Origin of the sequence: Chitinolyticbacter albus (assembly GCF_024437655.1) — a bacterium.
Classification (GTDB): Bacteria; Pseudomonadota; Gammaproteobacteria; order Burkholderiales; family Chitinibacteraceae; genus Chitinolyticbacter; species Chitinolyticbacter albus.
This window is the reverse complement of the sequence record NZ_JANBVF010000013.1, coordinates 1-54,759: the sequence shown is the minus strand read 5'-3', so window position 1 is coordinate 54,759 and position 54,759 is coordinate 1. Positions and strand designations below refer to the sequence as shown.

Here is a 54,759-nt window from a genome sequence, read left to right as displayed (position 1 = left end):
CATGGTATTGGCATCGGCAATATAGCCGCGCCCCACCTGTTCGATACGCGCGTCGGCCACCTTGGTCGACGAGATGACGTTGCCCGCCTGGACATCAAAGGGATTGACCACCCCGGTAAAGCGCAGCGTATTGTTCTGCCCGTTGATCGAGATCTGCCGCTCCCCGCCCACCACCAGATTGCCGTTGGGCAATACGTCGACCACCGTCACCGCGATGGTGCCGCGGAAGGTATTGCTGTTGGTGGTATCGCCCTTGCCCTCGAAGTTGTTGCCACTGGTGACACTGACACCGGCCGGGCGGGAAATGAATTTCTCGAGCGAGCCTGGGAACAGCGGCAGATTGCCCTCGGTCTCGAAGTTGAGGCCGCCGCTGCGATCGCTGCTGCTGTCAGAGCTGTTCGAAGCGGTCAGGTTTTCCTCGACCCGGATGGTCAACAGATCACCGACCATGCGCGCGACACGCTCCTCGAACAGGTTGCGCGCGTTGCCCACCTGGAAAATCGCCCCCTGGTTCTGACTGGGCAGCAAGGGCTGCATCGGCCGCGCCGAGGTCGGCTGGGAAACGATGGTCTGTGGCTGCAGGGCGCATGCGGCCAGCAGCAGGGCCGCACAGGCGACGACGAAGCGTTGCATCATGACTGGAACTCCGGAACGGCGATTATAGCTGCGTCAAGCGCTGCAACATTTCGTCGGAAGTACGGATGGCCCGCGAGTTGATCTCGAACGCGCGCTGCGCCTGGATCATGTTGATCAGCTCCTCGGTCACGTTGACATTGGACGTTTCGACATAACCCTGATTGATCGCGCCCAGGCCATTGGTGCCCGGCTGGCCGACCACCGGCGCGCCGGACGCGGCCGTTTCCAGAAACAGGTTCTCACCGATCGCCTGCAGCCCCGGCGGGTTGATGAAGGTGGCGAGCTGGACGGTGCCCAGCTGCACCGGTGCCGCGGCGTCGTTGTTGACCACGGCGGTAACCGTGCCGTCCTTGCCGATCGACAGCTTGGTGGTTCCGGCCGGCACCTGCAGCGCAGGCTGGATCTGGTAGCCACTGGAGGTCACCACATTGCCCTGACTGTCGACCTGGAAGCCGCCGTCGCGGGTATACGCGGTGGTGCCATCGGGCAAGGCAATCTGGAAAAAGCCCTCACCGTTGATCGCCATGTCCAGCGTGCCATCGGTGAGCTGCAGATTGCCCTGGATGAAGATGCGCGCTGTGGCAACGGGCTTTACGCCGGTACCGAGCTGCAGGCCCGTGGGCAGCTGGGTCTGCTGGCTGGTCGAGGCGCCGGGCTGGCGCATGTTCTGGTACAGCAGATCCTCGAAGATCAGCCGTTCGCGCTTGAAGCCGTTGGTGTTGACGTTGGCCAGGTTGTGCGAGATGACGTCGACGTTCATCTGCATCGCATCCATGCCGGTCTTGGCGATCCACAGCGAGCGCATCATGGCAGTTATTCCTCGTGTTCTTCAGGCGCGTTAAATCGCGCTCATCGTCAGTAGTTGCGATACGGCGCGCGCATTGGCATCCGCAGCCTGCAACAGCCGGACCTGGGTATCGTAATGGCGTTGCGCGGAGATCATGTCGACCAGCGCCTCGACCGAATTCACATTGCTCGATTCGAGCGCGCCGGCGTTCAGCTGCACGTTGACATCCGGCAGCGCGAGCTCGCCACTGCGCTGACGGAAGAGACCGTCGTAGCCGCGATCGAGCGTCGCCAGATCCGGACTCACCAGCTTGAGACGCCCGATCTCGTTGCTTTGCGTCGGGTCGTTCACATCGGTGCCGGTGACGGTGCCGTCCTTGGCAATGGTCACCTTGTTGTTCTCGGGCACGGTGATCGGGCCGTTCTCACCCAGCACGGTCAGGCCATTGCGGGTTTTCAAGAGGCCCGTCGCATCGATCTCGAAGCTGCCGTTGCGGGTATAGGCCTCGCCGGTGTCGGTTTGCACCGCCAGCCAACCGTCGCCCTCCACCGCCACATCGAGATCGCGCCCGGTCTGCTGCAGGATGCCCGGCGTGAAGTCTGAGCCGGCGCTCTGCTCGACCACGAAGGCACGCGTCGGCAGCGTGCCACCGCCACCGACCACGGGCACCGCGCGAAACGCTTCCAGCTGGGCGCGGAACCCGGGCGTGCCGACGTTGGCGAGGTTGTGCGCAATGGCTTCTTGGCGGTAGGCGCTGTGCTTGGCGCCATTCATTGCGGTATAGATCAGGCGATCCATGGCTTACCCGGTTCGGCTTACAGGTTGACGATGGTCTGCAGGATGGTGTCCTGCGCCTCGATGGTCTGTGCATTGGCCTGATAGGTGCGCTGCGCCACGATCAGGTTCACGAGCTCAGCCGTCAGATCGACGTTGGCATCCTCCACCGCCGACGGCTGCAACAGGCCCAGATCGCTGGTCCCCGGATCACCGACACGCGGCTGGCCCGACTCGAACGACTCCGCCCAGCGGTTATCGCCCAGCGGCTGCAGGCCCTGCGGGTTGGTGAAGTTGGCCAGCACGATCTGCCCGATCGCCTTGGTCTGGCTGTTCGAGTACTGGGCGACGATGGTGCCTTCCTTGGAAATCGACATGCCGGTCAGCACGCCGTCGGCATAACCGTCCTGGCGCAGCACGTTCACGCCAAACTCATTGCCGAACTGCGTGGTGCCGGCGAAATTCACGTTGAAGCTGAACGGGCTGGTTGCACCGCTCGGTGCCACGAGGTTGGTGCTGTAGACGAAGTTGGCCACGCTGTCCGGACGGGGCACATTCGGGGTCGCCGGGTTGGCATCGTCGTCGTAAGTGGTGCTGAGCTGGCCGTTGCCATCGAAATAGAGGTAACCCTGCCCCAGCGGACCGGCGCCATCGGGATCAGCCGGCACGGGGGCGGCGCCATCGAACGAGGTCTGCACCTCCCATTGGTTCACGCCCACCTTGGAGAAGAAGAACTGCAGCGTGTGGCGCACGCCCTGCGCGTCGTAGACATCAGCCGAGGTCGAGTGGGTATAGGTGGTGGCATCCGTGATATTGAGCGGACCGACACCGGTGGGCGGCGCGGTGCGATCGAGGATGGGCGCGGCAGCATCGAGGTTGGCACCCAGCTGCACGCCGGAGTTGGACAGGCCGGAGGCACCGGTGGCGCGCGCGCCGACATTGCTCACTGTCACCTGCAGGGGCTGCGGCTGGCCACCCTTGATCAGCGTGCCCGTCACCGGATCGGCCAGCCAGCCGGTCAGCGTCTGGCTGCCGTTGACGATGAAGCCCTGCTGATCGAGCTGGAACTGACCGTTGCGCGAATAGGTGATCGCACCCGACGTATCCTGCATCCGGAAGAAACCGTTGCCGGTGATCGCGATGTCGAGCGGGTTGTTGGTGGAGGTGATGTTGCCCTGGCCGAACTGCTGCGCAATGTCCTTCACCCGCACGCCAATGCCGGCGACGTTGCCGGACGAGGCGAAGGTGGCCGCGAACACGTCGGCGAACTCCGCGCGCGAATTCTTGAAGCCCACGGTATTGGCGTTGGCAATGTTGTTGCCGATCACATCGAGATTCTTCGACGCGGCACTCAGGCCGCTCAGTCCCTGCTGGAAACCCATTTCTCTTCTCCTGGCGTTGTCCGCGATGCACGCGGCGCCGATTACATGACCTGAACGATGTCCTCGAACTTCACCTTGCTGCCGCCTGCGAGGTTGACGTTCACGCCTTCCTTGCCAAACTCGACGCTCTTCACTGTCTGCCAGCCGTTCACCGTCAGCGCGACTTCCTTGCCGTCGGCATTCAGACCCTTGGCGACGATGTAGTAGTCGCCCGCCGGGGCGATGCTGCCGTCGGCGAGCTTGCCATTCCATTCGATCGGCAATTGCTCGCCGCCCTTGGCGGTGCCCGCCATCTGGTCGACCACCTTGCCGTTCTTGTCGATGATGGCGATGGCGACCTGCGCCACGTTGTCCGGCACGGTGACGCTGGCCTCGACGTCCTTCGTGCCATCGAAGGCGAACCGCTCCAGCGGCGCCATCGCTTGTTTGCCGACGAGTGCCGCCGCCTGCATGCTTTGCGAGGCGCCATACGACGACAACATGGTCGCCATGGTGGAATTGAGCTTCTCGATGCCGGTCACCGTGTTGATCTGCGCGATCTGACTGGTCATCTCGGCGTTTTCCATCGGGTTCATCGGATCCTGGCTCTGCAGCTGCTTGACCAGCAGCTTCAGGAACCGGTCCTGCGCTTCCTGCATGGTGCTGGTCGAGCTCGTCCCCGCCTGATTGATCTTGCTGTAGTCGAAGTTCTTGTCGGTGGCTGCGGTGGTATACATGGGGCTTTACTCCGGTCAGGACTGGCCAAGCTGCAGCGTGCGCATCAGCAGCGTCTTGGCGGTATTCATCACGTCGGCATTGGTCTGGTAGGCGCGCGAGGCCGACAGCATGTTGGTCATTTCCTCGACCACGTTCACATTGGGCATCGCGATATAGCCATTGGCGTCGGCCAGCGGATTGCCCGGGTCGTACACCAGCTTCGGCGGAGCCTGATCCTCGATTACGGCAGCAACCTTGACACCCGGCATGCTGGAGGCGGCGCTCGTCATCGCGGTCTGGAACACCACCTGGCGGGCGCGGTAGGGCTGGCCGTTGGAGCTGGTGGCGGACTCGGCGTTGGCGAGATTGCTCGCCACCGCGTTGAGCCGGGCCGACTGCGCACGCAGTGCGGATGAGGCGATATCGAAGGTACCGAACAGTGACATGATCTAGTCCTTACTGGCTCTGCATGGCGTTGCGCAGGCCTTCGACGCGACGCTGCATAAAGGTGATTGCCGCCTGGTAGCGGATTGCGTTGTCGGCAAACTCGCGCATTTCGGTATCCATCTCGACCGTATTGCCGTCGATCGAGGCCTGATACGGGTTGCGGTACAGCATCTGCGGTGACAGCGGGTCGATCTGGGACTGCGGCTGCAGGTGGCGCGCATCGGTCGCCTTCAGCGTCCCGGTCGGCTTGCCGGAAACCGCCGCCTCGTAGGCGCTGCGAAAATCGAAGTCAAGCGCCTTGTACTGCGGCGTATCGGCGTTGGCGATATTCGACGCCAGCACTTCCTGACGACGGGCTCGCAGCGAGAGCGCGGATTCCTGGGCGGCGAAGTAGTTGTCGATTTTGCTGAGCATGGCGGCAAGTGGACGGCGCACAATTCAAGACAACGCTTATTAAGCAGGAAGCGTGCCACGCAGGCTCTCCAGCAAAATGGCGGCCTTGCCCGACATTGCCAGCGGCAACGCGCCCGGCAGCGGCAAGCTTTGCCGCCCCAGAAACGACAACGGCCGCACTCGGCGGCCGTTGTCGTTTCTGGCATGAAGTAATCAGTGATGCTTTTGCTTCGGACACTGCTCGCACGGTTTGCTACATACCTTGTCCAGCGACTGCGCCAACGAACAGACAGAGCGCCGGCAGGCGACAAAGCGGATCTTTTCCTCGTTGGCCAGATCACGGTAGTGCCGCATCACATTGTGGCCGAGAAAATCGGTGAACAGGATGATGAGATCCACGCCCTTGAGACTCGCCGGCTTGCGCTGGTGTGCGGCGTGGCGGCCGGACACATGCTTGTGGATGGCAATGCCGTACTGCGACAACAGATCGGGGATGTTGCCGAGCACGTCGGCGCCAACCAGGTATGCGTTCATCGATTTGCTCCGGCTCGGTGTGCGATCGCCGCGCGTTTCGCACTGTTCAAAATTGAGAGTGATTCTCATTTAAATAAAAATGCTTTGCAAGCAATATCCCGATGAAAGGTAGGCGACACCGTGACATCAGCTGGTGTACGTTGAAACGATCGTTTTGTTCGATGTGATTGCACTGCGCAATCGATCGGCTTCCTGACATTCCCTTAGCAAACAGCCCTTGTCCAAGGTCAAGTGGCGGACTAGCCGCTGCAGCTAGGGTTGGACGGGCATGTCATCGCGGCAACGTAATGCCGCTTGCAGCCCATGCCTACGACAAGGGTCGAGCACGACCCGGCGGGCAGAGCAAACGCGGCACAGCCGCGCAGGGGTACCGCTGATGGTGCCCCAGTCCAACAGGGAGGTAGACCGATGTTGATCGTTGTCGCCGCAGAAACCCACGCGGGTGAACACCGCGTCGCGGCCACGCCGGAAACGGTGCGGAAATGGGTAAACCAGGGGCATCGGGTGCGGGTTGCCGCAAGCGCCGGGCTGGCAGCCGCCATCCCGGACGAGGCGTATGCCGCGGTTGGGGCCGAGCTTGCCGGCGCCGATGCGCTCTACGCCGGCGCCGAATTGGTGCTGAAGGTACGCGCGCCGCAGGAAGCCGAGCTCGCCCAGCTTCCCGAAGGCAGCGCCTTGGTCGCGCTGTTCGACGCCCACCGCTACGCACCGCGCCAGTGGCTGGCCGACAAGCGCCTCACCGCGTTCGCGCTGGAGCGCATCCCGCGCACCACGCGTGCGCAGGCCATGGACGTGCTCTCGTCGCAGGCCAACGTGGCCGGCTACCGCGCCGTGCTCAAGGCCGCGCAATACTATCCGCGCTTCATGCCCATGCTGATGACCGCCGCCGGCACCGTGAAGCCGGCACGCGTGCTGATTCTTGGCGTCGGCGTAGCCGGGTTGCAGGCGATTGCCACCGCCAAGCGCCTCGGCGCGATGGTCGAAGCCTTCGACGTGCGCCCCGCCACGCGCGAGCAGGTGGAATCGCTGGGCGCCCGTTTCATCGAAGTACCGACCGACCCGAGCCAGACCGCCGAAACCGCTGGTGGCTATGCCCGCGAGATGTCGACCGACTACCAGGCACGGCAGGCCGCGCTGATCGCCGAGCGCGCACGCGAGGCCGACATCATCATCACCACCGCGCTGATCCCGGGCAAGGCGGCGCCGCTGCTGCTGCCGCCCGAGGTGGTCGCCGGCATGAAGCGTGGCAGCGTCGTGATCGACCTGGCGGTGGACAGCGGCGGCAATTGCCCACTGTCGCGGCCCGATGAAGCGATCGTTACCGACAACGGTGTAACCGTGGTCGGCGCCGGCCAGCTGGCGGCGGAACTTGCCGCCGATGCGTCCGCGCTGTTCGCCCGCAACGTGGCGGCGTTCTGTGCGCTGCTGACCGACCCGGAGGGCCGCTTCGCCCCCGACTTCGCCGACGACATCGTCGCCGCCACTTGCATCGCCCATGCCGGCGAGCTCAAGCCCCTGTGATCGCGGAGCCCCTCATGAATGCCACTCAAGTTGCCTCGGCCGTTGCCGAGCTCAATCCCGTTGCCGAGCTGCCCCACCAGGCAGCCACCATGGTCGCCCACGCCGGCGTCGACCCGGTGATCATCAGCTTCACCGTGTTCGTGCTCGCCATCTTCGTCGGCTACCACGTGGTGTGGAACGTCACCCCCGCGCTGCACACGCCGCTGATGGCGGTGACCAATGCCATCAGTGGCATCATCATCGTCGGCGCGTTGCTGCAGGTGGTCGACATCGGCGGTTCCAGCATCACGCTGACCAGCGTGCTCGGCGCCATCGCGGTGTTCCTCGCCAGCATCAATATCTTCGGCGGCTTCCTCGTCACCCAGCGCATGCTGCAGATGTTCAAGAAGAAGGAGCGTTGAGATGCAGAACGTCTACGCCCTGTTCTATCTTGCTGCCGCCGTGCTGTTCATCCTGGCGCTGCGCGGGCTCTCCTCTCCGGTCTCGGCGCGACGCGGCAACGTCTACGGCATGGTCGGCATGGGCCTCGCCGCGCTGACCACGCTGGCACTGGCCGCGAACCCCGTGTGGTGGCTGATCGCGGGCGCCGTCGCCGCTGGCGCTGCGGTCGGCGCCTGGCGCGCCCGCACCGTCGCGATGACGGCAATGCCCGAGCTCGTCGCCGCCATGCACTCGCTGGTCGGTCTTGCTGCCGTGCTGATTGCCATCGCCGCGATCTATCACGACGGGGTTCACCACATGCCAGTGCAGCAGGTGGAGCTCTTCATCGGCGCCTTTATCGGTGCGATCACCTTCACCGCCTCGGTCGTCGCTTGGGGCAAGCTGTCCGGCCGCTTTGCCGCGAAGCCGGTGCGCTTTGCCGGGCAGCACCTGATCAATCTGGCGATCGCGCTGGCCATGCTCGGCTTCGGCATTGCCTATTTTGTCAGCGAAAGTCATGCCGCCTTTTTGATGATGGTGGCGCTGGCACTGATCCTGGGCGTGCTGCTGATCGTGCCCATCGGCGGCGCCGACATGCCGGTGGTGGTCTCGATGCTCAATTCGTATTCGGGCTGGGCTGCGGCCGGCATCGGCTTCACGCTGGACAACCCGGTGCTGATCATCGCCGGTGCCTGTGTCGGCGCGTCCGGCGCCATCCTCAGCACCATCATGTGCCGGGCGATGAACCGCTCGCTGGTCTCGGTGCTGCTGGGCGGTTTCGGCGCGCAGGAAAGCACAGCCAGCAGCGGCGATGGCGGCGAGAAGGGCTACAAGTCAGGCAGCCCGGAAGATGCGGCCTTTTTGATGGGCAATGCCGAGAGCGTGGTGATCGTACCGGGCTATGGCCTGGCGGTATCGCGCGCGCAGCATGCGCTCAACGAGCTGGCCGAAGCGCTGGAAACGCGCGGCGTGAAGGTGCGCTATGCCATCCACCCGGTGGCCGGGCGCATGCCGGGGCATATGAACGTGCTGCTGGCCGAGGCCGAGGTGCCGTACGACAAGGTGCTGGAAATGGAGGAGATCAACAACGAGTTCGCCACCACCGACGTGGTGCTGGTGATCGGCGCCAACGACGTGGTGAACCCGGCCGCCAAGAACGATCCGGCCAGCCCCATTTACGGCATGCCCATCCTCGAAGCGCACAAGGCGCGCACGGTGCTGGTGGTGAAGCGGTCGATGAACGCCGGCTACGCCGGGCTCGACAACGACCTCTTCTACCTCGACAAGACGATGATGGTGTTCGGCGACGCGAAGAAGGTGGTCGAGGAAATGCTGCACAACGTGAACTGAAGTGAGCCGGGGCCGCGCTCACCGCGGCCCCAGCCCTTGTCCCCTGCATGCCTGTCTCTATTGCGGCATACCGCAAGGTGGATCTTTGACCCGGCCTTGACTTCGGGCGTTTGGCCAGCCAAACCGACTACACCCCAGCTGCCCGAATCCCCATGAAAAAGCCTCTCGTCCTGTTGCTGTTTGTCCTCACGTTCTGCCTGGCCACCGTGCAGGCGGAAGAAGTCACGCCCGTGCCTGGCACCAACGCGCCCGCGCAGATCATGGTGCTGAATCGGGAGGTCGCCACCTTGCGCGCCTCGCTGTTCGGCTACACCCCGCTCCAGCGCGCCCGGGCGGCCGAGCAGCGGATCGAAGGGCTGTTGCGCGACGCCTCACCAGCGCAGCTGCGCTACCGCGTCGATACCCAGGGCGCGGTAGTCATGTACGACAACGCCATGCTGTTCACCATCTTGCCGCAGGACGTGAACACGCTAGCCGGAGATACCCTGGAAGCGGCGGCCAGGCGCGCCCAAACGGCCTTGTTGTCCGCCATCGCCGATGCACAGGCCTTCCGCGAACCGACTGACTATGCCTGGGCCGCGGCGCGCGCCGTGCTCGCCACGCTGGTAGCCGGTTTTGCCTTTCTGCTGCTGGCCCGTGGCTGGCGCTGGTGGCGGCAGCGTGCCTTGATTCTGCTCTTGGGCGCATCGCGCAAGTTCGCTGCCGGTCCGTTCAAGGTGACGCCGGGCGTGGTGCGGCAGACGCTGCACTGGCTGGGCATCGTGCTGATGTGGCCGGTGATGCTGCTGCTGAGCTACACCTGGGTTTCATTCGTGCTGGGGCAGTTCCCGTACACGCGGATCTGGTCGGAGCAGCTGGACCGGCGCGTGCTGGACTTCCTCGGCGGAGTGCTGCAGGCGGCGCTCAGCGCCCTACCGGGCCTTGCCATCGCGGTATTCATCGTGCTGCTCACGCGCTGGATCACCCGCAGCATCAACTTCACCTTCCGCCGCATCGAAACCGGCCAATTGCAGATCGATTGGTTCGACGCCGACACCGCCTCGACCACCCGCCGCCTCTTGGTCTGCCTCTCCTGGCTGATCGCGCTGGCGATGATCTACCCCTACCTGCCAGGAGCCAACACCGAGGCGTTCAAGGGCTTGTCGGTCATGGTCGGGCTGATGGTGTCGCTGGGCGCGTCCAGCGTGGTCGGCCAGTTCGCCAGTGGGCTGATCCTGATCTACAGCCGCTCGCTCAAGGTGGGCGAGTACGTCAAAATCGCCGACCACGAAGGCACGGTCGCCGAAATCGGGCTGTTCGCCACCAAGGTCCATACCAATCTGCGCGAGGAAATCAGCATTCCCAATTCGGTACTGGTCAGCCAGAACGTAAAGAACTACAGCCGGCTCGCTACCGGCGGCGGCGTCATCGTCTCGGTGGTGATGACCATCGGCTACGACACGCCGTGGCGCCAGGTCGAGGCGCTGATGCTGGAAGGCGCCAAGCGCACCACCGGCATCCTGCCCACGCCCGTCCCGGTCGTGTTCCAGACCGCGCTGTCCGACTTCTACGTGGAATACAACCTGCGCGTGGCACTGGCCGAACCACGCCGCCGCATCGAGATCCTCGACGAGCTGCACGGCCATCTGCAGGATGCGTTCAACGAATACGGCGTACAGATCATGAGCCCGAACTACGAAGCCGACCCTGACCACCCCAAGCTGGTGAAACCCGGCGACTTCTACCTCGCCCCAGCCCAGCGCCCCAATACCCAGGACCGGACATGAGCGAGCGCACGCACTCGGGGTTCCGCTATCCGGCCGGCATCCTGCTGTTCGCCACGACACTCGTTCTGCTGCTGGGCCACGGGTTGCCGGGCTGGCTGCTCACGCTCCTTATCGTGGTCATCACATGTAGTGCGGCGCTTGCGTTGAGTGCTGCAGTCCGGCAACGCCGCCCGGCACGCAGTCGTGCGGTGACCGAGGCCGAAGCGCTGGGGCTTGACGCGGCAGAGGCCGTGGTCGACGACGATTAGGCTTTCAGCCGCGCAACACCAACTTGCCCTTGTTATTGCCTGCCGCGAGCCAGGCATGCGCGCTGGCTGCATCGGCCAGCGCGAAATCCCGATCCAGCGTCAGCCGGATCTGGTCCGTCGCCAGGCGCGGCAGCAGCCACGGCCATAGCGCGGCAGAGAGCGCGGCCTTGCGCTCCACCGACAAGGCGCGCAGCGTCGAGCCGATCAGCCGCTGGCGCTTCACCAACAGCAGCCCGAGATTGGCCTGTGCCTCGGTCCCACGCAACAGGCCGATCAGCACGATGGCACCATCGCGATTCAGGCACGCCTGGTTACGCGGCAGATAGTCGCCGCCGACGGTATCAAGAATCAGGTCAGCGCCACCCCAGGCTTTGACCTCGGTGGAGAAATCGCCACTGTGGTAATCGATTGCCAACTCGGCGCCGAGCGATCGGCACCATTCGCATTTTTCCGCCCCGCCCGCCGTCACCGCCACGGACGCCCCAAGCGCGCGGGCAAGCTGGATCGCCGCGGCGCCGACGCCGCTGGCACCGGCGTGGATCAGCACGCGCTGCCCGGGCCGCAGGCCACCGATTTCGACCAGATTGAGCCAGACGGTCAGCCATGCCTCGGGCAGGCTGGCGGCCTCGGCATAAGCCAGCTGTGGCGGCTTGGCGACGGCGAGCCGGGCGTCGAGCAGGCAGTACTCGGCGTAGCCGCCACCGGCGACGAGGCCGAACACCGCATCGCCGAGCGCAAAGTCGCTGACGCCCTCGCCCACCGCAGCCACATCACCCGCGATCTCCAAACCGAGGATGTCCGATTCACCTGGCGGCTGCGGATAGCGGCCCGCCGCCTGCATCAAATCGGCGCGATTCACCCCCGCCGCACGCACGCGCACCAGCAACTGACCTGGCCCAGGCAGCGGCTGCTCGATCTCGGACAACCGTAGGCGGCCTTCGGCGTGGGTGATCGCGCGCATGTGGCTCACGGATCAGGTCTCCGAAATCCCGGCGAGGCTTTGTTCAACCGACTGGTGCGGCAGCGCCAGGTATTCGTGGCTCTGCATTTCGGTGAGCCGGCTGGCGGTACGAAAGAATTCACCCGCCTGCGGGCCTTCGACGTACAGCACATCAACCGGCACGGCGGCGGAGAGGATCAGCTTGACGCGATGATCGTAGAACACATCTACCAGCCAGGTGAAACGCCGCGCCAGGTTGGACTGGGCGGCCTTCAGCTGCGAAATATTGGATACGATCACCGTGTGGTATTCGCGGGCCAGTTGCAAATAATCGGCCTGACCCCGGCCATCGCCGCACAGCGTGGCGAAATCGAACCAGACCACACCGGGCGCATGGCGTTGTGCCTTGATCTTGCGCCCCTCCACCTGCAGCGTCCTATCCAGCGCACGGCCGGTCGCGATGGCGTCGAACAAGGCCGAGAGCTCGCGCTCGGCGGCCGTATCGTGCGGCATCAGGTAGGTGCGCGCGGCAGTCAGAGTACGCATGCGGTAGTCGATGCCGCCATCGACATTGAGTATGGCCAGCCTCTCCTTGATGAGCTCGATCGCTGGCAGGAAATTGGCACGCTGCAGACCGTTCGGATAAAGGTGGTCCGGCGCGTAGTTGCTGGTCGCGACCATCACCACGCCGCGGGCGAACAACTGCTCCAGCAGACGCCGCAGCATCATGGCATCGGCGATATCCGACACATGGAATTCGTCGAAGCACAGCACGCGCACCTGGCGCGACCAGCGCTCCGCCAGCTTCACCAAGGGATCGCTCGCGCCTTGCAGCAGGCGCAGCTCCGCGTGCACCTCGTGCATGAACTGGTGGAAATGCAGCCGTTTCTTGCGCCGGTACGGCAGCCCCGCGTAGAAGGCATCCATCAAAAAGCTCTTGCCGCGTCCGACGCCCCCCCACAGGTAGAGCCCGCGTGGCAGCTCGGGTTGTGGCAGCAGCGTGCGGCCAAACCAGCGATTGCGCTTGCGCTTGAACTCGACCAGCGCCTGCCACAGCGCATCCAGGCTGGCGATGGCGGCGGCCTGGGCCTCGTCGCGGATAAAGCCGGGGGTGCCGGTGAGGCTGTCGTACCAGGTTAACGGGCTGATGCCCTCTTTGGGCGCGGCAATCTGATGCAGGGACATGCGAAAACGATGGAATGATCAGGCCGCCATTGTACGGGCTGCGCGCGCCTTGGGTCTGTTCCCTGTTGTTTCGCGGGCACAGCGCCCAACAAAAAACCGCCCCGAGGGCGGTTCTTTGTTGCAACTGCCAACAGCGACTGCCGATTACAGCGTGGCCGCTTCGGTCGCCAGGTAGTCGGCCACGCCTTGAGCGTCGGCCTTCATGCCCTTCTTACCCTTGTTCCAGCCGGCCGGGCAGACTTCACCGTGCTCTTCGTGGAACTGCAGCGCGTCGATGGTACGCAGCGTTTCGTCAACGTTGCGGCCCAGCGGCAGATCGTTCACCAGCTGGTGACGCACGACACCGGCCTTGTCGATCAGGAAGGTGCCGCGGAAGGCGACGCCAGCGACCGATTCCACGTCGTAGGCCTTGGCAACTTCGTGCTTCACGTCAGCGACCAGCGTGTAGCCAACCTGGCCGATACCCCCCTTCTCGACCGGGGTGTTGCGCCAGGCGCTGTGGGTGAATTCGCTGTCGATCGACACGCCGATCACTTCGACGTTGCGCTTCTTGAACTCTTCGAGGCGGTTGTCGAACGCGATCAGCTCGGACGGGCACACGAAGGTGAAGTCCAGCGGGTAGAAGAACAGGACGGCGTACTTGCCTTTGATCGCATCGTTGAAGTTGAATTTTTCGACGATCTGACCGTTGCCAAGTACGGCAGCGGTGGTGAATTCGGGAGCGGGTTTGCCAACGAGCACAGCCATGGTGATCTCCTTGAGACGGGCGATTGGGAAGACGTCGGCGGGCGGCTGGCCTGCCGGATCAATAAGCCGCGACAAAGATAAACAGTCGCGCCGGCCGCGTCCAATAAGGAAACTTCATATGCTCCATAGGTGGTCACTATGGTGCGTAAAACGGATTGTCAGCTTACAGCGAAGCGACCATGATGCGCATACAAGATACCGGAGGAGTCGCCCCCATGAATCAGGTCGATATGATCCGTCGCAGCGTGCTCGCCTTGGCGCTGGGCGCAGCGGCACAGCTCACCCTCGCCGCGCCCGATGAGGCCGTCACCATCCTCACCCAGCAGGACGTCTACAACGATTACCAACGCTTCATCGGCAACCGCGATCCGCTCACCTTGACGCAGTTCTCCGGCGAAGGAGCGCGTCGCGACGTGATCGAAGTGGTGCTGACGCAGCAGGCGCTGCAGCTCGGTGGCTTGAAGCGCCCGGTGAAACTCGTCAAGGTCGATCACAGCAGTGATTCCTACAGCCGCTACCTGCGCGAGATCACGTCCGGCAGCGCCACGCTGGGCGGCAACACGGCATGGCTGATCGATCTTGGCGCCATCAAGGACAAGGTCTACATCAGCCCGCCGCTGATCGCCCAGGGCGAGTTCGAAGCCGGGCTGTACACCTCTGCCGGCAACGCCAAGGCGCTGGCTGCAAACGACCTCGCCAAGGTCCGCAAGCTCACCGCCGTGGTTGCCGAGAGCTGGCGGCCGGACGTGGCCACGTTGCAGGGCCTGGGCATGGCCAATGTGCTGCTCACGCAGAGCTGGGAATCGATGGTCGGCATGGTGTCCAAGCGCCGCGCCGACGTGCTGCTGGCGCCGTTCCAGCCGACACCGGACATGGCCTTGCAGATCGGCAACGTACGCTTTTTGCCCATCCCTAACGTCAAGGTGGGGCTGCAGGGCTCGCGCCATCTGTTCGTCAGCCGTCTCGCCCCGCACGGCGCCGAAGTGGCCAAGGCACTGGAAAAAGGGCTCGTCATCCTGCGTCAGCGCGGCGTACTGGCGCAGGCCTATACGGAATCCGGCTTCTACAACACCCGCACCGCGGGCTGGAAGAAGCTGAACTGAAGCCACGCTCTGCAAGCATCAAGGCCGGGTCACCCCGGCCTCGATGTTACGCCCACATCCGCTCACTCCAGTAGCTCGGGGCTCGGCATGCCGATGTGGTAGCCCTGCAGGTAGTCCACGCCGATTTCGTGCAGCACCATCACGATGGCCTTGCTCTCGACATACTCGGCGATGGTCTTGCGTCCCATGGCGTGGGCAATCTCGTTCACCGCGATCACCATCTGCCGGCTGACATCGTCGTCGACCACATCCCGGATCAGGCTGCCATCGATCTTGAGGTAGTCGACCGGCAGGTTCTTGAGGTAGGTGAACGACGAGAAGCCACTGCCGAAATCGTCGAGCGCAAAACGGCAGCCGCGCGCGCGCAAGGCATCGATGAACTGCGTCGATTCCTGGATGTTGGCAATGGCGCTGGTTTCGGTGATTTCGAAGCAGATGCGCTGGGCCGCGATACCGGAACGATCGAGCCGCTCCAGCACGAAATTCAGTGTCTGGTGGTTTAGCGACTTGCTCGACAGGTTGACCGACAGCATGGTGCTGGCTGGACAGTCCTGCAGCACCTCGATGGCATGCGCGATCACCCAGCGATCGATGGTCGCCATCAGGTCATAGCGCTCGGCCGCCGGAATGAAGGCGCCCGGCGGAACCACGCGCCCCTCCTCGTCCACCAGCCGCAGCAAGACCTCGTAGTGCGGCTCGCCCCCGCCCCCCTCCGCCGGCACGATGGGCTGGAAATAGAGCCGGAACCAGTCCTGTTCGGCGGCCTGGCGCAGCGTCGCGAGCAGTTGCAGCTCGTTGTGGCGTCCCTCCAGGTTCTCGGCCGCCCCTTGGTACCAGGCAAAGCGGTTGCGCCCGGCTTCCTTGGCGGCGTAACAGGCGACGTCGGCCCGGCTCATCACGTCCTGCGGCGCACACATTTCGCGATCCATGCGCACGAGCCCCATGGAGCCCGTAACCACGAAGGGACGGTCGCCCCAAACAAAACGGTATTGCTCGAGCGCCAGCAGCACACTCTGCGCCAGCTGCTGCGCATAGGCCTCGTTGGCGTTCTCGACCAGGATGCCGAATTCGTCGCCACCGAGGCGCCCCACCTGCACGCCTTCGGGTAGCGTCTCGCGGAATTTCTGCGCCAGCTGACGCAGCAGTTCGTCGCCCGCCTGGTGGCCGCAGGTATCGTTGACCAACTTGAACTGATCGAGATCGAGCTGCATCACCACCCGCGCCTCGTCGTACTCCTGCACCAAATCGCGCGCGGTGGCCAGCGCCGCCATGAAGCCGCGGCGGTTGGTCAAACCAGTGAGTTCGTCGTGCATGGCCTGGTAGGCCAGACGTGCAGTGAGCGCCTCCGCGGCGCTGATGTCGTGCAGCGCCACCACGTAACCCATGCTGCCGCCGACTTCGCCAATGGGCACGATGGCCATCTCGACCCGATAGTGCTCGCCGTGCCGGTTGCTGATCGTGGTCTTGACCGCGCCCGGTGGCAAGGCGCCCGTTTGCGCCAAGTGCAGCAACGAGGCGAAATCGGCCTCGCCGGTATCGTCGAGCGTCACCACGATCTCGGTGATCGGCCGGCCACGCGCCTCGGCGAAGGTCCAGCCTATCAGTTTTTCCGCAGCGGTATTGAGCAGCTTCACCCGGCCATCAGAGGTCGTGGTGAGGATGGCATCCGCCACGGAACGCAGCGTGACTTCGGCGAGCTCTTTCTCGCGCAGCATCGCCTGCTGCGCCTCGTCGCGCTGGGCATTGCCGATCTGCAGGTTGCGCCGCATGGTATTGATGGCATCGGTCAGCGTCTGCAGTTCGTCCTGCCCCGCTCGCTCGCGCGCCAGCACCAGCGGCGCAGTCAGGCGTTCGTAATTGAAGCGCCGCGTGTAATCGGCAATATGGCTGAGGTGGCGCGCGATCAAGCGGTGATAGAGCCAGAGAAAGGCAAGGCCCGCCGTCATCATGCCCGAGCCCAGCAGCAGCAGCATGCGTCCCAGCTGTGACGCAAGCTGCGCCTGCAGGCCGTCGAGCGTATTGACGAGCTCCAGCTCGCCCAGCGGCACGTTCTTGTGCGTCAGCGGGTGTTCATACTCGACCGTATAGCGTTTGCGGATCATGGTGGAGCGCGAATCTGGCAGGTGACCCACTTCGTAGCGAGTCCCGTCGGGCTCAACAAGCTCGGCCCAGCCGACCACCTTGGTCTGCAGCAGCGAATTGAGCTGGGTGCGCACCGCTTCGCTGTTCACCAGCCACAGATTGACGGCCAATTGCGGGCGCACGCTGCTGGACAGTCGATCGAGATCCGCTTCCAGCCGGGCCAGACTGCGCTGGTATTCGATGCGCACCAGGATGATGGTCAGCGATGCGGTCACCAGCAGGCTGACCGCGATGACCGCCGCAACCATGCGCCAGGCAAGGCGGTTCTCGCGATAAAACTCTCTGGCACGGTGAACGAGGTTATGCGGCACGTTGTCCGGTGATCCGAATCATGATTTTGCACTGCAGGATAATCCGCTGGCGATGGCTGGCACAAATCGTAATGCCCGCGGATGCGCCGCGACATCTGGCGCTCCGCCCTGCCCGAACAGCCCCAAGCCGCTCCGCCGCTGACCGGTGCACAAGCGGATGCAAGCAGCTGCAGCCAACACGGTACAATTGCCATCGCGTGCCCGAAGCGCGCCTATACCACACAAAAATCGGGAGGAGTCATGAAAACCATAGGCTTAGCTGCCACCCTGCTCGCCGCGCTGCTACTGAGCGCCTGCGAGCCCACACCGGATCCGCACCAGTCACAGACACAGAATAGCGCCGCGCAAAGCACTTTGCCGGAACCGGCCGCGCCCAACCCCCTGCTCGACAGCCCACCCCCGGTATTCCTCGCCGTGGTCGGCGAATGCGGCAAGGTATTGTTCGAAGGCGATACCGCGATGACGGCCGCCGACTGCCTGGCGGCAATACGCAAACACGCCGTCGAGCAAGGCTTGCCCGAGCTGACCGACGCCCAGCTGGGCGACGTCAACATCGGCCATCGTTGGCGCTACGAGCAAAACAAGCTCAAGGCCGCAGCAACGGATAAGTGAAGCCGCAGAGGTGGGCGGCGTTGAACAGAAAGTGCAGGACAATGGCCGCCTCCAGCCGTCCGCTCCACTGATAGGCCAGACCGTAGCAGATGCCTGCGATGGCGGCCAATGCGGCATAACCGCCACCACCGCCGAGATGGGCCACACCAAACGCCAGCCCCGCCACGATGACGGCCAGCATGGGTTGCCCACAAGCCCCCGCCAGCTGTCGCTGCAGGTAAAAGCGGAAACATGCTTCCTCGGCGACACAGGTCATCAGCAGATTGCACGCGGCCCAAAGCGGGGCCCATGGCGGGCAGCCTGGCTCCGGCGCGATCAATCCCGCGGCGCAGGCCAGCCACAACACCAGCGCCAGGACCAGCGGCAGGGCGATCAGCCCAGGATGCCAACGCCACGGGGCGGATCGGGCCACGCGCCAGGCTGCGCCGCTCAACAGCGCCAGGCCGACGATGGTCTTGTCCAGGTTCACGTAGAGGCTGTACGGCATGCTGCGTACGCTGACCTGTACCGAATCGAGCAGCAGCGGGTTGTTCAAGCCCGGCCACCAGTGCAGTGCGCCGCTCAATACCCACACCACCAGCAGCGCATGCCACTGCCAATGTGGCTGCTGGTCGAGCTGGCGCCGTAGCCACCATCCGGCGCCCAGCAGTGGCAGCGCCCACCAGGCGAGCCAGCCGCAACCGACAGCGATCGCTACCGTCAGCGCCAACGCACTGCAGAACAGCGCACGCCCAGGCCACCACAGTGCAAGCACCGTGGCCCAGAGCGGCAGCGCCAACCAGTAGGGATGCATATGCGCCACCAGCAAAAACGCCCCGCACGAAGCGGGGCGTTTTTGCTGGTTCCTGTGCTTACTGGACCTTGGCCTTCTTGACCAGGCCTTCCACGTATTCCTGGACCTTGCGGCCTTGCAACTCACGCTGCAGTTCCGGCTTCACTTCGTCGAAGGTCGGGCCCTTGGCATCGCGCACGTCATCCAGCTTGATGACGTGCCAGCCAAACTGCGACTTCACCGGCTCCGAGAGCTTGCCCTTTTGCAGGCTCTTCAGCGCGTTGCCGAATTCCGGCACGAAGGAGTTCGGATTGGCCCAGCCCAGGTCGCCGCCGTTCTGGCCGCTGCCCTTGTCGGTGGATTTTTCCTTGGCGATATCCTCGAATTTCTTGCCCTTCTTCAGATCGGCCACGACGTCCTGAGCGGTCTTCTCGTCGGCGACGAGGATATGGCGCGCCTTGTATTCCTTGCCCGAGAAGTTGACCTTGATACGGTCGTATTCCTTCTTCAGGTCGGCTTCCGATACCGGGTTGGCCTTGACGAAATCGTTGATCAGCGCGCCAACCAGCACTTGCTGACGGGCCAGATCGACGCGTGTCTTCACGTCAACGTTCTTTTCCAGCCCTTTCTTGGCGGCTTCCTGCGACAGCACCTCATTGCGAACCAGTTCTTCCTTCACCTTGGCGCGCAGTTCCGGGCTGTCCTTCTGGCCACGCTCGGTCACTTGCTTGATGAAGAAATCGACACGGCTGTCCGGAATGGTCACGCCATTGACGGTCGCCACGGCAGCGACGGCGCCAGTGGCCGCCAGAGCCAGGGAAACGATAGCTACTACTTGCTTGGTTTGACGCATTGTTGCTTGATCCTTTCTCGGGGAAGTGCGGGGTTCAACTGGTAGATTCGACATCAGAATTCGTCCGGGCTCAAAGCCCGGATCTGTAGCGCATGAATGCGCGAGGGAATCAGATCGGCCAATAGGTTATAGATACGACGGTGGCGCGCCAAGGCCGTCTGACCGGCAAACACCGCCGCCACCACGGTGAGTTCGTAGTGGCCACCACCGCTGGCGGCGCCGGCGTGACCTGCGTGAGCAGCACTGTCGTCCTGTACATCAATGGACTCGGGCTCCAGCACCGCGAGCCTGGCCTGGATTTGGGCGATCAAATCCATCAGGGCAGCACGTGCTTGAATGGCTTGACGGCGACCGATTGATACACCCCCGCCAAACGATAGGGATCGGCATCGGCCCAGGCCTGAGCGTCAAGCTGCGATTCGAACTCGGCAACGATCAGGCTGCCGGAAAAACCAGCCGGACCCGGATCGATACTGTCCACGGCCGGAAACGGGCCGGCCAGTACCAAGCGGCCTTGTTGCTTGAGCGCATCGAGCCGTGCCAGGTGCGCGGGGCGTTGCGCGAGACGGTCGGCCAGGCTGTCCGGCTTATCGCTGCCGATGATGGCGTACAGCATGCTATTTCTCTTCCGTCAGCGGTTTGGTTTCGACGTCCTCATCCTGCAGATGGCGGGACAGCATCAGGCCGATACCGACCATGAAGGCCAGCGTCAGGCCCAGCGTGCCAAAGGTCTTGAACTTGACCCAACCCGCTTCGCTGAAGCTGTATGCCACATAAAGATTGAGCACGCCCATCGCGGCAAAGAACGCCACAAACGCCCAGGTCACCCGGCCCCAGATCGGTTCGGGCAACGACAGCTGCTGGCCCATGACCACACGGATCAGGTCGCGGCCCTTCCACAGCTTGCCGACGCCCAGCACCAGCGCGAACGCCCAATACAGTGCGGTCGGCTTCCACAGGATGAAGGTCTTGTCATGCAGCAGCAGCGTGGCGCCGCCCAGCACCGCGATCAGCGCAAAGCTGATCCACAGCATCATTTCCACCTTGCGCCAGCGCAACCAGGAAAAGGCCACTTGTAGCGCAGTCGCCGCGATCGCCACACCTGTCGCGGTGTAGAGATCGCCGGTGGCGAAATAGACGCCGAAGAAAACGAGAATGGGGAAGAGATCGAATAGGAACTTCATAGGCCAGGCACCAATGAGATGGCGCATTATGCAGCTTGGCCGGTTTTGAATACAAGGCAGCGTTGCCGGTTCCCTTCCGGGCAAAAAAAGACGCCGTGCGAGGCACGGCGCTCAAATTACCACTGGAGATACACGAAGCATCAGCTTGCGTAACCCATAGTGCGTGTCCTGGGCGCCCGGCGCCTTGACCGGGGTCAACATTCATTCCGGGGTTTCAAGAATATTTGAAAACTACGAAACAACGCCGACCCGATGAAAATCCGGATCGGCGTTGCTAGGGAAGAGGTGGCGAGCCCGACCCCCGGCACTGGCATCAAAAGCTGTGGCTGCTTCCTTCCGGACCTGACCAGGTTCACCTTCTAGCCATGCGGGGAGACCCGCCGTAGAGAGCGCGACTATATCACGCCCGCATCGCACCGGCTATTTGGGCGTGCGATCTCCAGCAAGCGGCGCCTCAAATCGGGTCCGCCAGTTGGCGAGGCTGCCGGGGCGCGCCAGCAACCAGTGCAACTTAACGTAGGCCGCCTCGGGCGTCATATCGCCGCCGTTCCAGACGCCGGCCCTTGCCAGCGGACCGCTTGCGGCATACAAGCCCATGCCGACGCTGCCACGCAGGCACGGTGTGAGATTGACGACCGGGATCAGCGCTGCCAAGCGGGCGAGCACCGCCATGAGGCATGGATGTGCCGGCAGATTGCCGCTACCGAAGGTGGACAGCAGCAACGCCTCCGGCAGGTCACGATCCAGTTGCGCAGCAATCCAGTCCAGCTGGGCGCCTGGCGCCAGCACCAGATGCAGTACGCGCGCCTTAGTCGCCAACGGCTGCGGCATCACCTCTCTGCAGTCCGCTACGGGCAAGGTGGCCACCCCGCGCCAAGCCTCGCCATCGAATTCGCCCAGCGGCGCGGCGTTGGGCGTATCGAACGCATGAGCCGAGGTGCAATCGAGCTTGCGCACCCGGGTCGCGCAATAGGCGCGATCTGCGAACACCACGCTGACAGGGGGGGCGTCGGCCTCGGCCAGCAGCGCCAGTGCAGCGCGCACGTTGCGTTCGGCATCGCCCTGCGGCGTACCCCACGGGCGCATTGCGCCGGTGAGCACGACCGGCTTGCCCAAGCCTGGCAGCTGGTACGCCAAGGCGGCAGCGGTCCAGGCCAGCGTGTCGGTTCCATGCAGGACCAGGAAACCGTCATATAAAGCTGCGTGAGCGACGATATCGTGCGCGATACGCACCCAGTCCTGTGGCCCCATGCTGCTCGAATCGAGCAGCGTCGGGTATTCGAGCACATCGAGATCCGGGTGCGCGCGCGCCAGTTCGCCGCGCAACCAGCCCGGCTCGGGCGCCAGTCCGTCGGCACCCTGGCGCATGCCTATGGTGCCTCCGGTGTAGATCACGAGCATCCGCATCGTTCCCCCTGCCCTTGTTGGATAAGACTAAGTGCGTCCATCTGGTTACAATCGCGGTTTGCCTGTTCGCCCATTCACCATGACCATCGCCGACAATCGCAAGGCCTTTCACGAATACTTCATCGAAGAGCGCTATGAAGCGGGCTTGGTGCTGGAAGGCTGGGAAGTGAAATCGATTCGCGCCGGCCGCGTGCAGCTGAAGGAATCGTACGTCAACCACGCCCGCGGCGACTTCTGGCTGCTGGGCGCGCATATCTCGCCGCTGACCACTGCGTCGACCCACGTCAAGACCGACCCGGTGCGGCCGCGCAAGCTGCTCTTGCATCGGCGCGAGATCGATAAGCTCGCCGGCCTCGTCGCGCGCTCGGGCTACACCATCGCCGCGCTCAACCTGCACTTCATCAAGGGCCGTATCAAGCTGGAAATTGGCCTGGCCAAGGGCAAGAAACAGCACGACAAGCGCCAGACCGAGAAGGATCGCGAATGGCAGCGCGAGAAGCAACGGCTGGTTCGCGATACCGCCAAGCGCGGTTAACCCGCCGGCCCGTCCTCGTCCAGCCCCTCGCCGATTTTGCCTTCCTTGCCGGAAAACAGGTCACGGATGTTCTGGTGATGCCGGGCGATCAGCAGCGCCGACAAGACCAGCGTCACCCACAGGTACTCGCGCTGCGGCATCAGCCAGGCAGTGAGAATGGGCGCCAGCACGGCGGCGGTCAGCGCAGCCAGCGATGAAATCTTGAATCCCTTGGCGATCACCAGCCACACGACCAGCACCGTCAGGCCCACGCGCCAGTCAAGCGCGAACAAGATGCCCGCGGCCGTGGCCACGCCCTTGCCGCCCTTGAAGCCGAAAAACACCGGCCACAGGTGACCCACAAAGGCGGCCAGCGCCACCAGCGCGATGACTCCGTCCGACAGGCCCAGCACCGGTGCCAGCTGCACGGCGAGGAACACCGCGACCCAGCCCTTCAGCGCATCGCCCAGCAAGGTCAGCAACGCGGCTTTCTTGTTGCCGCTGCGCAGCACATTGGTCGCCCCGGGATTACCCGATCCGTAAGTGCGAGGGTCGGCCATGCCCAAGGCGCGCGACACGATCACGGCGAAGGAGAGTGATCCGATCAGATAGGCCGCCACGATGGCGATTAGCGGTGTCATTGCAAAATCCACTACAATCGAGTGCTCGGCATTGTAAGGCATCTGGCGCAAGCGGCGTCAAACCCGCCCCCGCCCGTCGGCGAAAATATGGACATTATCTTCTTGCACAAGGTGCGTGCGCGCACGCTGATCGGCTGGTACGACTGGGAGCGGGTGGCACCACAGGTGGTCGAGCTCGACCTCGAAATCGGCCTGCCGTCGACCCGTGCCTGTACCAGCGACAACCTCACCGACACCATCGATTATGACAAGGTGGTCAGCGATATCCGTCGGATTCTTGAGGAAAAACACTTCCTGCTGCTCGAGGCACTGGCCGATCATATCGCCCAGGTCATCATGAGCGATTTTAGCTCGCCGTGGACCCGGGTTTCGGTGACGAAGCTCGGCATCCTGCACGAAGTCGGTCGGGTAGGCGTCACGATAGAGCGAGGAACACGCGTCTGAAACGCCAAGCGCGGCTACGCCACACCCTCCTCGTTTGGACTATCTTATAGGCACGCCACACGAGCGACCCTCCCCTTCGAGCTGCCTGTACATCTGAAAGCATGGATCGTCGCCCACTCTACTCACTGCTGTTTGCTCTCACGAGCCTTGCCAGCGCCCTGGCCCAGGCAGGCCCCGACGCACAGACCGCCAGCGCCGCCGAATCCGGTAACCTGCCCTGGACCTGGCTGATACTGCTCGGCGTGCTCACGCTGGGCGGACTCTTCTACCTGCGTCGCAGCGAGCGGCCGGTAGCCGACCCCTATCCGGAAACACAACCCGCAGCGGGCTGGCACACCGAAAACCAGCAGGAAAGGCAGCGCTTTTACCATGTGGGCAAGGGCGTGGACAGCGCCATCGCGCGCTCGGGAAAGCTGCCGGACGGCACCGAAACCCGCGCCTTCCTGCGCCACGCCAAGGCCACCTTCCTGCACCTGCGCACCGAGGCCGATCCGGCCAAACGCGAGCAGTTGCGCAAATATCTGGCTCCGGCGCTGTTTGACGAACTCAGCCGGGTCGACGTCACGCCGGACGATCAGATCCAGTTCCCCGAGCTGCATATCGAGCTCGTCAGCACCGAAAACGACACGCAGCAAGTGGTCGCCCATGTCCGCTTTTATGGCAAGGTGGCGGCGGCGGCCAATTCAGCGCCGTTCCAGGAAACCTGGCGCTTTGCCAAACTCAACGGCGGGAACCAGCGCTGGCTGCTATGGTCGATGAGCGAGCGCGATTGACGGCTTGGGACACTACGCGGGCCGCGCCATTGCATATTTCGTCGCAGTTGGGATTCTCCTACAATCGCCAATCAGAACCCGCTCATATAGCGACCACACCATGTCAGCTCGTCGATTGCTATTGCTTGCCCCCTTTGTCTTGCTCACCGCGTGCGACCGCATCACGGCCACGCTCAACCAGCAGGCCGAGAACGGCAAGGCCGTGGGCGCCGCCTGCCGGCACAGCGGCCGGGCGTTGGAGGATTGCTACCAACGCAACCCTCGCGTCTCCAAGTCGGACATCTTTACCGGCTGGAAAGAGATGAACGAATACATGCAGCAAAAAAAACTAGACATCGTACCGCCGCCAGCCGATCGCGTGCCCCCCGTCGAAGCCGCGAGCGCCAGCCCGACCGCGCTGTCGGCCAGCGCCAGCAAGCCCGGCGGCGCGGACCACTGAAGCAATACACGGAGAACCCATCATGGACGCCACGGTCCGCACCTTTCTGAGCCTGATCCCGATCTTCGAGGACTTTTCCGACGCCGACCTCGAAGTCGTCATGCATGCCGCCGTGAAGCGGCAGCTTCCCAAGGGCAGCTTCCTGTTCCGCGAAGACGACCCCGCAGAGGCGATGTATTTGCAGATGGAAGGCCGTACCCGCTCGTTCACCAGCGACAACCAGGGCAAGGAATTCGTGTTCCAGATCGGCGAGCCGGGCAGCGTGTACGGTGAGATCTCGATGATCGACGACGCCTCGCGCGGCTGGTCGGTGCAGGTCGAAGAGGATTCGACCTTCATCATGTTCAGCAAGCAGGATTTCCGTACCGCGCTGGAGACCTACCCGCAGCTGAAGGACAAGCTCATCCTCAACCTCGCGCGCATCATCCGTCAGTTGTCGCTGACGATGAAAAACCTGGCCCTGCTCGACGTCTACGGCCGCGTGCGCGCGCTGTTCGAGGAAATCGCCGTGGAGCACGAGGACCACTGGATGATCGCCGAGCCGCTGACGCAGCAGGCCATTGCCGATCGCGTCGGCTCTTCGCGCGAAATGATTGCCCGCATCCTCAAGGAGCTGGTGTTCGGCGGCTACGTCAAGCTGGAGAACAAACGCATCATCATCCTGCAGAAGCTGCCTGAGCGCTTCTGAGCAAGACGCGGACCAATGAAAAACGGGGCCCAGGCCCCGTTTTTCATTGGTTTTCGTACCGGTGATCAGGCCACCCGCAAGGTCTCGTCGATCAGGTCATCCAGCACCAGGCGCAATTGCTGTCCCGAATGAATGGACCCCACGCCTTCCGGCGTTCCCGTATAGATCAGATCGCCCTCGGTCAGGCCGAAACGCTCCGATATCCAGGCGATCAATGCGGCTATGTCGAACGCCATCTGCCCGACTTCGGCGTGTTGCCTCGTCTCCCCGTCGATTTCCAAGCGAAAACTCACCTCGCCCGGCCGCGGCAACGCCTCGGCCGGCACGAAGGCAGTCAACGTAGCTGAGCCAGCGTAGCCCTTGGACAGCGTCCACGGCTGGCCATTTTGCTTGGCAACGCGCTGCACATCGCGCGCGGTGAGATCCAGCCCCAGCGCATAGCCTGCCACATACGACATGGCCGATGCCCGATCGATGTTGCGGCCATCACGGCCGATGGCCACCACCAGCTCGGCCTCGTGGTGGATGTCGCTCGACCAGCCCGGCAACGGGATCGGCGCGCCGTGCGGCAGCAAGGCCGAAGTCGGCTTGAGAAACACCACGGGCTCAGGGCCGATGCTTGAGCCCATTTCCGCGGCATGTGCCACATAGTTGCGGGCCACGCAGAAGATGTTCGCGACCCGCAGCTCGCGACTGTCGATGTGTATCGTCGCCATCACGCCAACCAGCGCGCCGCGTTGAACAGCAGGATCACCGCCACCCACAGCAAGACCGAGCGCCAGATCAGGCCAACGGCACTAGCCAGGTAATCCGGCGTCACCGCGTCACCTATGCCCAGTTCCGGACGGAATTTGACGGTGTGATCCTGGTGCAGCGCCTCGCCCAGGCGGATGCCGATGGCGCCCGCGCCCGTCGCCAGCAGGATGCCGTGCGCGTAGTTGCCCCAGGCGCGCGCCTGCGAGCGCCAGCAATAGACGGCGTCCTCGAAGTCACCCATCACTGCAAAACTGGCTGCCGTGATACGCACCGGCAGATAATCGAGCATCTCCTGCACCGCCAGCGCAAAGCGGCCAAATGGCTCGCTATCGGCGTGACTGCCCCATTTCTGCGCCAAGAGGCTGGAAGCCCGGTACAGCACCGCACCGGCCGGACCGGCGATCCACGCCAGCGCGACAAACCAGAATATCGTACCGAACACGTAGCGGTAGGAGTCGATCAAGCCCTGCTCGACCGCGACCCGGGATACCTCGTCCTCGTTCATCTCCGAGGCATGTTGTCCGGTCCAATCGGCGAGCCAGGCGCGGGCCGCCGGCAGATCCTCGGCCTGCAGCGCCTTGGAGATACCGGAAAAAGCCGAACTGAACTGCCGAAAGCCCATGGTGAGATACAGCAGCAGCACCGCCCAGGCAAAGCCCAATGCAGCGCCGAAATGGCTCAGCAGGAAATAGATGCCGACAACGACGATGAGGAGCGGCCCTACCGCCACCAACCAGCCGTAAATGCCGTTGCGGTACTCGCCCGCGTTGAGTGCGCGTTTAAGCCGGTTGGCCAGGCGCGTAAACGCCAGATAGGCCGGATTGCGGTTGCTGATGGGCCGCAACTGCTCCAGCGCAAGCGCTAGGATCAAGGATAAAATGGTCATGGCTGCTCTTTTTCTGACTGCTGGGCCGGTGCATTGCTTTCAGGCAAACGATACCACAGCGCCCGCATGCGTCGAAATCGTGCATGGTCGCGCTTGAAATCGCGCCGCCCACCCCCATGCTAGCCCTGCCCCCAATTTCCAGCCAAACGAACAACCACGGAGAACCTACATGGAACACAAGCTGCCCGAACTGCCGTACGCCCAGGATGCCCTCGCGCCTTACCTGTCGGCCGAAACGCTGTCCTACCACTATGGCAAGCATCACCAGACCTATGTGACCAACCTGAACAACCTGATCAAGGGCACGGACAACGAAAGCAAGACGCTCGAAGAGATCGTCAAGACCGCTCCAGCCGGCGGCGTGTACAACAACGCCGCCCAGATCTGGAATCACACGTTCTACTGGTTCGGCTTCAAGCCGAACGCCGCCGGCGCCGATCGCGCCCCTGCCGGTGCCTTGGCGGAAGCCATCAATAGCCGCTGGGGTTCGTTCGACGAATTCAAGAAAGCCTTCAACACTTCGGCCGCCGGCAACTTCGGCTCGGGCTGGACCTGGCTCGTGAAGAAGCCCGATGGCAGCCTCGATATCGTCAATACCGGTGCCGCCGGCACGCCGCTGACCACCGCGGACGTCGCCCTCTTGACCTGTGACGTGTGGGAACACGCCTATTACATCGACTATCGCAACAGCCGGCCGAACTACCTCGAAGGCTACTGGAAGATCGTCGACTGGGACGTGGTGGCCCAGCGCCTCGCCGCTTAAGCGGGTCGCAGCTATCCCGCTCATCGGAGCCCAGCGGCTTCGGTGACACGGCAAAAAGGGACAGCCTGAGCTGTCCCTTTTTGTTGGCTGACAAACATGCAGCCACCCTTCCAGGCGCAGACACACCCGCGAAATCGCGTATTCCCACCCTGGCCGCCCGTGCCGCCCCAACCCAATCGCGTCGCACTTGCTTGCAATACAAGGCTTGTCGCCCCATTCAAGCGTCGCGTTTACACAACAAGCTTACGTTCATCACAGCCACCCGCCACGGAACCGGGCATGCTTACATCAGTCCTAGCGGCGTGGCATTGCCACCCTCCGGCAACAGCGCCTTTCCCCTCCAGCCCGCGACAATATTAGGTTTGACGCATACTAGCCGCTTGCGGCGCGCCAAAACCGCGTATTACGATGGCGGTGGAGGATTGAAGCCCGCCACCTCACGGTGATGGATTCAACACACAGCACTAGAGATAACTAAAAATGCGTAACCATCGTTCCCTTGCTCGCGGCTTTACCCTGCTCGAGCTCCTGGTCGTGATTCTGATCATCGCCATGCTGGCCGGTTATGTCGGCCCCAAGCTGTTCAGCAAGGTCGGTGATGCCCGCTCCAAAACAGCCGCCAGCCAGATGAAGGCGCTGGCCGATGCCCTCGATCAGTACCGACTGGACAATGGTGGCTACCCGAGTACCGAACAGGGCCTGGGTGCACTGACCGCCAAGCCGGCCGATGCCAACAAGTGGAATGGTCCCTATCTGGCCAAGGCATTGCCGAACGACCCCTGGGACAAGCCCTACGTCTACAAGCGCCCTGGTGAGAATGGCCGCGAGTTCGACCTGATGTCGCTCGGCGCCGACGGCAAGGCCGGCGGCAGCGGCGAAGACGCGGACATCGTCTACTAAACGGCCCCGAGGTCCTCGCGACCATGCGCTACAAGGTCAAAGCCATGCAGGCCGGTCGAATGACCGAGCTGGAGCTGGAGGCTGCCAACGAGGCTGAGCTGCGCGAGCGGCTCGCCAGCCAGGGCATGCAGGCCGTCTCGTTCCGTGCCGAACGCAGCTTCTCGATGAAGAAGAGCGATTTCGCACTGTCGCTGTTTACGCAGGAACTGATCGCGCTGATCGAAGCGGGTCTGACCCTGGTCGAAGCCGTCGAAACGCTGAAGGAAAAAAGCGCGCAGGATGGCAGCCGCGTGGTGCTGACCCGCCTCATCGAAGGGCTGTATCAGGGCCTGCCGCTGTCGCGCGTACTCTCGACCATGCCCGAGCACTTTCCGCCGCTCTATATCGCCACCGTGGGTTCGGCCGAAAAAACCGGCCACCTGGCCGACGCGCTGAAGCGCTACCACCATTACGAATCACGCCTGGCCATGGTGCGCAAGAAGGTGGTGTCGGCGCTGGTCTACCCGATGGTGATCATCACCATCGGCGGCTCCATCATGCTGTTCCTGCTGTTCTACGTGATACCCAAGTTCAGCCAGATCTACGCCAGCATGAAGACGCTGCCATTCGCCGCCCAGGTAATGCTGTGGTGGGGCGAGTTGGTGCACAGCAATGGCAAGGTGATCTTCGCCGCCATCATCGGCACCATCGCCGGCATCGTGATGCTGCTGCGCACGCAGGCGGTGCAGGCCATGCTGCAGGAGCTGTTCTGGCGTATTCCGCGGCTGGAGGAGTATCGCCGGCTGTTTGCCCTCACCCGCTTCTACCGCACCGTCGGCCTGCTGCTGGCTGGCGGGCTGTCCATCATTGCCGCGATGGATCTTGCCGCGCAGTTGCTGCCCCAATCGATGCGCCTCGCGCTGACGCGCGCCATCGTCGACATCAAGTCGGGCCAAACACTCTCTGCCACGCTACCCAAGTACGGGCTGACCACGCCGGTATCAGAGCGCCTGTTGCGCGTGGGCGAGCAGAGCGGCGAGCTTGCCACCATGACCGAGCGCGCAGCGCAGTTTTGCGACGAAGAACTCGAGCGCGCGATCGAAATGTTCACCCGGCTGTTCGAGCCCATCCTGATGCTGATCATCGGCATCCTGATCGGCACCATCGTGTTCCTGCTCTACATGCCGATCTTCGAACTCGCAGGAAATATGCAATGACGATGTTCCTCACCGCCGGAGCCTTGCGATGAGCGAGCTGACCCTGGACCTGATCCAGCATCTGCGCCAGACCGCCAGTGCCGACACCGGCCTGCCCTTTCTGCTGCAACAGACCCTGGGGCTGGACGACGCCCGCTATTGCGACGAAGTCGGCGCCTTCCTCGGCATGCCGACGCTGTCGCCGGACGACCTGTCGGCGCTGTTTCCGCGCTACGACCTGATTCCGTACGCCGACGCGGTCTCGCGCCAGTGCCTGGTGGTCGAAGACACCGATGGCACGCAACTCTTGGTGTTGGGCGATCCGTTCGATCCGATCACGCGCAACTGGGCGCAACAGCGCATCCCCGCCGGCGTGCGCTCGGCCTTTGCCCACTACGACGAACTACGGCACTACCTCGAAAGCTTCGAGACTTCGCATCGCGCGATGGATCAGCTGGCCATGGGCGAGGGCAGCGCCGACAGTGGCGAGAATGTCACCGAGATTTCGCTCGCCAGCATCGCGCAGGACAACAATCCCATCGTCAAGCTGGTCAACTCCACCTTGTACGATGCGCTCAAGTCCAAGGCGTCCGATATCCACCTCGAGAGCACGCCCTCGGGCCTGTCGATCAAGTACCGCATCGACGGCGTGCTGCTGCATATCGGCGGTGCCAACGGCGTGGAAACGGCCGAACAGGTGATCTCGCGGCTCAAGGTGCTGGCCGAGCTCGATATCTCGGAGCATCGCATTCCGCAGGATGGCCGCTTCAAGGTGATGATGAACCAGCGAGATGTCGATTTCCGCGTCTCGATCATGCCGTCGATCTGGGGCGAGGACGCCGTGCTACGCGTGCTCGACAAGCAAGGGGGCGACGCATTCAAGCAGTTGCGGCTCGATGTGCTGGGCCACGACGAACAGACGATGGCGGCGATCCGCAACCTGTCGCACGAGCCCTATGGCCTGCTGCTGGTCACCGGCCCCACCGGCTCGGGCAAGTCGACCACGCTCTACGCCACGCTGTCCGAGATCAATACGGGTGAAGAGAAGATCATCACCATCGAAGACCCGGTCGAATACCAGCTCGCCGGTGTGCTGCAGATTCCAGTCAACGACAAGAAGGGCCTCAGCTTTGCCCGCGGCCTGCGCTCCATCCTGCGCCACGACCCGGACAAGATCCTGGTCGGTGAAATCCGTGACGGCGAAACCGCCAATATCGCGGTACAGGCCGCGTTGACCGGTCACTTGGTGCTGACCTCGGTGCACGCCAACAACGTGTTCTCGGTGCTCGACCGCTTTATGCACATGGGCGTCGAGCCCAACAGTTTCGTCGACGCGCTGATCGGCGTCGTCGCGCAACGGCTGATCCGCAAGATCTGCTCGCATTGCATCACCGACGATGTGCCGGATGATGAGACGCTCAAGGTGTCCGGCCTCACCCGCGAGCAGGTCGCCGGCTGGCGTTTCCGCAAGGGCTCGGGCTGCCAGGCCTGCCGCGATACCGGCTATCTGGGCCGGCGCGCGATTGCCGAAGTACTGCGCCTGAACGATGAATTGAAGCAAGCCATTGCCGCGCGTGGCCCGGCCGTGGAAATCAAACAACTGGCCGACCGCCATGGCTTTATCTCGATGCGCCGCGTGGCGTTGAAGGCCGTGGCGCGCGGTGAAACCACCCTCCAGGAAATCAACCGTGTCACCTTTGTGGATTGAGCACTGCGCGTGGCTGACCCGCCACCACGCCCTGCTCGCCAGCCTGGGCCGGCCGGCGGGTGGCGGCAATCCGCGCCGCGCGAGCGCCGCGATCGACAACAATGCCGACACCGCCGTGATGCGGCTGCAGCAGCTGCTCGCCGACGCACCGCGCACGCCCTTCAAGCAGGACCGCTTGCAGCTGCTGCTCGGCGGCAACTGGGCCCGCTACGCCGTGCTGCCCTGGCAGGACAACCTGCATAACGACAACGACTGGCGCGGCTACGCGTCGGTGATCTTTGCCAAGCAGTTCGCGGTGCCGGTCGAGAACTGGCGCATCCGTGTCGCCCCGGGCCCCTATGGCCTGCCCCGGCTGGCCGCGGCAGTCGACGAAGGCTTCTTCCAGACGCTGGCTGAGCTCGCGCGCTCGTCGCGGATCAAGCTTGCCGGTGCGACCCCGCTCTTGACCAGTGCGATCAACCTGCACCAGCGCAAGCTCAAGGGCCGCGAATTCGCTTTCCTGCTGCTGGAAGCCGATCACGCCACCTGTGCCTTCTACCACGGCAATGCCTGGCACGGCGTGGTGACGCTGCCCAACACCATGCGTGACGAAGCCGAAGCCTATGCCCTGACGGCGCTGGTGCGCGACGCGGCCATGCTGGCCGGTCAGACACTGCCGGATCAGGTGTATATCGCCTCGTCCGAGCTTGGCATGTTGTCCGGTGAAACCAGTGATTTCGATGCGCAATGGCTGGGCGGCGTTCATGCCCAGTTCGGCCACCGCAGCGAATGGCAAGGAGCGCTGGCATGAAGGCGCTCCAACTCGATTTCCACCAGCCACCCCGGCAGACGCCGTGGCTGGGACTGGTGCTCACGCTGATCGGCGCGGTAGCGCTGGTCTGGATCATTGGCCTGCAGGATGCCGCCAAGCTCAACGCCGAGGCGCTGTCGGAGCGTGAAGATCAGTACCAGCTACGCAAGCGCAAGCTGGAAGAAGCGCGCGCGGCCGAGCAGAAGAAGGAACCGGCCAACGAAAAGGTCGCCCGTATCCGCCTGGCGCAACAATCGCACATGCTGCCGGCACTGTCGGTGCTGGAGCAGACCTGGAACAACGATATTGCCTATACCCGCATCGACGTGAGCGTGGCCGATCGCAATATCAAGCTCGAGATCGAAGCGCGCACGCTAGACGCCGCGCTGGCCTTGGTCGACGCCATCGCCGCCAAGCCGGCCATCGAACGTGTCACGCTGGCCCGCCAGGGGGTGAAGCTGGCTGACCCCTATCGTCCGGTCCAGTCCGCGATCGAAATCCAATGGCGGGAGGCCCAGCCATGAACGCGCAGCAGCTGAAATGGCAGGCGCGGCAATGGTTGCGCTCTGCCGGTGTACTCGGCATCGTCGGCCTTGGGCTGGGCGCGTTCGCCCTCATTGTCTACACCCAGGATGTGCGCCCGTTCACGCAGGACCTGGCCGAGCGCGAGCTCCAGCTCGCCCAGGATCTGGCCTCGCTCAAGAGCGCAGCCACCGCGCCGCCGCCCGCCGCATTGCCGGCCGAGCTGAAAACGCCGGACAGCTTTACCGCGTTCTTGCGCGAATCGGCGCAGATTGCCGGTCAGCATCGTCTGTCGGTACTGCAATCGGAATACAAGACGGTGACCGAGGCCGATGGCGCGCTGGTGCGCTATGGCGTGCAGTTTCCCGCCAATGGCCGCTATCCGGACCTGCGCGACTTCATTGCCGCGATGGAAGAACAACCGGGCGTGCGCGTCGAGGCGCTGTCGATCTCTCGTCTGCAGATTGGCGATGAGCTGCTCACCGTGCAACTGCAGTTGTCCTACCTGACGGAGGCACGCTGATGTTGTCGCGCCCCGTTATCGTGCTCCTGGTCGCGAGCCTCGCCATCATGGGTTACTACTGGATCCAGGATCAGCAGGCGGGTGACGACCCCGTGCAAGCGGCACCGCGCCGCGCCGCGGGCGAGATCACCCGCGATACGGCCGCGCCGGCCGCCTCGGGCGCCAGTGCAGCCAGCGTCGTGGCGGCGAGCGCCGTGCTCGCCAACCTTTTCCCGGCGCAGAGCTGGGCACCGCCCCCGCCGCCGACCCCCACACCCGGCCCGCCGCCACCGACCCCGGTGCCCGTAGCCCCGCCCCTGCCCTTCGTCGTTGCCGGTTCCTGGCACGATCGGGGCGTGGACCAGATTGTGGTCGAGGCGGCCGGTCAGCAATTCGTACTATGCCAACGCTGCGATGCGCTCGGCCGCATCCAGCAGGGCGAGACCCTGCTTGGCAGCTATCGGCTCGACTCGGTCAACCGGGATGCCATCGTGTTTACCTATATGCCATTGAATCAGCAGCAGACGCTGCCGGTAGGAGGAACGCCGTGAAGCGCGCGTTGATCGTCACCCTTATTTTTGCAGCCTTCGTGACCGGCTGCGCGGCCGACCAGGCGCGCAAGCAGGGCCAGGAATTGATCCGGCAGGGCGATGGCCAGCAGGGGCTGGCCTACCTCAAGGAACAGCTGGCGCAGTATCCGGACGATCTCAAGCTGAGAAACGCGTATGAACAGGCGCTGATCAAGTTTGTCATCGAGCTGCAGGCGGACGCCGACAACGCCGTGCGCCGCGGCGACTACGCCGCCGCCACTGCTCGCTACCAGCAGATCCTGTCGTGGGATGCGAACAACTATCGGGCCAAGGAAGCGCTGGTACAGCTCGAAGGCGCCGCCAAGCGCGATTCGATGATCAAGTTCGCCCGCGACAACAAGGACACCCGACCGGACGAGGCGCTGCAGGTGCTGCGCCAGATCCTGGTCGACGATCCGAACAACAATCAGGCGCTGCGCATCAAGTCCGACATCGAATCGCGCAAGGCCCGTGAGACCAGCCTCAAGCCCATGCTCGCGCAGGCGCTGAAGAGCCCCATTTCGCTGCAGTTCCGCGACCAGCCCTTGATGAGCGTGTTCGACATCATCGCCCGTATCGGCAAGGTGAACTTCATCTTCGATCGCGACGTGCCGCCCAACCTCAAGACCACCATCTTCGCCCGCGATACCACGGTCGAGGATGTGATCAACCTGCTGCTCGCCACCAATCAGCTCGACAAGAAGATCCTCAACGACAACACCATCATGATCTACCCGCGTCGCCCCGATAAGGATCGCGACTACAAGGATCTGGTGATGAAGACCTTCTACCTGAACAACGCCGACCCCAAGCAGGTGCTGGCGATGATCAAGCAGATGGTGAAGACGCGCGACGTCTACATCGACGAGCGGCTGAACATGATCATCATGCGCGATACCGCAGAGGCGGTATCGGTTGCCGAGCGGCTGATCGCGGCGCAGGATCTGCCGCAGTCGGAAGTGATTTTCGACGTGGAAGTGCTGGAAGTCTCCAACTCTGACCTGTTGAACCTGGGCATTGCCTATCCGGACAAGCTCACTGCGGAGTTTTCCACCGATCCGAGCCCGCTGTCGCTTAACCAGCTGAACAACATCAACAGCGGCAACGTGCTCGTCAACCTGGGCAAGCCACAAATCACCGCGAACTTCCTGCATCGCGTCGGCGACACCGCAGTGCTTGCCAACCCCAAGATCCGCGTCAAGAACCGCGACAAGGCCAAGGTTGTGATTGGCGATCGGCTGCCGGTGATCACCACGACCAATTCGAACGGTGTCACTTCGGAGACCGTGAACTATCAGGATGTCGGCCTGACGCTGAATGTCGAGCCTTCGATCACCAACGAGGGTGATATTGGCGTCAAGGTGACGCTGGAAGTGTCCAACCTGGTCGAAAAAGTCCCCACCGCTGGTGGTGGCGTTGCCTATCAGATCGGTACGCGTCGAGCCGAAACCAATATGTCGGTCCGCGACGGCGAAACCCAGGTGCTGGCGGGGCTGTTGCAACGCACCAACCAGACCGTCAAGGCGGGCTTGCCTGGGCTCGGCGAGCTGCCCATCCTGGATCGGATCTTCGGCAATCGTAGCGATGAGCACAAGAAGACCGAAGTCATCCTGATGATCACGCCCCGGATTGTTCGCAACCTCGCCATGCCCGGCCAGCACGTGACGCAGTTCGACAGCGGCACCGAAGCGTCGATTTCGACCGATCCGCTGCGTCTGCGCGACGCGTCGACCGTGAACGTCAACGGCGGTGGTAGCGCGCCCATGCCTGTACCGGCCGCGCCGCAACCGGAATTCCAGCCTGCGCCACAGCCCGTACCGCAACCTGTGCCGCAGGAACAGTCCGCGCCGGCGCCGGTGCGTGGCGGCGGCGTTGGCCGTCGCTGAGGCAGATCAGCGATGCGGGAAAGAGGCTTTACGCTGATCGAGCTGATGGTCACCCTGACCATCCTCGCTGTGCTGGCCTCGGTGGCGCTGCCATTGTCGCAGGTGGCCGCCACCCGCTCGCGCGAGGAAGATCTGCGCCGCGCACTGTGGCAGATCCGCAGCGCAATCGACGCCTACAAGGTGGCGAGCGACGAGGGAAAATTGCAGAAATCGCTCGACGATTCGGGCTATCCGCCGGATCTGGCCACCTTGGTCGATGGCATCAAGGACATCAAGGATCCGACCGGCAAAAAGATCTATTTCCTGCGCCGCATCCCGCGCGACCCCTTCTGCGATTGCCCGAGCAAGACCAATGCCGAAACCTGGGGACTGCGCAGCTACGCCAGCCCGGCCGACGCGCCGGCCGAAGGGCGCGATGTGTATGATGTTTACTCGACCGCTGAGGGCATCGGCCTCAACGGACTTCCCTATCGTGACTGGTAAGTTCATGTCCCCCACCCTGCGCCGTGGCTTCACGCTGATCGAACTCCTGGTCGTGCTCGCCATCATGGCGAGCCTGTTGACGCTGGTGGTGCCGCGTTACTTCCAGCAAACCGACAAGGCCTCGGAAACCGTGCTCAAGCACAATCTGGTTTCCATGCGCGATTCCATCGACAAGTTCTACGCCGACACCGGCCGCTACCCGGCCACGCTGGAAGAGATGGTCGAGCGCAAATACCTGCGCGAGGTGCCGGTCGATCCGGTCAGCGGCAAGCGTGACGCCTGGGAAATCATCAGCCCCGAGGGTGGCAGCGGCGTGTACGACGTCAAGAGCAGTACGCCCGGTAATGGCAGCGATGGCAAACCGTTTACCGAGTACTAGCCGGCGCGTCCAGCAAGGCTTCGCCTACGCCTGGGTGCTGATGATGGTGCTGGTCATGGGGATCTACCTCGCCAAGCTGGGCGAGGTCTGGCAGACCCGCATCCAGCGCACCAAGGAAGAAGAGCTGTTGATAGTGGGCGACGAGATCCGGCGTGCCATCAAGGCCTATAGCGAGATCAACGCCGGCGGCGGACCACAATACCCCAAGACGCTGGATGACCTGGTGCAGGATCCACGCGCGCCCTTTGCCCGCCACTTCCTGCGCAAGCCCTACATGGATCCGGTGACGGGCGAAGATTGGGCCTATATCGGTGCGCCCGGCGGCGGCTTCATGGGTGTGTACAGCAAATCACTGCAAAAACCGTTGAAGCAGACGGGCTTTGCCAGCATTTACGCCACCTTCGCCGACAAGCCCAACTACCAGGAGTGGAAGTTCGCGCACTGGCCAGGCGGCGGCAGCCGCACCCGCTAGCGCGGCCTCAATGGTTCGCGGGTTTGCGTGACGCAAAGTTGTAAGTATTTTGTTTACTCAAAGCAAAATCCTGCAGATTGGCTGACCCAGCGCCTGTATCCGCTGGCTGAAACTCGGAATCCATTTGGCTTATCGCCTGCACAGCATCAGGATACGATTAAATTCTGAATCAGATATTAACAGCGCAGAAAGAAAATAGCCTATCATGCGGGAAATTCTCGCCCTGGAGTCCTCGCATGAAACGCCTTCTCGCCTATGTAGCCGCGACGCTGCTCGCGCTTAGCCCACTCAGCCAGGCCGCCCTGATACAGCAGGACATCAGTATCAGCAGCAATGGCGCGTGGAGCACCAGTCTGCTGCCCGATGCGCTGCATCAGTTCTCGCTGAACGCCGCCGGCCCCTACGCGTTCAACTTCACGCTCACGCCCAACGCAGGCGCCAACAATATCGCCTCCTTGCATAGCGTGCTGAGCCGCCAGACCCAGCCGGGCGCCTCGTTCACCGAGATCGCGGCCACCCCCTATGTCGGCAGCAACAGCTTCAGCGCCTCGCTGAATTTCGATGCACCGGCTGCGGGCAATTACGATTTCTATCTGGCCTTCACCAATTTCCAACCGTGGAATGGCACGCTGAGCTACTCGGTGAACCCGGTACCGGAACCCACCACCATGGCACTCTTGGGGTTGGGCGGCGGTGCCTTGGCCTGGCGCCAGCGTCGCAGGAAGCAATCCAAGTAAGCGAAAAAACGGCGCATCGGCGCCGTTTTTCATATCTGCCCGAGGAACCAGTTCACGATATAGAAGTGGTCCTCGAACAGCTCGGCTTCCATGCGATTGAACTCGAACAGCGGCACCCACTGCGCCCGGTCGGCGTCATCGCTGGCTCTCACCTTGGGCAAGCCTTCGCCGGTGGGAGCCAATTCGATCAGGAAAGCGTGCGTGATGGTGCGGCCGCGCAATGAGCGCTGCGGGTGATCAAATACCCGATTGGCTCGGATTGAGCCGGCCAGCACCGGTGCCGGCACCTTGAGCCGGGTTTCCTCCTTCAGCTCGCGGATCACCGCATCGCGGATCGGCTCATCCTGCTCGACAAAGCCGCCGGGTAGCGCCCAAAGCCCCTTGCCTGGCATGCCGCGTCGCCGCACCAGCAGGATGTGGCCGGAGTGGATGACCACCGCGTCGACCGTCACGAAGGTAGGCGGGTACGGAGCAACGGCCCACGAGGCGCGAAACTGCTGCAGGTAGCGGTATTCGTCGGCCAACCTGGCATAGGTTTCGGTCTCGCGAAAACCAGCCAGCCAGTGGTAGACCTCGGTCGGCAACTTGCCGCGGCATGCGTCAAAACGCCGCCCATGATCGGCGAACAGCACCTCGCGCACGCAACCGGAATCGACGCCATCCAGTTCATCGACCTGCAGCCGCTGCCACTGTGGGAACAGTTCCAGGTAGTGCGTACCGCGGCCCCGCCCGTTGGCTGCGGCCGCGAGCCCGATGCGGAACTCCGCGGCGCGGTGCCCGAGGCTCGCGGTATCGACGGCGATCACCTTGTCGACCAGGTTCTGCACCTCGGTCACCCATTGCTGATCGTTGTACATGCGATCGGAACAACCGACGACGAACACACGATCCTGCCATTCAGCCGGCAATGCGGCGCGCAGCATGGCCTCGCGCTCGGCCAGCGAGAATGGATTGCGCGGGCTGATCGCCTGCCGCGCCGAGCCGCAGACGACGATCAGCTTGTCCGCCTGCGCCAACGCCGCTTCGATCACCCTGAGGTGACCGAGATGCACGGGCTGAAACCGGCCAATAAAAACAAGGTAGTCGTAGTGCATGGCGATCCGGTGACGCGATACCCCCGGCGGGTCGCCGCTGGGGTATCGCAGGATGTTTACTGGTAGTAGCGCTTGGAGAAATCGAGCATGCGCTCGATCGGCAGGCGCGCCGCTTCCATCTGTTCCGCGCTCAGGTAATCGACGCGGATGCCCTCGCCCGCTTGCGCGCGTTTTACCGCCTCGATGGTATTCATCTTCATATAGGGGCAGGAATTGCACTGGCAGCCGGCGTAGATCGGCGCCTGGCGGATGTCGAGGTCCGGGCGCGCCAAGCCCATGTTGTAGAGGATGCCATCCTCGGTGGCGACGAAGATGACCGCATCGGGCTCTGCCGCATACGATTTCACCCAGTTCAGCATGCCCGAGGTCGAGCCGACGTAATCGGCCTGCTGCAGCACCGGCAGCGGGCTTTCCGGGTGGGCGATCAAGTACTTGGCACCGACGACCGCGGCAAAAGCTTCATCAAGCGCGCTCTGGTTGAACTTGTCGTGCACCTCGCACACGGCCGACCACAGCGGCATGCCGTAGTCGTACTGGAAATTGAGGTAGGCGCCCATATTGCGGTCCGGCGAGAAGATCACCTTCTTCCCCTCGGCATAGAGGTGGGCAATGATGTCATCGACATTGCGGCTGGTGACGATCCAGTCGGAGAGCGCCTTGTGCTCGGCGGAGCTGTTGATGTAGCTCACGTGCACATGATCGGCATGCGCCTCGCGCCAGGCCTTGAGCGCACCGACATCGGTCTGCGTGACGAGCGAACAGGTGGAACGCGCGTCCGGCAGGATCACTTCGGCATTCGGGTTGAGTATCTTGGCGGTCTCGGCCATGAAACGCACGCCGGCGAACACGATGGTGTCCGCGCCGCATTCCTTGGCATAGAGCGAGAGTTCCAGGCTGTCGCCGACCTTGTCGGCCATCTGCTGGATTTCGGGCTGGCAATAGTAGTGCGCCAGCGTGACGACCTTCTTGGTCATGGCTGTTCCTTCCATGCAAGGCCACGGGCTCACCCCGCGACCGGTAGTTGTGGCAACGCTTCCAAACCGATGCCTCTGGAGCAACATCGCGGCGCATCCCGCCACGACCCTGGGCATCGGGTCCGGTTATTTTATACGTTCCATCAAGCGATTAGGGGAAAGTTCGCATTCTGTCCGCACCCTGGTGTTGACAGCATCGGGCGGCACAACCATAATGCGCCTCTCTGTTGCAGCACTGAAGCAGATGCGGGATTAGCTCAGTTGGTAGAGCGATACCTTGCCAAGGTATAGGTCGAGAGGTCGAGCCTCTTATCCCGCTCCATTCTTCTTCATGTTGTTTGCCGGCAGACGCGGGATTAGCTCAGTTGGTAGAGCGAGACCTTGCCAAGGTATAGGTCGAGAGTTCGAGCCTCTTATCCCGCTCCATTCTTCTTCATGTTGTTTGCCTGCAGACGCGGGATTAGCTCAGTTGGTAGAGCGATACCTTGCCAAGGTATAGGTCGAGAGTTCGAGCCTCTTATCCCGCTCCAAACATCGAAAGAAAGGGAAACGCTGATGCCTTTCCCTTTCTTTTTGCCCCCTACGGCGGGTTAGCAAAGTGGTTATGCAGCGGATTGCAAATCCGTTTACATCGGTTCGATTCCGGTACCCGCCTCCAATAGAAACAAGCACTTAGCCCCGCACTGCGGGGCTTTTTGTTGCCTGCTCGACAGCATCGCATCCGGCTGGGGGCACGCCCACCCCTCCCCCCAAGTAGTCAGCTTGACGAGCCACCATTGTCGTTGCCGCAACAGCAGGGCGGAGTTCTCCAGTCGGGCTTCGGATGAATGGGCACATCACCATGGAGTGGCCCGGCAGTTCCTCCGGCATTGCGATCCAGTCAAGAATCCGCACAGCGAAGGCTACATTGGCCAGCGGCGAAATGCCGGGTTGAGCCCCGCGCACTTTCACAATCCGGAGCTTGCCAGAGCAACGATAGCGCCGTACTGACTGCGCCGCGCCCAGGATCCACCAGTGCCGTACCAGGCCCCGACGCGGCCAGGGGAGTGCCATTCAATCCTGAGGGCACAGATCGTCCACCGACTCGCAGCTCACTGAATGGAAGTAGGTCAAGCGAACAGCACGCCAACTGCTGCAAGCGGATGCAAATCCAGCGCCCCACCCTGCAAAACACAAATGCTGCAACGCACAATCCAACCGTCCTCGCAGCAACCACTCAACCCCGACTAACGGCTTTCGCTGAGATTACTCTACAAAATTACAGGTATTACAATGGCCGCCGATGCTCGAATAAATTACGAAAACGCATTTGGAAAAATACATAACAGAATGTTTCCTTTGAAAGGACACTGCTTACAACCACTCTGAATTTATCGACTCCTTGGACAAGGACACTAGGGAAAGCCGAATGCTGCGGACTGACGATGTACACGCACTATTACAATGCACTACGGAACCGTCGCTCAAAACCACGCTTGGGCGACTTGGCAATATGCTGGGCTTTAAATATGCCTTATTGGGCGTGCGCAAATTTATGGACAATGGGCAGATGCAGGATCATATCGTCAGCGATTATCCTGCAGAATGGCGCGTTCATTACGATCAAAACCACTATTCGGAAATTGATCCCACCGTTCGCCATTGTCTCGCCCATTCCACACCTATCATCTGGTCCCCCAGTCTGCGCCATGCCCAAGCGCATGCAGGATTGTTCGAGGAGGCTGCGTCACATCAGCTCCGCATGGGGGTCAGCTGCCCGCTTGCGGGCAAGCCCGGTGAGTTTTGCATGCTGAGTCTGGCGCTGGACCAAGAAGGAAATGCAGTGGATCGGCTGATCGACATGATGTTGCCGCAATGTCTGATGCTGGCCTGTTTTGCCTACGAGGGCATACGCAATATCCAGGGACAAGCCCAGCCCTCTGCCGAAATAGAACTGACGCAGCGCGAACGCGAAGCGCTGCGCTGGGCCGCATCGGGCAAGGTGGGCTGGGAAATCGCAAGCATCATGCGAATCGCGGAAAGCACCGTGGTATTTCATTTGAAGAATGCAGTGCAGAAACTCAAGGTGCGCAATCGGCGTGAGGCCGTAGCCCGCGCGCTGTGCCTTGGCCTGATCACGCTCTAGCGCAACCTGTTCAATTTGGGAGTTTGAAATCGTTCGTCGATACGCTCCAATCTCATCCACTTCTGTTACTGGATGAGGCCATACATGAACATTCTCGTTGCCCGGCGCAGTGAGCAGGCGTTCGACCTTCACGATGAACAGGCCATGTACCGCCTGCGCTACAAGGTTTTCTACGAACGCCTGCGCTGGGATGTACCGACTGCAAATGGCGAGGAGCGCGACCAGTACGACGATCTCGATCCGGTCTACATGTTGTACAAGTCGCCCCAAGACATCGTGCAGGGTTGCTGGCGCCTGCTGCCGACGCAAGGGCCATATATGCTGCGCGACACCTTCCCGCAGCTGTTGCACGGACAAGCCGCGCCCAGTGCGCCAGACATCTGGGAAATGAGCCGCTTTGCGATCGAGGGTAGTGAGCAGAGTGGCTTCGGCTTTACCGCCACCCCGGTGGCGATGATACGCAATGTGCTGCTGTTCGCCCGCGCTCATGGCATCAGTCGCTACGTCACCGTCTCCACGGTGGCCGTGGAGCGCATGCTGACCAAGCTGGGCATCAACACGACCCGTCTGGGCCCGCCGTTGCAGATCGGCATTGCCCGGGCTGTCGCCTTCTACGTGGAAATGGACGAGCAGGCCGAACGCGTGCTGCTTCCCCGCTGCGAACTGGGCGGCGAAGGCATCATCGTGCGGAAGGAAGCACGCCCCATTTATTGTCCCAGTCTGCCCCGGGATGGCGCCGCGCCGGTCTATACCCCACCCAGCCATGTCGGAGCGCAGCTGTGCTCGCCCTAAATCATCTCAGCGAGTTACTGGAGTGCAACAACCTGCCGCAACTATGGGGGGTCGTGCAGAGCCTGCTCAAAGGTTTGAGCTTCGATTACATGTTGTTCCGCACGGGCGGGCTCGATAGCCAGCAGGCACCCTGGCAAAAGGTGTGGACCAACTACCCGACTGCCTGGCAGCAGCGATACCGGCAGATGGATTACGCGAAAAGCGATCCCACCATCCCGCATTGCCTTAGCCGCCGCACGCCCTTCATCTGGTCCACATCGGATACGACACGCGGGAACTCCGGCATGTTCGAGGAGGCTGCGGCGTACGGACTGAGCCGAGGCATAAGTCTGGCGCTGGGCGAGCGGGCCGGCATGCTGAGCGTGGCCCTCAGCCACGATAGCGCCGAGGCCGAGACACTGCTCCGGATACAAGTCCCCCAGCTGTTCTTGCTCGCCGCCTATATGGCCGAGGCCGTGCAAGGCATCAGTACCGAAACGGACCTCGCCACTCCGCAACTGACCCAGCGTGAGCAGCAGGTGATGGCCAGCTTTCTCGCAGGCCATACCGCCGCGGAAGTGGCCGATCAACTGCGAATTTCCGAGCGGACCGTGGTATTCCATTCACAGAACGCAATGCAGAAGCTGAAGGCCCGTAACCGTACTGAGGCCATCGCCCGAGCCTTATCCTTGCGGCTGCTTTAGGCGACCGCCCTTCCAACATGGCCACACACTATCTCTACACTGCCTGGATTACGCTGGGCGTCTCCCTACACCTGCACGGCAACGCGATGCGCGTGGGGCGCGCGCGCCGGACCTTTGACGTGCCGGCCCCGACGACCCATGGCCCGGAGGGGTTCGAGCGTGCCTATCGGGTGCAGATGAACACGATCGAAGCGGCGGTGGCCTTCCTGCCTGCCATGTGGATCTGCGCTACCTGGTTTGGCGATGGCGCGGCTGCGCTCTGCGGGCTGGGTTGGCTTGCCAGCCGCATCGCCTATGCCCATGCCTACACCCGGCACCCCCGATGGCGCCTACCGGCCTATGCGACGACCGTGGGTTCGCTGCTCGCCGCGGTGGTACTGGCTGCGGCGGGGCTGATCACCGGGTAAGGTCGGATCGCCAGTGCGCGGTAGTCTCCGCCGTGGAACACCAGTGGCTCGCTGGCGGAACAGCGCGCCCGTTCCACGCTCCCCACGAAAATCAGATGGTCTCCTCCCTCGTGGCGGTGGGTGTTGCGTACTTCAAAGGTAGCGCAGCAGCCTTCCAGCACCGGCACATTGCCAAGCCCGCGAACGTAGGAAACGGCCGCGAAAGGGTCACCACGCTGGCCTGCGAAGGCCTGTGAAACCGCCTGCTGGGATTGCGACAGCACATTCACGGCGTAGTACTCGCAGGCCGCGAAGACTGGCAAGCTGGCGCGGGCAAGGCCCAGGCTCCAGACAATCAGCGGTGGCGTCAGCGATACCGAATTGAAGGAACTGACGGTCAAGCCCAGCGGCACCCCGGCCGGGGTCACGGTCGTCACCACGGTCACTCCCGTGGGAAAACGCCCAAGCGCCCGGCGAAACGCCGCGACATCAACGTCAGGTACCGTGAAATCTCGTTCCATGAGAATGCTCCTGTTGCAATCGGAATGCCCGGATCGACCACGCCGCCCCGGGCAGCGAAGCGGTTAGCGATGCAGGCGTTCGGCCCGGCCCGACAGCACCCGTCCCGGGGTGGTGGCAAGCAATTGCAATGCAGCCCCGCGCTGGACGATGGCAAAGGACACGGTGCCGTAGCCCTCACCGGTGCCCGGCTCACCGATGAACACCGCCTCGCCGGTGCAGTCCGGGAAGACCCGGTAGCTGCCATTGTTGAACGTCAGCTTCTGCACCTCGCCATTCAGGTGCACGGTTTCCGCCCCGGTGATGCGCCCGTATTGGTCCAGGTGCATCACGCCGACCCCGGCGGCCGGGCCAAGCCCGACCACCGAGCCTTGCAGGGAAAAGCCCCAGTCGCCGACGACGTCCCGCTCGCTGCAGGTTCGCGCCCGCCCGCGCTCGTCGTTGCCATCGCCGTCATGGGCCTGGCTCATCGGGGCGTTCAACACCATGGTGAAGTCCAGCACAAGACCAGCCCGTTTCGCGGTGAGATTGTGTTGTTGCATATGTGATCTTCCCAAGAGTGGATCGAATCAGGAAACCGGTGTGGCTCAGCCCGCCAACGCCTCGGCCTCCACGGCTGTGGGGCCTGAACAACTGGCCCCCTTCAGGTACTGCTCGATTGCGGCAAGCACCTCGTCCTTGCCCTGCTGCACAAAAAAATGCCCGCCGGCGAAGGTCCTCAGCGAAAACGCACCCGCGGCGACATCACGCCAACCCGCCATGTCGCCAGGACTGGCCCGCATATCGTCCTCACCCGCCAGCGCCAGCAACGGCACATCCAGCCCGGAGAGATCGGCAAGGGCATAGCGATCGCATGCGCCGAAGTCGGCGCGCAGCACGGGCGTGACGAACTCCAGGAACTCCTGGTTGTTCAGCAGCGCAGTCGGTAGGCCACCGTATTCGGCCACCGCCTGCAGGAAGGCCGCATCGCTGCGTATGGCAGATATGCCGTTGCAGTTGAAGCGCTGCGGTGGCAGGCAGGCGGCGACGATCAGCGCGGCCGGCGGCCGGCCTCGCGCAGCCAGCATGCGGGCGCACTCATAACCGATGAGCGCGCCCATGCTGTGGCCGAACAACACGATGGGTTCCGCACCGTCTACCGGCAATTGCCCGCGCACGAAGCTCGCCATTCGCGGGATGGAATCCAGCGCGGGTTCGTTGTAGCGGCGTTCGCGCCCCGGCAGGCAGATGGCCTGCACGGCAATGGCGGCCGCCGCCAGCGCTTGCTGCCAGCCGCCAAACGCCGCGGTGCCACCGCCGGCGTACGGAATACAGACCAGACGAAGCGGCCGGGACAAACCCAGGGAGCCTTCCTGCGAGGGCAAAATCAGCGGTTGCATCTCAGCTCCTGCTCAGAATGAATACGTCAGCTTGAGCTGCAGCCGGTCGTTGTCGCTGTAGGCACCGGGGAAGCTCTCGCGCCGCCCCCCCAATAGCTCCGCCCACATCTCCAGCCGCAGCGCATCGTTGATGTCGTAGGTGTACTTGGGGCGCAGCAGGTAACCGCCGTGCTCCACGTCGATGAGCGCCTCCAACCCCAGCGTATGTTCGTAGCCCACGCGGTATTCCAGCTTGCCGGCCACGCCATAGCTGTAGGGGAACACCATGTAGCCGGGAACGACCCGGCCATGGGGCCGCGCACTATTGCCGAACGCCTCGACGATCCAGTAGAGATCGTTTTCCCCGACCACGTTGCTATGGGTACGATCCACGCCGAAGGCGAACTGCGCATAGTTACGATCGAGGCCGATCGCATCCTTGATTCCGTGCTCGGGCAGGAACAGTGCCGCCTCGCCGCGCAGGCCGAATGCGCCGGCCGTGGTGGAAAAATCGAAGCCAATGACCGATTGCCGGTAATAGAGCTGCTCCACGCCCAGCACCACGCCACCACTTTGTGGATCAAGCGTCATATGGGTCTCGCGTATCGCCGGTGCCGACGAATACCCATAGAGGTAGCTGAGCGACCAATCCCATCCGGAACGCGAGGTTTCGAACTTGAGTGCAACGGTGGCGATCTGGTCGTCGTCGGGCCGGTCCGATCCGGTGATCTGGTAATAGATCGGGTGGATTTGCCCTTGGTACTCCACTTGCGCGGGCAACGAAGGCCGCCAGCGCGAATGCCGGTCCGGCAGGATGTTCGCCGTGAAGCGTGGCACCACGACGGCCTGCAGCCGGTTGTCGCCCCAGTAATAATTTGCGATAGCCATGATCACCGGGATGCGCTCGGTATCGAGCTGATCGCTCAGATCGATGGGATTGATGTTGTCAGTGGGGTTGAACACATCGGCACGCCCCCACACCACCAACTGTTTGCCCAGTCGAAAGTTGAACGACGAGCCCAGGTCGATGTCGGCATACGCTTCCTTGATGCGCGCCCGGTTGCGGTCCGCATCGAGCGCATCCACCCGGCCATCGGCGCTGAGCAGATAGTTGAAGCCCGGCAAGCTACCCTTGGCCTCGAGCTCGGCATTCAGTTCCTGGTGTCCGTCGATCGTGCCGGCAGGTGCGTCATGCAAATACTGGATCCAGTCGACACCGAGTTCACCGCTGATCTGCGGCGCCTCGATCGCCCAGCCACTACCGGGCACCAGCAGGATCAACGCGCAGCACATCCCTTGGGCCAGGCCTGCGGCACCTGCCCTTCCATACTTCTGCCTCACAGCCCTACTCCAGAATCAAGACTTCATTGCGGTCGGAGATCGAATAGCCGGCCCTGCGGCCACCGCCCGGCACGTACATGGCCTTGCCGATTGCGGCAGCGCCAATGCCGTGACGCGGCGTGGGCATCGGCGCCAGCCGTTGCCAGCTGTCCGTCGCAGGGTCGTAGGCATCGACCTGACTGAACGTACCGTCCTGCCCCTCGCCCCCGACGATCACGAAGCGCCCGCCCAGCACGGCTCCGGCAATGCCGCCTCGCGGCATGGGCATCGGAGCTCCATACCGCCAGCGGTCGGTGGCCGGATCGTAGATTTCCAGCAGATCGCTGTTGGAGGCAAAGCCGGAGACCCGCCCCCCCGCCAGGTAGAAGCGCCCGTCGATCTCCACCATCGCGCCATGCTGGCGCCGGGCCTGCGGCGCGCTGCGACGGCTCCAACTACGCGTGGCAGGATCGAACACCTCGAAGGCATCGGTCACTCCGTGCGGCCCTACCCCGCCGACGACCCAGATCCGGCCCTGGTAAGCGACCGCGGAGGCGGCCCCTCGCGGCGTTGGCATTCGCGGCAACGCTTGCCAGCGGCGCGTGGCTGGATCGAACTCGAACACGTCCTGCTGCACGGTGAACGACACACCATGGAATCCGCCAAGCACATACAGCTTGCCGCCGACAGCCACGGCCACCGGGTGGTGCCGGGGTGCCGGTAAATCCGGATAGCGCACCCACGCATCGTGCGCCGGCCGATAGGCCTCGACCCGGGCGGAGGTCTGCAGGAAATCGGTGGCGCCCCCCACGACGAATACCTCGCCGTTGAGTGCGGCCACCGCGAGTTCGCTGCGGTGGGAAGGCATGGCGCGCAGTTGCTGCCAGCGGCCAGCCGCGCCCGCCACCGGCGCGGCCCTCGCTACGCCCATGCCACGCACGGAGTACAAATAGGCACCCATTGCGCCGAGCGACAACAGCAGCGCCAAAGTCACGAACATCGGCCGACGCCTCATCGCTTAACGGTTGTCGGCCAGCGTGCGCTGCGAGAACACGTCGTCCGAGATCTGGCCGCCGATACGGTAGTCCTCGTACACGATCTCGGTCTTGTGGCCCGTCTTGGTATTGAGCATCTCCTGGCGCTTCGGTCGCCACTTGCCGGACTGGTCGACCTCGGCAAGGCCGGTGGCCTGGCGCTTCTTGAAGAGCTCGTCCTTCTTGTCGTAGTAATCGACCTGCACCACGGCATAGTTGTCCTTGCGGATCCACAGCACGCGCTTGCTGTAGCCGGACTTGTCACGCGACTGTGGTGTCGGCGTCGCCTGGATCACCCAGGTATCCGTCCCTGCCACCATTTCCGACTTCAGCAAGGTGTAGCTGTTGTTCGCGAGCTCCTCGAAGTCGATGTCCTCGTAGGCGAAGTCGGAACCCATGAAGTTCTCGTTATCCTCGGTGGCGGCTATGCGCCGCACCTTGCGCATGGCCGGCAGATACAACCAGCGATCGTCGTCGTCCTGGGCATGCTCCAGTGTCAGCAGCGCCGTGCCGCGCACATCGGCGGGCTCCACGAAGCGCAGCAGCGAATTCTGCTTGCCCTGCTCGTTGGTCTTGGTCTGGTAATTGATGGTGCGCTGCCGCACCTTACCCTGCGGATTGACCAATCGCATGGTCAGCTTGACCTGCTCGGCGTCGGCGCGCGACTGCTTGTCGTACAGCGACATGATTTCCTGGGCGGTCGCTGCCATGGCGGCGGGGGCCGCTAGGTGGAACGCCAGTACGGCGCAGATCGTGGTCAATTTGGTCATGATGGATTCTCCTGATGGGGGTCGGATATTCAGTTCGAGGCAGGGATCGGGCACAGCGGTAGCGTCGGCGTATCGATGAAATCGGGATCCGCCGCCGGCGCGGTGGCGGGGCCAGGCCGTTGCGGGGCCAGGCCCGTATCGACGAAACCGGGACGCAACAGCGACAGCAGGGCCGGCAGCACGATGACAGTGGCGAAGTAGGTCGTGACCAGGGTCAGCGAAACCAGCCAGCCGAAGTACTGGATGGGAACGAAGCCGGAGAACATGAACGCGGAGAACGCGAGCACATTGCAGGCCACGTGGAACAGGATGGCCTTGCCGGAGGACAGACCCGCCTGTGTCGTGGCTTCGCCCAGGTTTGCGCTACGGCCGCGCAGCTGCCGTACCTGGCCGATGAAATGGATGGCGAAGTCCACCCCGATGCCCACGGAGATGCTGGTGATGATGGCCGTGCCCATTTCCAGGCGAATGCCGGTGAAGCCCATCACGCCGAAGGTCAGCAGCGTGGAGATCGCGATCGGGACCACGCTGATGATGCCACCCAGCACCGAACGGAACACCACGAGGCTCGCCAGCATCACCAGCGGCAATGTCCAGAGGATGTTGTCGATCTTGCCTTCGACGATGTAATCGACCACGGCGCTCCAGAACATCACCTCGCCGCCGAATTCGGCCTTCTGGTTGGGGCCGAGCCGGCTTTCCAGGTCCGCCTTGAGCGCGTGGTAGATCGCCTTGTGGTCCTCCTGATCGGAGGTTTTCAGCAGCACCTGGATCTTGGCGCGTTGCTGGTCGTAGTCGAGCCGGTCGGCAAAGTCGCCAGGATCGCCCGACATCGAGTACAGCAGGATGAATTGCGAAATCAGGTCGCGATCGTCCGGCACGCGCAGCGCCTTGGGATCATCCTCGTTCATCACCTTGTTCATCTGGGCCACGATATCGGCCGCGGAGACCGAGTAGCCAACGCGCGAATCCTTGGCCGCTTCCTGCTGAAAGCCGTACAGCGCGCTCATGAACTGGGGATCGGTCACGCCTTCGGCCTTGCCGCTGTCGGCCAGCACATTGATGTAGCGCGCGCCGCCGAGCTTGTCGTTCATTTTCTCGAACGCCACGCGCAAGGGGTGGCCTGCCGGGAAAGTATTGATGAAGTCGTTACCGACCTTGATCTGGGTGACCCCCACCGCGGCTACGCCCATCAGCACCGCAGTCAGCACCAGCACCGCGATGCGGTGATGGAAGGAGAAACCGACCATGGCTGCAATCGCGCGATCCAGCACGCTCAGCTTGGGTTCCATGCTCAGCAGGCGTTTCGGTGCGCGGAACAGCGCCAGCGTCGCCGGCACGAAGGTCAGCGAGATCGCCGTGGACAACAGCACCGCCACCGAGGTGATCACGCCGAATTCGCGGATCGACACCACCTTGAAGGCGATCAGGCCGATCGAGCCCAGCGCCGAGGTGATCCCGGTGATGATGACCAGCCCACCGACGCTGCCGATGGCCAGCTCGATCGCCCGTTTCTGGTCCTTGGTTTCCACCAGGGCCTCGTAATAGCGATGCACGACATGGATACCGTACGAGCTTGCCGTCACGATCATGATGATGGGCAGGGTCGAGGACACCATGGTCATCGGCAGGCCGGCGAACCCCATGAAACCGAGCGTCCAGATGATGGAAAGCACGGTCAGCCCCAGCGGAACGACCACCCCGCGCACCGAGCGGAAGGTGATGATGAAGCTGACCACCACCAGCAGCAGCGCGAGCGGCATCAGCTTGCCGAGGTCTCCCTGGATCCCGAGGCTCGCCTCCTGGGTCGCGATTGGATCACCTGCCGCGTAGATCTTTTCCGGACCGCTGTATTGCTTGATCAGCGCCTGGACCTGGGCATAGGCCTTGGCCTGATCGTATCCCTTGGCCAGGTTGGCCGAGACCAGCGTCAGCGTATCGTCTTTCGCCACCAACTTGCCGTGGATGTTGATATCCGCATGCGCGGCCCGGCGCAATGCCGCAAGGCCGGCGGCATCGGTCGGCACCTTGCGCATAAAGCGGCCAACGTCGACGCCTTCGGCATTGCCCTTGATGCTGTTGACGGTCGCAAGGCTGGTGACTTCGTCCTCCAGCACCCCGTCGACCTGCTTGAGGTCTTCGGAGAGGCGAGCAATCTTGTTGAGCGTGGACGCGCTGAACACGTCGCGGGATTCGACCGCGAGCATGATCACGTCCTTGTCGCCGAAGACCGCCTTGAAACGGTTATCGGTCTGGACGATCGGGTCCGAGGCCGGGAGCTCCGAATCGAAATCGGTGCGCATGGTGAGCTTGGAGGCACCGGCCAGCATGGCCACGGTGACCAGCAACACGGCCAGGAGGACCCACCAGGGGTGCCTGACAACGAATTGGGCAAAGCGATGCATTGCGTATGTCCTTTAAAGGCGGAATTACGTGGAAGAAGAATGTCGATTCCGCTGCCGATCCCAATCGGCCAGCCGCTCGCCCAGCAATCGGACGTGTGGCTGCCGGAGCAGCGAATGGTGATCGCCGGGCAGCTGGTGAACGGTGATGGGGCCGGTGCAGAACGCCGTCCATCGCGCCAGTGCGGCAGCATTGCGGTCAGCCCCTGGCTCTGCGGCCTGGAGCAGCAGCACGGCGCCGGGGTAGCTGCCTGTTGCTTCGTGCGTGGCCATCGCCCGGTAATGCGCCAGGCACGCCGCGTACAGATAACGCAGCTGGCGCTCCTCGGCGGCGCCATGGATCACGCCGTGCTGCCGCGCCCGCGTGCACAGCGCGGCCAGTGCATCGGGCTGAGCATCGACCGTGAGATCGGCCAGCACGCTTTCCCCATCGAGGCCATGACGCCCCCAGAGATCGCGCACGAACAGCGCCAGCAATTCCCGCGAGGTCATCGTGAAATCGCGCGCCGCGCCAGGCAGCGCGCTGTCGATCAGCACCAGGCCATCGACCACGCGCCCCAACCGTGCGAGCGCCAGCGCCGTCTCGTAGGCCACCAGTCCGCCCATGGACCAGCCCCCCAGCAGCAATCTGCCTTCGGGCTGCGCAGCAGCAATCTGCAACGCATAGTGTTCGGCCATGTCGGCAAGGGAATCGCGCGGGGCGGCCCTGCCGTCCAGTCCTTGCGCCTGGACCGCGAGCATGCCGCGGGACCAGTCGATGGCCAGGCATAGCGCCGCGTAGCTGGTCACGTCGCCGCTGACCGGGTGGATGCAGAACCAGGGCGATGCCGTGCCATGCGCCAGCCGCACCAGTTGCGGGGGCTCGGGCTGACTGCCCGCGGTTTCCGCCAGCAGCCGGCTCGCCAGGCGCGCACGCTCGGCATCGGTCATCCGGTCGAGCAAGCCGGTATCGACGCTCACGACACCACTCCCTGCGCGAGCACGACATCGGTATTGCCCGACACACCGAGCTCGGCCAGCAGCCGCTCAGGCTCGGCGACGGTCTTCAAGCCTGCGTCCAGATAGGCTCGGGCCAGGCTTTCGATGCGCGGGCTTTCGAACATGATGGTGATCGGCAGATCGACCTTCAGCCGCTCGCGAATGCGCGCCATCAGTTGCGCCACCAGCAGCGAGGTCCCGCCAAGGTCGTAGAAGTTGTCCTTGACCCCGATCTGCTCCAGTCCCAGCGCGTCCTGCCACAAGGAGACCAGCACCGCCTCGACCTCGTCGCGCGGCGCCACATAGGGCGTATCGAGCGCCGGGCGGGCATGGCGTTCGCCGTGGGCGCCGGCCTGCTCCGCGGCGGCCGGCAATCCCTTGACCCAGGTGAGAATGCGCGCCTGCAAATCGGAGGCCGATACCGCCGCATACTGCACGCCACGCGCGCCGAGCAGGCGCTGGAAGGAATCGATGCCTTCCTCGAGCGTCAGCGAGATCGGCAGGATGCGATCGAGCACGCTGCCCACCATGCTGGCCATCTGCTCGTCCACATCCTCCACCTGCCATTCCACTTCCCAGGCATCCCAGGCCTGGACCATCCATGGCTGGTGCAACGTATTGCGCGTGGCGAAGGCGTAGGCGCTCATGAAGCTGCTTGCGGCGCCGTACGACAAGTAGCCAAAGCCCCCCAGCACCGAACCGATCGAACCCAGCGCCAGCTTGAAATCCAAGCGACGCTGCGCCAGCACTTCATCCAGCACATACATGCCCCGGGCGATCGTGCGGAAATTGTATTCGGACAGCGCAGGCGTCATCTGCGCCACGGCCGCCACCCGGTTGGCGGCATAGGCCCCCATGGCATGGATCACCCCGCGGACTTCGCCCAGCGCCGCCTCGCCTTGTGCCAGCGCATGGCGCAAGGCCACCGGATCCGCCAGGTCGGCCCCCACCACGAACAGTTGCGCGCCCTGTGCTTCCATTTCCAGCGTCTTCAGCAGAAGCCGCTTCACCAGCTTTTCGTGCGGTGCCGGCTCCGGCCTTGCCGCGAGCCAGCTCTCCCATTGCGCGCGCGGCGGCACTTCGCCGTCCTCGATCAGGATCAGCTTGCAACCCCGGCGCAATGCCATGAATTCGGTCAGCGCCAGGCCGATACCGACAAAACCCGCCGTGACCACATAGGTTCCGCCCTGTTGCAGCAACCCCTCGCCATAGGCACTGGGTTGCAGCGGGATCGGTTCATAGGTCTGCACCCAGCGGTGCGGGCCGCGATAGGCCACCGTGCCTTCGGCATCGAACTCGTCGAGCTCGGCAAGCAATTCATCGAACGGCACCGTCGCATCCGGCGCCAGATCGATGGTCTTGGTGCGAATGTTGATGTATTCCTGCGGAATCACCTTGCACGCCCCGATCAGGGTGGCCTTGTTCGGGTTGCCGCGTTCGCTGCCGGTCACGTCATGCAAGCCGTCGGCCACGATCGCCAGCCGGACTGGCTCCACCACGTTGTGCGCCACCAGCGCCTGCACCAGATGCATCACGCTGTAGAAGCCGGCAGCTTGCGCGGCATCGAAGCCCGATATGCCTTCCTGCAGCGGCACAGCCAGCGACCATGCATGCACGATCTGGTATGAGGCAGCCTGTTGCAGCTGCACGGCCTGCATCAGCTGGCGGTAATCCCCGGCGTTGCTCGGGTCGATGACGAAACGGGTGTCGGACACGCGCGCATAACCGCTGCCATGTCGCACCTCCCAGACCTGGTCTCCACGCGCTCGCAAGCGCTCTGCCAGCACCTGCCCGGGCCCATCGGCGTCCACCAGCAACAGCCAGGTCGCCCGCTCCGCCCCATCGGCCTGCGTCACCAGCGGCAGGCGCTTCCACGAAACAGTGGCGAACCAGTCCTCGACCTTGGGCAGCTTGCTGTTAAGCCGTTGCTGCAAGCTGCCCCGCTCGGACACCTCGCTCGCCTGCAGCTCTACCCAATAGCGTTGCCGCTGGAACGGATACGTCGGCAATGGCACCCGCCGCCGTTCCTCACCCTCGAAGTACCCCGCCCAATCCACCGATACCCCACGCACCCACAGCCGCCCCAG

At 63.3% G+C, this 54,759-nt stretch carries 61 protein-coding genes, 4 tRNA genes and 1 other RNA gene (1 of these 66 only partly in view); 33 read left to right on the top strand and 33 right to left on the bottom strand.

Annotation, left to right across the window (positions count from 1 at the left end):
• From NLI84_RS09385 to NLI84_RS09350, 8 genes are all read right to left on the bottom strand, one after another.
• A protein-coding gene (locus tag NLI84_RS09385; RefSeq protein ID WP_255989828.1) for a flagellar basal body L-ring protein FlgH crosses the window boundary here: on the bottom strand, positions 1-636 show its 5' portion. The gene continues 42 nt to the left of window position 1, outside the view; only the first 636 of its 678 coding nucleotides appear in the window; the start codon lies at positions 634-636; its stop codon lies beyond the left edge, outside the window.
• Positions 637-658: 22 nt separating this feature from the next.
• Positions 659-1,444 carry a flagellar basal-body rod protein FlgG gene (gene flgG / locus NLI84_RS09380; protein WP_255989827.1) on the bottom strand — a complete coding sequence of 262 codons (786 nt, stop codon included), beginning with the start codon at positions 1,442-1,444 and terminating at the stop codon, positions 659-661.
• A gap of 30 nt (positions 1,445-1,474) precedes the next feature.
• The gene (flgF, locus tag NLI84_RS09375; protein WP_255989826.1) at positions 1,475-2,221 is read right to left on the bottom strand and encodes a flagellar basal-body rod protein FlgF; all 747 of its coding nucleotides are present in this window, start codon (positions 2,219-2,221) and stop codon (positions 1,475-1,477) included.
• Positions 2,222-2,238: 17 nt separating this feature from the next.
• Positions 2,239-3,579: a flagellar hook protein FlgE gene (flgE, locus tag NLI84_RS09370; protein WP_255989825.1), complete on the bottom strand. Its 1,341-nt coding sequence runs from the start codon at positions 3,577-3,579 to the stop codon at positions 2,239-2,241.
• Between the two features lie 41 nt (positions 3,580-3,620).
• Positions 3,621-4,295 carry a flagellar hook assembly protein FlgD gene (locus NLI84_RS09365; RefSeq protein ID WP_255989823.1) on the bottom strand — a complete coding sequence of 225 codons (675 nt, stop codon included), beginning with the start codon at positions 4,293-4,295 and terminating at the stop codon, positions 3,621-3,623.
• 15 nt (positions 4,296-4,310) lie between these two features.
• Positions 4,311-4,721, bottom strand: a complete 411-nt coding sequence (gene flgC, locus NLI84_RS09360) for a flagellar basal body rod protein FlgC (protein WP_255989821.1) — start codon at positions 4,719-4,721, stop codon at positions 4,311-4,313.
• Between the two features lie 10 nt (positions 4,722-4,731).
• Complete coding sequence (flgB, locus tag NLI84_RS09355) at positions 4,732-5,136, bottom strand: flagellar basal body rod protein FlgB (RefSeq protein ID WP_255989819.1); 405 nt, start codon at positions 5,134-5,136, stop codon at positions 4,732-4,734.
• Positions 5,137-5,328: 192 nt separating this feature from the next.
• Positions 5,329-5,649 (bottom strand): DUF2325 domain-containing protein, encoded by a 321-nt coding sequence (locus NLI84_RS09350; RefSeq protein WP_255989818.1) that lies wholly within the window; start codon positions 5,647-5,649, stop codon positions 5,329-5,331.
• 408 nt (positions 5,650-6,057) lie between these two features.
• Here NLI84_RS09350 and NLI84_RS09345 point away from each other — a divergent pair, with 408 nt between their 5' ends.
• The 5 genes from NLI84_RS09345 to NLI84_RS09325 all read left to right on the top strand — a co-directional run bounded on the left by NLI84_RS09345 (position 6,058) and on the right by NLI84_RS09325 (position 10,954).
• Positions 6,058-7,170, top strand: a complete 1,113-nt coding sequence (locus NLI84_RS09345) for a Re/Si-specific NAD(P)(+) transhydrogenase subunit alpha (RefSeq protein WP_255989817.1) — start codon at positions 6,058-6,060, stop codon at positions 7,168-7,170.
• Positions 7,171-7,259: 89 nt separating this feature from the next.
• Positions 7,260-7,571, top strand: a complete 312-nt coding sequence (locus tag NLI84_RS09340) for a proton-translocating transhydrogenase family protein (RefSeq protein WP_255989930.1) — start codon at positions 7,260-7,262, stop codon at positions 7,569-7,571.
• 1 nt (position 7,572) lies between these two features.
• Positions 7,573-8,940, top strand: coding sequence for an NAD(P)(+) transhydrogenase (Re/Si-specific) subunit beta (locus NLI84_RS09335; protein ID WP_255989816.1), 1,368 nt, complete (start codon positions 7,573-7,575; stop codon positions 8,938-8,940).
• Between the two features lie 152 nt (positions 8,941-9,092).
• The gene (locus NLI84_RS09330) at positions 9,093-10,706 is read left to right on the top strand and encodes a mechanosensitive ion channel family protein (RefSeq protein WP_255989814.1); all 1,614 of its coding nucleotides are present in this window, start codon (positions 9,093-9,095) and stop codon (positions 10,704-10,706) included.
• Complete coding sequence (locus tag NLI84_RS09325; protein ID WP_255989813.1) at positions 10,703-10,954, top strand: hypothetical protein; 252 nt, start codon at positions 10,703-10,705, stop codon at positions 10,952-10,954. The genes NLI84_RS09330 and NLI84_RS09325 overlap by 4 nt, the downstream gene beginning before the upstream one ends.
• A 4-nt stretch (positions 10,955-10,958) precedes the next feature.
• Here the strand turns inward: NLI84_RS09325 and NLI84_RS09320 are convergent, their stop codons facing one another.
• The 3 genes from NLI84_RS09320 to NLI84_RS09310 all read right to left on the bottom strand — a co-directional run bounded on the left by NLI84_RS09320 (position 10,959) and on the right by NLI84_RS09310 (position 13,826).
• Positions 10,959-11,915 (bottom strand): NAD(P)H-quinone oxidoreductase, encoded by a 957-nt coding sequence (locus tag NLI84_RS09320; RefSeq protein WP_255989929.1) that lies wholly within the window; start codon positions 11,913-11,915, stop codon positions 10,959-10,961.
• Between the two features lie 12 nt (positions 11,916-11,927).
• Complete coding sequence (zapE, locus tag NLI84_RS09315) at positions 11,928-13,079, bottom strand: cell division protein ZapE (protein ID WP_255989812.1); 1,152 nt, start codon at positions 13,077-13,079, stop codon at positions 11,928-11,930.
• Between the two features lie 144 nt (positions 13,080-13,223).
• On the bottom strand, positions 13,224-13,826 hold the full coding sequence (locus NLI84_RS09310) for a peroxiredoxin (protein WP_255989810.1): 603 nt from the start codon (positions 13,824-13,826) through the stop codon (positions 13,224-13,226).
• A 215-nt stretch (positions 13,827-14,041) separates the two neighbouring features.
• On the opposite strand from NLI84_RS09310, the gene NLI84_RS09305 reads away from it, so the two are divergent.
• Entirely contained in the window at positions 14,042-14,929 is an 888-nt protein-coding gene (locus tag NLI84_RS09305) for a hypothetical protein (protein ID WP_255989808.1), read from the top strand.
• A 62-nt stretch (positions 14,930-14,991) separates the two neighbouring features.
• Here the strand turns inward: NLI84_RS09305 and NLI84_RS09300 are convergent, their stop codons facing one another.
• Positions 14,992-17,382: an EAL domain-containing protein gene (locus NLI84_RS09300; RefSeq protein ID WP_255989807.1), complete on the bottom strand. Its 2,391-nt coding sequence runs from the start codon at positions 17,380-17,382 to the stop codon at positions 14,992-14,994.
• Positions 17,383-17,622: 240 nt separating this feature from the next.
• Here NLI84_RS09300 and NLI84_RS09295 point away from each other — a divergent pair, with 240 nt between their 5' ends.
• Positions 17,623-17,994, top strand: a complete 372-nt coding sequence (locus NLI84_RS09295) for a hypothetical protein (protein WP_255989806.1) — start codon at positions 17,623-17,625, stop codon at positions 17,992-17,994.
• On the opposite strand, the gene NLI84_RS09290 is transcribed toward NLI84_RS09295, so the two are convergent.
• The 7 genes from NLI84_RS09290 to NLI84_RS09260 form a co-directional block, all read right to left on the bottom strand.
• Entirely contained in the window at positions 17,969-18,787 is an 819-nt protein-coding gene (locus NLI84_RS09290; protein ID WP_255989804.1) for a CPBP family intramembrane glutamic endopeptidase, read from the bottom strand. The genes NLI84_RS09295 and NLI84_RS09290 overlap by 26 nt on opposite strands.
• 58 nt (positions 18,788-18,845) lie before the next feature.
• On the bottom strand, positions 18,846-19,619 hold the full coding sequence (locus tag NLI84_RS09285; RefSeq protein WP_255989803.1) for a peptidylprolyl isomerase: 774 nt from the start codon (positions 19,617-19,619) through the stop codon (positions 18,846-18,848).
• A gap of 53 nt (positions 19,620-19,672) precedes the next feature.
• On the bottom strand, positions 19,673-19,936 hold the full coding sequence (locus NLI84_RS09280; protein WP_255989802.1) for a BolA family protein: 264 nt from the start codon (positions 19,934-19,936) through the stop codon (positions 19,673-19,675).
• Positions 19,936-20,235 (bottom strand): YciI family protein, encoded by a 300-nt coding sequence (locus NLI84_RS09275; RefSeq protein ID WP_255989800.1) that lies wholly within the window; start codon positions 20,233-20,235, stop codon positions 19,936-19,938. Before NLI84_RS09275 ends, NLI84_RS09280 begins: the two co-directional genes overlap by 1 nt.
• Before the next feature lies 1 nt (position 20,236).
• Positions 20,237-20,803, bottom strand: a complete 567-nt coding sequence (locus NLI84_RS09270) for a septation protein A (RefSeq protein ID WP_255989798.1) — start codon at positions 20,801-20,803, stop codon at positions 20,237-20,239.
• 284 nt (positions 20,804-21,087) lie between these two features.
• An RNA gene (ffs, locus tag NLI84_RS09265) (signal recognition particle sRNA small type) lies at positions 21,088-21,185 on the bottom strand.
• 38 nt (positions 21,186-21,223) lie between these two features.
• Positions 21,224-22,210, bottom strand: coding sequence for an asparaginase domain-containing protein (locus NLI84_RS09260; protein WP_255989797.1), 987 nt, complete (start codon positions 22,208-22,210; stop codon positions 21,224-21,226).
• A 79-nt stretch (positions 22,211-22,289) separates the two neighbouring features.
• On the opposite strand from NLI84_RS09260, the gene smpB reads away from it, so the two are divergent.
• A complete protein-coding gene (smpB, locus tag NLI84_RS09255) occupies positions 22,290-22,745 on the top strand; it encodes an SsrA-binding protein SmpB (protein ID WP_255989796.1) in 456 nt (151 codons plus the stop codon).
• Here the strand turns inward: smpB and plsY are convergent.
• Positions 22,742-23,365, bottom strand: a complete 624-nt coding sequence (gene plsY / locus NLI84_RS09250) for a glycerol-3-phosphate 1-O-acyltransferase PlsY (protein WP_255989794.1) — start codon at positions 23,363-23,365, stop codon at positions 22,742-22,744. The two genes, smpB and plsY, sit on opposite strands and share 4 nt — an antisense overlap.
• Before the next feature lie 87 nt (positions 23,366-23,452).
• Between plsY and NLI84_RS09245 the strand changes: the two genes are divergently transcribed.
• From NLI84_RS09245 to NLI84_RS09230, 4 genes are all read left to right on the top strand, one after another.
• Positions 23,453-23,809 (top strand): dihydroneopterin aldolase, encoded by a 357-nt coding sequence (locus NLI84_RS09245; protein WP_255989793.1) that lies wholly within the window; start codon positions 23,453-23,455, stop codon positions 23,807-23,809.
• Between the two features lie 101 nt (positions 23,810-23,910).
• Entirely contained in the window at positions 23,911-24,582 is a 672-nt protein-coding gene (locus tag NLI84_RS09240) for a Tim44 domain-containing protein (RefSeq protein ID WP_255989792.1), read from the top strand.
• A 100-nt stretch (positions 24,583-24,682) separates the two neighbouring features.
• On the top strand, positions 24,683-25,021 hold the full coding sequence (locus NLI84_RS09235; RefSeq protein ID WP_255989790.1) for a hypothetical protein: 339 nt from the start codon (positions 24,683-24,685) through the stop codon (positions 25,019-25,021).
• Between the two features lie 22 nt (positions 25,022-25,043).
• Complete coding sequence (locus tag NLI84_RS09230) at positions 25,044-25,709, top strand: Crp/Fnr family transcriptional regulator (protein ID WP_255989788.1); 666 nt, start codon at positions 25,044-25,046, stop codon at positions 25,707-25,709.
• Positions 25,710-25,774: 65 nt separating this feature from the next.
• Here NLI84_RS09230 and NLI84_RS09225 read toward each other — a convergent pair whose 3' ends face one another.
• Together NLI84_RS09225 and NLI84_RS09220 are read right to left on the bottom strand one after the other, a co-directional pair.
• On the bottom strand, positions 25,775-26,425 hold the full coding sequence (locus NLI84_RS09225; RefSeq protein WP_255989787.1) for a fumarylacetoacetate hydrolase family protein: 651 nt from the start codon (positions 26,423-26,425) through the stop codon (positions 25,775-25,777).
• The gene (locus NLI84_RS09220) at positions 26,425-27,351 is read right to left on the bottom strand and encodes a CobD/CbiB family protein (protein WP_255989786.1); all 927 of its coding nucleotides are present in this window, start codon (positions 27,349-27,351) and stop codon (positions 26,425-26,427) included. The genes NLI84_RS09225 and NLI84_RS09220 overlap by 1 nt, the downstream gene beginning before the upstream one ends.
• Positions 27,352-27,520: 169 nt before the next feature.
• On the opposite strand from NLI84_RS09220, the gene NLI84_RS09215 reads away from it, so the two are divergent.
• The 13 genes from NLI84_RS09215 (at position 27,521) to NLI84_RS09155 (ending at position 38,237) form a co-directional block, all read left to right on the top strand.
• Positions 27,521-28,114, top strand: coding sequence for a superoxide dismutase (locus tag NLI84_RS09215; protein WP_255989784.1), 594 nt, complete (start codon positions 27,521-27,523; stop codon positions 28,112-28,114).
• A gap of 480 nt (positions 28,115-28,594) precedes the next feature.
• The gene (gene gspG, locus NLI84_RS09210; RefSeq protein ID WP_255989783.1) at positions 28,595-29,014 is read left to right on the top strand and encodes a type II secretion system major pseudopilin GspG; all 420 of its coding nucleotides are present in this window, start codon (positions 28,595-28,597) and stop codon (positions 29,012-29,014) included.
• A gap of 23 nt (positions 29,015-29,037) precedes the next feature.
• Entirely contained in the window at positions 29,038-30,210 is a 1,173-nt protein-coding gene (locus NLI84_RS09205; protein ID WP_255989782.1) for a type II secretion system F family protein, read from the top strand.
• A 28-nt stretch (positions 30,211-30,238) separates the two neighbouring features.
• The gene (locus NLI84_RS09200) at positions 30,239-31,897 is read left to right on the top strand and encodes a GspE/PulE family protein (RefSeq protein WP_255989780.1); all 1,659 of its coding nucleotides are present in this window, start codon (positions 30,239-30,241) and stop codon (positions 31,895-31,897) included.
• Positions 31,878-32,687: a hypothetical protein gene (locus NLI84_RS09195; protein WP_255989779.1), complete on the top strand. Its 810-nt coding sequence runs from the start codon at positions 31,878-31,880 to the stop codon at positions 32,685-32,687. Before NLI84_RS09200 ends, NLI84_RS09195 begins: the two co-directional genes overlap by 20 nt.
• A complete protein-coding gene (locus NLI84_RS09190) occupies positions 32,684-33,211 on the top strand; it encodes a hypothetical protein (RefSeq protein ID WP_255989777.1) in 528 nt (175 codons plus the stop codon). Before NLI84_RS09195 ends, NLI84_RS09190 begins: the two co-directional genes overlap by 4 nt.
• The gene (locus NLI84_RS09185) at positions 33,208-33,732 is read left to right on the top strand and encodes a hypothetical protein (protein ID WP_255989775.1); all 525 of its coding nucleotides are present in this window, start codon (positions 33,208-33,210) and stop codon (positions 33,730-33,732) included. Before NLI84_RS09190 ends, NLI84_RS09185 begins: the two co-directional genes overlap by 4 nt.
• Complete coding sequence (locus NLI84_RS09180) at positions 33,732-34,262, top strand: hypothetical protein (protein WP_255989774.1); 531 nt, start codon at positions 33,732-33,734, stop codon at positions 34,260-34,262. Before NLI84_RS09185 ends, NLI84_RS09180 begins: the two co-directional genes overlap by 1 nt.
• Positions 34,259-36,166: a secretin GspD/PilQ domain-containing protein gene (locus NLI84_RS09175; protein ID WP_255989772.1), complete on the top strand. Its 1,908-nt coding sequence runs from the start codon at positions 34,259-34,261 to the stop codon at positions 36,164-36,166. The genes NLI84_RS09180 and NLI84_RS09175 overlap by 4 nt, the downstream gene beginning before the upstream one ends.
• A 12-nt stretch (positions 36,167-36,178) precedes the next feature.
• Positions 36,179-36,649, top strand: a complete 471-nt coding sequence (locus NLI84_RS09170) for a type II secretion system protein (protein WP_255989771.1) — start codon at positions 36,179-36,181, stop codon at positions 36,647-36,649.
• Between the two features lie 4 nt (positions 36,650-36,653).
• Positions 36,654-37,028: a type II secretion system protein gene (locus tag NLI84_RS09165; protein ID WP_255989770.1), complete on the top strand. Its 375-nt coding sequence runs from the start codon at positions 36,654-36,656 to the stop codon at positions 37,026-37,028.
• The gene (locus tag NLI84_RS09160; RefSeq protein WP_255989768.1) at positions 37,003-37,500 is read left to right on the top strand and encodes a type II secretion system protein; all 498 of its coding nucleotides are present in this window, start codon (positions 37,003-37,005) and stop codon (positions 37,498-37,500) included. Before NLI84_RS09165 ends, NLI84_RS09160 begins: the two co-directional genes overlap by 26 nt.
• 236 nt (positions 37,501-37,736) lie before the next feature.
• Positions 37,737-38,237 carry a PEP-CTERM sorting domain-containing protein gene (locus tag NLI84_RS09155; RefSeq protein WP_255989766.1) on the top strand — a complete coding sequence of 167 codons (501 nt, stop codon included), beginning with the start codon at positions 37,737-37,739 and terminating at the stop codon, positions 38,235-38,237.
• A 29-nt stretch (positions 38,238-38,266) separates the two neighbouring features.
• Here the strand turns inward: NLI84_RS09155 and NLI84_RS09150 are convergent, their stop codons facing one another.
• Both NLI84_RS09150 and nadA read right to left on the bottom strand, forming a co-directional pair.
• The gene (locus NLI84_RS09150; RefSeq protein ID WP_255989764.1) at positions 38,267-39,331 is read right to left on the bottom strand and encodes a bifunctional nicotinamide-nucleotide adenylyltransferase/Nudix hydroxylase; all 1,065 of its coding nucleotides are present in this window, start codon (positions 39,329-39,331) and stop codon (positions 38,267-38,269) included.
• 56 nt (positions 39,332-39,387) lie between these two features.
• Positions 39,388-40,305, bottom strand: a complete 918-nt coding sequence (nadA, locus tag NLI84_RS09145) for a quinolinate synthase NadA (protein ID WP_255989763.1) — start codon at positions 40,303-40,305, stop codon at positions 39,388-39,390.
• A gap of 246 nt (positions 40,306-40,551) precedes the next feature.
• Between nadA and NLI84_RS09140 the strand changes: the two genes are divergently transcribed.
• From NLI84_RS09140 to NLI84_RS09105, 8 genes are all read left to right on the top strand, one after another.
• Positions 40,552-40,627, top strand: a tRNA-Gly gene (locus NLI84_RS09140).
• A gap of 28 nt (positions 40,628-40,655) precedes the next feature.
• Positions 40,656-40,731, top strand: a tRNA-Gly gene (locus NLI84_RS09135).
• 28 nt (positions 40,732-40,759) lie between these two features.
• Positions 40,760-40,835 (top strand) — tRNA-Gly (locus NLI84_RS09130).
• Between the two features lie 54 nt (positions 40,836-40,889).
• A tRNA-Cys gene (locus NLI84_RS09125) sits at positions 40,890-40,963 on the top strand.
• A 750-nt stretch (positions 40,964-41,713) separates the two neighbouring features.
• Positions 41,714-42,430 (top strand): LuxR family transcriptional regulator, encoded by a 717-nt coding sequence (locus NLI84_RS09120; RefSeq protein WP_255989761.1) that lies wholly within the window; start codon positions 41,714-41,716, stop codon positions 42,428-42,430.
• 84 nt (positions 42,431-42,514) lie between these two features.
• Complete coding sequence (locus tag NLI84_RS09115) at positions 42,515-43,222, top strand: acyl-homoserine-lactone synthase (RefSeq protein WP_255989759.1); 708 nt, start codon at positions 42,515-42,517, stop codon at positions 43,220-43,222.
• Entirely contained in the window at positions 43,210-43,905 is a 696-nt protein-coding gene (locus NLI84_RS09110; RefSeq protein WP_255989758.1) for a helix-turn-helix transcriptional regulator, read from the top strand. Before NLI84_RS09115 ends, NLI84_RS09110 begins: the two co-directional genes overlap by 13 nt.
• Before the next feature lie 17 nt (positions 43,906-43,922).
• Positions 43,923-44,312: an MAPEG family protein gene (locus NLI84_RS09105; protein ID WP_255989756.1), complete on the top strand. Its 390-nt coding sequence runs from the start codon at positions 43,923-43,925 to the stop codon at positions 44,310-44,312.
• On the opposite strand, the gene NLI84_RS09100 is transcribed toward NLI84_RS09105, so the two are convergent.
• From NLI84_RS09100 to NLI84_RS09060, 9 genes are all read right to left on the bottom strand, one after another.
• On the bottom strand, positions 44,243-44,812 hold the full coding sequence (locus NLI84_RS09100; protein ID WP_255989754.1) for a flavin reductase family protein: 570 nt from the start codon (positions 44,810-44,812) through the stop codon (positions 44,243-44,245). The genes NLI84_RS09105 and NLI84_RS09100 overlap by 70 nt on opposite strands.
• A 63-nt stretch (positions 44,813-44,875) precedes the next feature.
• Positions 44,876-45,352, bottom strand: a complete 477-nt coding sequence (locus tag NLI84_RS09095) for a hypothetical protein (RefSeq protein WP_255989752.1) — start codon at positions 45,350-45,352, stop codon at positions 44,876-44,878.
• Positions 45,353-45,397: 45 nt separating this feature from the next.
• Positions 45,398-46,189, bottom strand: a complete 792-nt coding sequence (locus NLI84_RS09090; RefSeq protein WP_255989750.1) for a thioesterase II family protein — start codon at positions 46,187-46,189, stop codon at positions 45,398-45,400.
• Positions 46,190-46,201: 12 nt separating this feature from the next.
• A complete protein-coding gene (locus NLI84_RS09085; protein WP_255989749.1) occupies positions 46,202-47,509 on the bottom strand; it encodes a DUF1302 family protein in 1,308 nt (435 codons plus the stop codon).
• A 4-nt stretch (positions 47,510-47,513) separates the two neighbouring features.
• Positions 47,514-48,488, bottom strand: a complete 975-nt coding sequence (locus NLI84_RS09080; protein WP_255989748.1) for a Kelch repeat-containing protein — start codon at positions 48,486-48,488, stop codon at positions 47,514-47,516.
• Between the two features lie 18 nt (positions 48,489-48,506).
• Positions 48,507-49,292, bottom strand: a complete 786-nt coding sequence (locus NLI84_RS09075) for an outer membrane lipoprotein-sorting protein (protein ID WP_255989747.1) — start codon at positions 49,290-49,292, stop codon at positions 48,507-48,509.
• Positions 49,293-49,321: 29 nt separating this feature from the next.
• Positions 49,322-51,697 (bottom strand): efflux RND transporter permease subunit, encoded by a 2,376-nt coding sequence (locus NLI84_RS09070; RefSeq protein WP_255989746.1) that lies wholly within the window; start codon positions 51,695-51,697, stop codon positions 49,322-49,324.
• A 24-nt stretch (positions 51,698-51,721) separates the two neighbouring features.
• Entirely contained in the window at positions 51,722-52,654 is a 933-nt protein-coding gene (locus NLI84_RS09065; RefSeq protein WP_255989745.1) for a thioesterase domain-containing protein, read from the bottom strand.
• Positions 52,651-54,759 (bottom strand): KR prefix domain-containing protein (locus tag NLI84_RS09060; RefSeq protein ID WP_255989744.1); only part of this gene is annotated, 2,109 nt, incomplete at its 5' end. The genes NLI84_RS09060 and NLI84_RS09065, both read right to left, overlap by 4 nt.

Bases quoted from the DNA above. Each gene is read 5' to 3' on its own strand.
- NLI84_RS09120 (WP_255989761.1), top strand. From the start codon at position 41,714: ATGCTGCGGACTGACGATGTACACGCACTATTACAATGCACTACGGAA.
- NLI84_RS09190 (WP_255989777.1), top strand. From the start codon at position 32,684: ATGAAGGCGCTCCAACTCGATTTCCACCAGCCACCCCGGCAGACGCCG.
- flgG (WP_255989827.1), bottom strand. From the start codon at position 1,444: ATGATGCGCTCGCTGTGGATCGCCAAGACCGGCATGGATGCGATGCAG.
- NLI84_RS09285 (WP_255989803.1), bottom strand. From the start codon at position 19,619: ATGCGTCAAACCAAGCAAGTAGTAGCTATCGTTTCCCTGGCTCTGGCG.
- NLI84_RS09115 (WP_255989759.1), top strand. From the start codon at position 42,515: ATGAACATTCTCGTTGCCCGGCGCAGTGAGCAGGCGTTCGACCTTCAC.
- NLI84_RS09290 (WP_255989804.1), bottom strand. From the start codon at position 18,787: ATGCATCCCTACTGGTTGGCGCTGCCGCTCTGGGCCACGGTGCTTGCA.
- flgF (WP_255989826.1), bottom strand. From the start codon at position 2,221: ATGGATCGCCTGATCTATACCGCAATGAATGGCGCCAAGCACAGCGCC.
- NLI84_RS09170 (WP_255989771.1), top strand. From the start codon at position 36,179: ATGCGGGAAAGAGGCTTTACGCTGATCGAGCTGATGGTCACCCTGACC.
- NLI84_RS09225 (WP_255989787.1), bottom strand. From the start codon at position 26,425: ATGGCGACGATACACATCGACAGTCGCGAGCTGCGGGTCGCGAACATC.
- NLI84_RS09155 (WP_255989766.1), top strand. From the start codon at position 37,737: ATGAAACGCCTTCTCGCCTATGTAGCCGCGACGCTGCTCGCGCTTAGC.
- NLI84_RS09070 (WP_255989746.1), bottom strand. From the start codon at position 51,697: ATGCATCGCTTTGCCCAATTCGTTGTCAGGCACCCCTGGTGGGTCCTC.
- NLI84_RS09165 (WP_255989770.1), top strand. From the start codon at position 36,654: ATGTCCCCCACCCTGCGCCGTGGCTTCACGCTGATCGAACTCCTGGTC.
- NLI84_RS09335 (WP_255989816.1), top strand. From the start codon at position 7,573: ATGCAGAACGTCTACGCCCTGTTCTATCTTGCTGCCGCCGTGCTGTTC.
- NLI84_RS09340 (WP_255989930.1), top strand. From the start codon at position 7,260: ATGGTCGCCCACGCCGGCGTCGACCCGGTGATCATCAGCTTCACCGTG.
- NLI84_RS09275 (WP_255989800.1), bottom strand. From the start codon at position 20,235: ATGCTGTACGCCATCATCGGCAGCGATAAGCCGGACAGCCTGGCCGAC.
- NLI84_RS09320 (WP_255989929.1), bottom strand. From the start codon at position 11,915: ATGCGCGCGATCACCCACGCCGAAGGCCGCCTACGGTTGTCCGAGATC.
- NLI84_RS09260 (WP_255989797.1), bottom strand. From the start codon at position 22,210: ATGCGGATGCTCGTGATCTACACCGGAGGCACCATAGGCATGCGCCAG.
- NLI84_RS09350 (WP_255989818.1), bottom strand. From the start codon at position 5,649: ATGAACGCATACCTGGTTGGCGCCGACGTGCTCGGCAACATCCCCGAT.
- NLI84_RS09325 (WP_255989813.1), top strand. From the start codon at position 10,703: ATGAGCGAGCGCACGCACTCGGGGTTCCGCTATCCGGCCGGCATCCTG.
- NLI84_RS09090 (WP_255989750.1), bottom strand. From the start codon at position 46,189: ATGCAACCGCTGATTTTGCCCTCGCAGGAAGGCTCCCTGGGTTTGTCC.
- NLI84_RS09215 (WP_255989784.1), top strand. From the start codon at position 27,521: ATGGAACACAAGCTGCCCGAACTGCCGTACGCCCAGGATGCCCTCGCG.
- NLI84_RS09160 (WP_255989768.1), top strand. From the start codon at position 37,003: ATGGCAAACCGTTTACCGAGTACTAGCCGGCGCGTCCAGCAAGGCTTC.
- NLI84_RS09230 (WP_255989788.1), top strand. From the start codon at position 25,044: ATGGACGCCACGGTCCGCACCTTTCTGAGCCTGATCCCGATCTTCGAG.
- smpB (WP_255989796.1), top strand. From the start codon at position 22,290: ATGACCATCGCCGACAATCGCAAGGCCTTTCACGAATACTTCATCGAA.
- NLI84_RS09200 (WP_255989780.1), top strand. From the start codon at position 30,239: ATGAGCGAGCTGACCCTGGACCTGATCCAGCATCTGCGCCAGACCGCC.
- NLI84_RS09105 (WP_255989756.1), top strand. From the start codon at position 43,923: ATGGCCACACACTATCTCTACACTGCCTGGATTACGCTGGGCGTCTCC.
- NLI84_RS09245 (WP_255989793.1), top strand. From the start codon at position 23,453: ATGGACATTATCTTCTTGCACAAGGTGCGTGCGCGCACGCTGATCGGC.
- NLI84_RS09100 (WP_255989754.1), bottom strand. From the start codon at position 44,812: ATGGAACGAGATTTCACGGTACCTGACGTTGATGTCGCGGCGTTTCGC.
- NLI84_RS09235 (WP_255989790.1), top strand. From the start codon at position 24,683: ATGTCAGCTCGTCGATTGCTATTGCTTGCCCCCTTTGTCTTGCTCACC.
- NLI84_RS09305 (WP_255989808.1), top strand. From the start codon at position 14,042: ATGAATCAGGTCGATATGATCCGTCGCAGCGTGCTCGCCTTGGCGCTG.
- NLI84_RS09185 (WP_255989775.1), top strand. From the start codon at position 33,208: ATGAACGCGCAGCAGCTGAAATGGCAGGCGCGGCAATGGTTGCGCTCT.
- NLI84_RS09220 (WP_255989786.1), bottom strand. From the start codon at position 27,351: ATGACCATTTTATCCTTGATCCTAGCGCTTGCGCTGGAGCAGTTGCGG.
- flgB (WP_255989819.1), bottom strand. From the start codon at position 5,136: ATGCTCAGCAAAATCGACAACTACTTCGCCGCCCAGGAATCCGCGCTC.
- NLI84_RS09270 (WP_255989798.1), bottom strand. From the start codon at position 20,803: ATGAAGTTCCTATTCGATCTCTTCCCCATTCTCGTTTTCTTCGGCGTC.
- NLI84_RS09150 (WP_255989764.1), bottom strand. From the start codon at position 39,331: ATGCACTACGACTACCTTGTTTTTATTGGCCGGTTTCAGCCCGTGCAT.
- nadA (WP_255989763.1), bottom strand. From the start codon at position 40,305: ATGACCAAGAAGGTCGTCACGCTGGCGCACTACTATTGCCAGCCCGAA.
- NLI84_RS09365 (WP_255989823.1), bottom strand. From the start codon at position 4,295: ATGTATACCACCGCAGCCACCGACAAGAACTTCGACTACAGCAAGATC.
- flgE (WP_255989825.1), bottom strand. From the start codon at position 3,579: ATGGGTTTCCAGCAGGGACTGAGCGGCCTGAGTGCCGCGTCGAAGAAT.
- NLI84_RS09345 (WP_255989817.1), top strand. From the start codon at position 6,058: ATGTTGATCGTTGTCGCCGCAGAAACCCACGCGGGTGAACACCGCGTC.
- NLI84_RS09240 (WP_255989792.1), top strand. From the start codon at position 23,911: ATGGATCGTCGCCCACTCTACTCACTGCTGTTTGCTCTCACGAGCCTT.
- NLI84_RS09280 (WP_255989802.1), bottom strand. From the start codon at position 19,936: ATGGATTTGATCGCCCAAATCCAGGCCAGGCTCGCGGTGCTGGAGCCC.
- NLI84_RS09075 (WP_255989747.1), bottom strand. From the start codon at position 49,292: ATGACCAAATTGACCACGATCTGCGCCGTACTGGCGTTCCACCTAGCG.
- NLI84_RS09295 (WP_255989806.1), top strand. From the start codon at position 17,623: ATGAAAACCATAGGCTTAGCTGCCACCCTGCTCGCCGCGCTGCTACTG.
- zapE (WP_255989812.1), bottom strand. From the start codon at position 13,079: ATGTCCCTGCATCAGATTGCCGCGCCCAAAGAGGGCATCAGCCCGTTA.
- plsY (WP_255989794.1), bottom strand. From the start codon at position 23,365: ATGACACCGCTAATCGCCATCGTGGCGGCCTATCTGATCGGATCACTC.
- flgC (WP_255989821.1), bottom strand. From the start codon at position 4,721: ATGTCACTGTTCGGTACCTTCGATATCGCCTCATCCGCACTGCGTGCG.
- gspG (WP_255989783.1), top strand. From the start codon at position 28,595: ATGCGTAACCATCGTTCCCTTGCTCGCGGCTTTACCCTGCTCGAGCTC.
- NLI84_RS09330 (WP_255989814.1), top strand. From the start codon at position 9,093: ATGAAAAAGCCTCTCGTCCTGTTGCTGTTTGTCCTCACGTTCTGCCTG.
- NLI84_RS09080 (WP_255989748.1), bottom strand. From the start codon at position 48,488: ATGTTCGTGACTTTGGCGCTGCTGTTGTCGCTCGGCGCAATGGGTGCC.
- NLI84_RS09095 (WP_255989752.1), bottom strand. From the start codon at position 45,352: ATGCAACAACACAATCTCACCGCGAAACGGGCTGGTCTTGTGCTGGAC.
- NLI84_RS09310 (WP_255989810.1), bottom strand. From the start codon at position 13,826: ATGGCTGTGCTCGTTGGCAAACCCGCTCCCGAATTCACCACCGCTGCC.
- NLI84_RS09205 (WP_255989782.1), top strand. From the start codon at position 29,038: ATGCGCTACAAGGTCAAAGCCATGCAGGCCGGTCGAATGACCGAGCTG.
- NLI84_RS09180 (WP_255989774.1), top strand. From the start codon at position 33,732: ATGTTGTCGCGCCCCGTTATCGTGCTCCTGGTCGCGAGCCTCGCCATC.